This is a genomic window from Herminiimonas sp. (genome assembly GCF_030655415.1).
The window spans coordinates 285,628-342,397 of sequence record NZ_JAURVN010000002.1 but is presented as its reverse complement, the minus strand read 5'-3'; the positions used below and the strand labels follow the sequence as shown (position 1 = coordinate 342,397).

At 51.0% G+C, this 56,770-nt stretch carries 58 protein-coding genes (2 of these 58 running past the window's edge); 26 read left to right on the top strand and 32 right to left on the bottom strand.

What is annotated here, in order from left to right; genetic code table 11:
• Both Q7T66_RS01725 and Q7T66_RS01720 read right to left on the bottom strand, forming a co-directional pair.
• Positions 1–376, bottom strand: partial view of an efflux RND transporter permease subunit gene (locus Q7T66_RS01725; protein WP_304931526.1) — the 5' end (the start) only. Its footprint begins 2,774 nt before the window's first position; only the first 376 of its 3,150 coding nucleotides appear in the window; the start codon lies at positions 374–376; its stop codon lies off the left edge, out of view.
• Between the two features lie 12 nt (positions 377–388).
• Complete coding sequence (locus Q7T66_RS01720; RefSeq protein ID WP_304931525.1) at positions 389–1,627, bottom strand: efflux RND transporter periplasmic adaptor subunit; 1,239 nt, start codon at positions 1,625–1,627, stop codon at positions 389–391.
• A gap of 235 nt (positions 1,628–1,862) precedes the next feature.
• On the opposite strand from Q7T66_RS01720, the gene Q7T66_RS01715 reads away from it, so the two are divergent.
• Complete coding sequence (locus Q7T66_RS01715; protein WP_304931524.1) at positions 1,863–2,507, top strand: TetR family transcriptional regulator; 645 nt, start codon at positions 1,863–1,865, stop codon at positions 2,505–2,507.
• Between the two features lie 107 nt (positions 2,508–2,614).
• Here Q7T66_RS01715 and Q7T66_RS01710 read toward each other — a convergent pair whose 3' ends face one another.
• The 3 genes from Q7T66_RS01710 to Q7T66_RS01700 all read right to left on the bottom strand — a co-directional run bounded on the left by Q7T66_RS01710 (position 2,615) and on the right by Q7T66_RS01700 (position 4,983).
• Positions 2,615–3,922 (bottom strand): TolC family outer membrane protein, encoded by a 1,308-nt coding sequence (locus tag Q7T66_RS01710; RefSeq protein ID WP_304931523.1) that lies wholly within the window; start codon positions 3,920–3,922, stop codon positions 2,615–2,617.
• Between the two features lie 64 nt (positions 3,923–3,986).
• Positions 3,987–4,310: a rhodanese-like domain-containing protein gene (locus Q7T66_RS01705; protein ID WP_304931522.1), complete on the bottom strand. Its 324-nt coding sequence runs from the start codon at positions 4,308–4,310 to the stop codon at positions 3,987–3,989.
• A gap of 7 nt (positions 4,311–4,317) precedes the next feature.
• Complete coding sequence (locus tag Q7T66_RS01700; RefSeq protein ID WP_304931521.1) at positions 4,318–4,983, bottom strand: protein-L-isoaspartate O-methyltransferase; 666 nt, start codon at positions 4,981–4,983, stop codon at positions 4,318–4,320.
• A gap of 362 nt (positions 4,984–5,345) precedes the next feature.
• Here Q7T66_RS01700 and Q7T66_RS01695 point away from each other — a divergent pair, with 362 nt between their 5' ends.
• The 4 genes from Q7T66_RS01695 to Q7T66_RS01680 all read left to right on the top strand — a co-directional run bounded on the left by Q7T66_RS01695 (position 5,346) and on the right by Q7T66_RS01680 (position 9,883).
• On the top strand, positions 5,346–5,609 hold the full coding sequence (locus Q7T66_RS01695; protein WP_304931520.1) for a YkgJ family cysteine cluster protein: 264 nt from the start codon (positions 5,346–5,348) through the stop codon (positions 5,607–5,609).
• Positions 5,610–5,886: 277 nt separating this feature from the next.
• Positions 5,887–6,720 carry an undecaprenyl-diphosphate phosphatase gene (locus Q7T66_RS01690; RefSeq protein ID WP_304931519.1) on the top strand — a complete coding sequence of 278 codons (834 nt, stop codon included), beginning with the start codon at positions 5,887–5,889 and terminating at the stop codon, positions 6,718–6,720.
• Positions 6,721–6,729: 9 nt separating this feature from the next.
• Entirely contained in the window at positions 6,730–8,553 is a 1,824-nt protein-coding gene (gene recQ, locus Q7T66_RS01685) for a DNA helicase RecQ (RefSeq protein ID WP_304931518.1), read from the top strand.
• A 145-nt stretch (positions 8,554–8,698) separates the two neighbouring features.
• Positions 8,699–9,883, top strand: a complete 1,185-nt coding sequence (locus Q7T66_RS01680) for a GGDEF domain-containing protein (RefSeq protein ID WP_304931517.1) — start codon at positions 8,699–8,701, stop codon at positions 9,881–9,883.
• 8 nt (positions 9,884–9,891) lie between these two features.
• Here the strand turns inward: Q7T66_RS01680 and trmB are convergent, their stop codons facing one another.
• On the bottom strand, positions 9,892–10,608 hold the full coding sequence (gene trmB / locus Q7T66_RS01675) for a tRNA (guanosine(46)-N7)-methyltransferase TrmB (RefSeq protein ID WP_304931516.1): 717 nt from the start codon (positions 10,606–10,608) through the stop codon (positions 9,892–9,894).
• Between the two features lie 251 nt (positions 10,609–10,859).
• On the opposite strand from trmB, the gene Q7T66_RS01670 reads away from it, so the two are divergent.
• Together Q7T66_RS01670 and Q7T66_RS01665 are read left to right on the top strand one after the other, a co-directional pair.
• Positions 10,860–11,315 carry a MarR family winged helix-turn-helix transcriptional regulator gene (locus Q7T66_RS01670; protein WP_304931515.1) on the top strand — a complete coding sequence of 152 codons (456 nt, stop codon included), beginning with the start codon at positions 10,860–10,862 and terminating at the stop codon, positions 11,313–11,315.
• 153 nt (positions 11,316–11,468) lie between these two features.
• Positions 11,469–11,894 carry an organic hydroperoxide resistance protein gene (locus tag Q7T66_RS01665; protein ID WP_304931514.1) on the top strand — a complete coding sequence of 142 codons (426 nt, stop codon included), beginning with the start codon at positions 11,469–11,471 and terminating at the stop codon, positions 11,892–11,894.
• 98 nt (positions 11,895–11,992) lie between these two features.
• Here the strand turns inward: Q7T66_RS01665 and Q7T66_RS01660 are convergent, their stop codons facing one another.
• Positions 11,993–13,072 carry a hypothetical protein gene (locus tag Q7T66_RS01660; protein ID WP_304931513.1) on the bottom strand — a complete coding sequence of 360 codons (1,080 nt, stop codon included), beginning with the start codon at positions 13,070–13,072 and terminating at the stop codon, positions 11,993–11,995.
• Positions 13,073–13,192: 120 nt separating this feature from the next.
• On the bottom strand, positions 13,193–13,828 hold the full coding sequence (locus Q7T66_RS01655) for an SRPBCC family protein (RefSeq protein ID WP_304931512.1): 636 nt from the start codon (positions 13,826–13,828) through the stop codon (positions 13,193–13,195).
• Positions 13,829–13,993: 165 nt separating this feature from the next.
• On the opposite strand from Q7T66_RS01655, the gene Q7T66_RS01650 reads away from it, so the two are divergent.
• Positions 13,994–14,707, top strand: a complete 714-nt coding sequence (locus Q7T66_RS01650) for a YceI family protein (protein ID WP_304931511.1) — start codon at positions 13,994–13,996, stop codon at positions 14,705–14,707.
• A 6-nt stretch (positions 14,708–14,713) separates the two neighbouring features.
• Here the strand turns inward: Q7T66_RS01650 and Q7T66_RS01645 are convergent, their stop codons facing one another.
• Positions 14,714–15,655 carry a sensor domain-containing diguanylate cyclase gene (locus Q7T66_RS01645; protein ID WP_304931510.1) on the bottom strand — a complete coding sequence of 314 codons (942 nt, stop codon included), beginning with the start codon at positions 15,653–15,655 and terminating at the stop codon, positions 14,714–14,716.
• Between the two features lie 361 nt (positions 15,656–16,016).
• On the opposite strand from Q7T66_RS01645, the gene Q7T66_RS01640 reads away from it, so the two are divergent.
• Entirely contained in the window at positions 16,017–16,640 is a 624-nt protein-coding gene (locus tag Q7T66_RS01640) for a hypothetical protein (RefSeq protein ID WP_304931509.1), read from the top strand.
• An 11-nt stretch (positions 16,641–16,651) separates the two neighbouring features.
• A complete protein-coding gene (locus Q7T66_RS01635; protein WP_304931508.1) occupies positions 16,652–17,218 on the top strand; it encodes a hypothetical protein in 567 nt (188 codons plus the stop codon).
• Between the two features lie 73 nt (positions 17,219–17,291).
• Here Q7T66_RS01635 and Q7T66_RS01630 read toward each other — a convergent pair whose 3' ends face one another.
• Entirely contained in the window at positions 17,292–18,839 is a 1,548-nt protein-coding gene (locus Q7T66_RS01630; protein ID WP_304931507.1) for an alpha-glucosidase, read from the bottom strand.
• Positions 18,840–19,041: 202 nt separating this feature from the next.
• Here Q7T66_RS01630 and Q7T66_RS01625 point away from each other — a divergent pair, with 202 nt between their 5' ends.
• Positions 19,042–20,274 (top strand): putative DNA modification/repair radical SAM protein, encoded by a 1,233-nt coding sequence (locus Q7T66_RS01625; RefSeq protein ID WP_304931506.1) that lies wholly within the window; start codon positions 19,042–19,044, stop codon positions 20,272–20,274.
• The gene (locus Q7T66_RS01620) at positions 20,271–21,695 is read left to right on the top strand and encodes a UdgX family uracil-DNA binding protein (RefSeq protein WP_304931504.1); all 1,425 of its coding nucleotides are present in this window, start codon (positions 20,271–20,273) and stop codon (positions 21,693–21,695) included. Before Q7T66_RS01625 ends, Q7T66_RS01620 begins: the two co-directional genes overlap by 4 nt.
• A gap of 153 nt (positions 21,696–21,848) precedes the next feature.
• On the opposite strand, the gene Q7T66_RS01615 is transcribed toward Q7T66_RS01620, so the two are convergent.
• On the bottom strand, positions 21,849–22,139 hold the full coding sequence (locus Q7T66_RS01615) for a hypothetical protein (RefSeq protein WP_304931503.1): 291 nt from the start codon (positions 22,137–22,139) through the stop codon (positions 21,849–21,851).
• A 293-nt stretch (positions 22,140–22,432) separates the two neighbouring features.
• Between Q7T66_RS01615 and Q7T66_RS01610 the strand changes: the two genes are divergently transcribed.
• The 11 genes from Q7T66_RS01610 (at position 22,433) to ggt (Q7T66_RS01560) (ending at position 34,857) form a co-directional block, all read left to right on the top strand.
• The gene (locus Q7T66_RS01610; protein WP_304931502.1) at positions 22,433–23,122 is read left to right on the top strand and encodes a response regulator transcription factor; all 690 of its coding nucleotides are present in this window, start codon (positions 22,433–22,435) and stop codon (positions 23,120–23,122) included.
• On the top strand, positions 23,103–24,515 hold the full coding sequence (locus tag Q7T66_RS01605) for a sensor histidine kinase (RefSeq protein ID WP_304931501.1): 1,413 nt from the start codon (positions 23,103–23,105) through the stop codon (positions 24,513–24,515). Before Q7T66_RS01610 ends, Q7T66_RS01605 begins: the two co-directional genes overlap by 20 nt.
• A gap of 144 nt (positions 24,516–24,659) precedes the next feature.
• Positions 24,660–25,352: a TerC family protein gene (locus Q7T66_RS01600; protein WP_304931500.1), complete on the top strand. Its 693-nt coding sequence runs from the start codon at positions 24,660–24,662 to the stop codon at positions 25,350–25,352.
• A 57-nt stretch (positions 25,353–25,409) separates the two neighbouring features.
• A complete protein-coding gene (locus Q7T66_RS01595) occupies positions 25,410–25,838 on the top strand; it encodes a universal stress protein (protein WP_304931499.1) in 429 nt (142 codons plus the stop codon).
• A gap of 282 nt (positions 25,839–26,120) precedes the next feature.
• Positions 26,121–27,590 carry a patatin-like phospholipase family protein gene (locus Q7T66_RS01590; protein WP_304931498.1) on the top strand — a complete coding sequence of 490 codons (1,470 nt, stop codon included), beginning with the start codon at positions 26,121–26,123 and terminating at the stop codon, positions 27,588–27,590.
• A 10-nt stretch (positions 27,591–27,600) separates the two neighbouring features.
• On the top strand, positions 27,601–28,695 hold the full coding sequence (locus Q7T66_RS01585; protein ID WP_304931497.1) for a PAS domain-containing protein: 1,095 nt from the start codon (positions 27,601–27,603) through the stop codon (positions 28,693–28,695).
• Positions 28,692–29,336: a response regulator transcription factor gene (locus tag Q7T66_RS01580; protein WP_304931496.1), complete on the top strand. Its 645-nt coding sequence runs from the start codon at positions 28,692–28,694 to the stop codon at positions 29,334–29,336. Before Q7T66_RS01585 ends, Q7T66_RS01580 begins: the two co-directional genes overlap by 4 nt.
• Positions 29,337–29,464: 128 nt before the next feature.
• Entirely contained in the window at positions 29,465–31,057 is a 1,593-nt protein-coding gene (ggt, locus tag Q7T66_RS01575) for a gamma-glutamyltransferase (RefSeq protein ID WP_304931495.1), read from the top strand.
• A 38-nt stretch (positions 31,058–31,095) separates the two neighbouring features.
• Positions 31,096–32,421, top strand: coding sequence for an amidohydrolase family protein (locus Q7T66_RS01570; RefSeq protein WP_304931494.1), 1,326 nt, complete (start codon positions 31,096–31,098; stop codon positions 32,419–32,421).
• A gap of 64 nt (positions 32,422–32,485) precedes the next feature.
• The gene (locus Q7T66_RS01565; protein WP_304931493.1) at positions 32,486–33,037 is read left to right on the top strand and encodes a DUF1097 domain-containing protein; all 552 of its coding nucleotides are present in this window, start codon (positions 32,486–32,488) and stop codon (positions 33,035–33,037) included.
• Between the two features lie 125 nt (positions 33,038–33,162).
• Positions 33,163–34,857 (top strand): gamma-glutamyltransferase, encoded by a 1,695-nt coding sequence (gene ggt, locus Q7T66_RS01560; protein WP_304931492.1) that lies wholly within the window; start codon positions 33,163–33,165, stop codon positions 34,855–34,857.
• 98 nt (positions 34,858–34,955) lie between these two features.
• On the opposite strand, the gene Q7T66_RS01555 is transcribed toward ggt (Q7T66_RS01560), so the two are convergent.
• Entirely contained in the window at positions 34,956–35,165 is a 210-nt protein-coding gene (locus Q7T66_RS01555; protein WP_304931490.1) for a hypothetical protein, read from the bottom strand.
• A 319-nt stretch (positions 35,166–35,484) separates the two neighbouring features.
• Between Q7T66_RS01555 and Q7T66_RS01550 the strand changes: the two genes are divergently transcribed.
• Complete coding sequence (locus Q7T66_RS01550; RefSeq protein ID WP_304931489.1) at positions 35,485–35,649, top strand: hypothetical protein; 165 nt, start codon at positions 35,485–35,487, stop codon at positions 35,647–35,649.
• A gap of 36 nt (positions 35,650–35,685) precedes the next feature.
• Here the strand turns inward: Q7T66_RS01550 and Q7T66_RS01545 are convergent, their stop codons facing one another.
• On the bottom strand, positions 35,686–36,756 hold the full coding sequence (locus tag Q7T66_RS01545; RefSeq protein ID WP_304931488.1) for a flavodoxin family protein: 1,071 nt from the start codon (positions 36,754–36,756) through the stop codon (positions 35,686–35,688).
• A gap of 235 nt (positions 36,757–36,991) precedes the next feature.
• Here Q7T66_RS01545 and Q7T66_RS01540 point away from each other — a divergent pair, with 235 nt between their 5' ends.
• Positions 36,992–39,118, top strand: a complete 2,127-nt coding sequence (locus tag Q7T66_RS01540) for a diguanylate cyclase domain-containing protein (RefSeq protein ID WP_304931487.1) — start codon at positions 36,992–36,994, stop codon at positions 39,116–39,118.
• A 10-nt stretch (positions 39,119–39,128) separates the two neighbouring features.
• Here the strand turns inward: Q7T66_RS01540 and Q7T66_RS01535 are convergent, their stop codons facing one another.
• The 18 genes from Q7T66_RS01535 to Q7T66_RS01450 all read right to left on the bottom strand — a co-directional run bounded on the left by Q7T66_RS01535 (position 39,129) and on the right by Q7T66_RS01450 (position 55,863).
• Positions 39,129–40,073, bottom strand: coding sequence for a sensor domain-containing diguanylate cyclase (locus Q7T66_RS01535; protein ID WP_304931485.1), 945 nt, complete (start codon positions 40,071–40,073; stop codon positions 39,129–39,131).
• A 152-nt stretch (positions 40,074–40,225) separates the two neighbouring features.
• Positions 40,226–41,497, bottom strand: a complete 1,272-nt coding sequence (locus tag Q7T66_RS01530) for a multidrug effflux MFS transporter (protein ID WP_304931484.1) — start codon at positions 41,495–41,497, stop codon at positions 40,226–40,228.
• Between the two features lie 296 nt (positions 41,498–41,793).
• The gene (locus Q7T66_RS01525) at positions 41,794–42,273 is read right to left on the bottom strand and encodes a nuclear transport factor 2 family protein (protein ID WP_304931483.1); all 480 of its coding nucleotides are present in this window, start codon (positions 42,271–42,273) and stop codon (positions 41,794–41,796) included.
• A 63-nt stretch (positions 42,274–42,336) separates the two neighbouring features.
• The gene (locus tag Q7T66_RS01520; protein ID WP_304931482.1) at positions 42,337–42,900 is read right to left on the bottom strand and encodes a TetR/AcrR family transcriptional regulator; all 564 of its coding nucleotides are present in this window, start codon (positions 42,898–42,900) and stop codon (positions 42,337–42,339) included.
• Positions 42,901–43,055: 155 nt separating this feature from the next.
• Positions 43,056–43,742, bottom strand: coding sequence for a YafY family protein (locus Q7T66_RS01515; protein ID WP_304931709.1), 687 nt, complete (start codon positions 43,740–43,742; stop codon positions 43,056–43,058).
• A gap of 141 nt (positions 43,743–43,883) precedes the next feature.
• On the bottom strand, positions 43,884–44,324 hold the full coding sequence (locus Q7T66_RS01510; protein WP_304931481.1) for a hypothetical protein: 441 nt from the start codon (positions 44,322–44,324) through the stop codon (positions 43,884–43,886).
• A 111-nt stretch (positions 44,325–44,435) separates the two neighbouring features.
• A complete protein-coding gene (locus Q7T66_RS01505) occupies positions 44,436–45,665 on the bottom strand; it encodes a class I SAM-dependent RNA methyltransferase (protein WP_304931480.1) in 1,230 nt (409 codons plus the stop codon).
• A gap of 160 nt (positions 45,666–45,825) precedes the next feature.
• The gene (locus Q7T66_RS01500; protein ID WP_304931479.1) at positions 45,826–46,431 is read right to left on the bottom strand and encodes a 2-hydroxychromene-2-carboxylate isomerase; all 606 of its coding nucleotides are present in this window, start codon (positions 46,429–46,431) and stop codon (positions 45,826–45,828) included.
• Positions 46,432–46,445: 14 nt separating this feature from the next.
• The gene (locus Q7T66_RS01495; protein ID WP_304931478.1) at positions 46,446–46,853 is read right to left on the bottom strand and encodes a CopD family protein; all 408 of its coding nucleotides are present in this window, start codon (positions 46,851–46,853) and stop codon (positions 46,446–46,448) included.
• Between the two features lie 35 nt (positions 46,854–46,888).
• Positions 46,889–48,154 (bottom strand): glutamate-5-semialdehyde dehydrogenase, encoded by a 1,266-nt coding sequence (locus tag Q7T66_RS01490; protein WP_304931477.1) that lies wholly within the window; start codon positions 48,152–48,154, stop codon positions 46,889–46,891.
• 183 nt (positions 48,155–48,337) lie between these two features.
• Positions 48,338–49,354, bottom strand: coding sequence for a DNA polymerase III subunit delta (holA, locus tag Q7T66_RS01485; protein ID WP_304931475.1), 1,017 nt, complete (start codon positions 49,352–49,354; stop codon positions 48,338–48,340).
• A 12-nt stretch (positions 49,355–49,366) separates the two neighbouring features.
• A complete protein-coding gene (gene lptE, locus Q7T66_RS01480; RefSeq protein WP_304931474.1) occupies positions 49,367–49,897 on the bottom strand; it encodes an LPS assembly lipoprotein LptE in 531 nt (176 codons plus the stop codon).
• A gap of 105 nt (positions 49,898–50,002) precedes the next feature.
• Entirely contained in the window at positions 50,003–52,648 is a 2,646-nt protein-coding gene (leuS, locus tag Q7T66_RS01475; RefSeq protein ID WP_304931707.1) for a leucine--tRNA ligase, read from the bottom strand.
• Between the two features lie 149 nt (positions 52,649–52,797).
• Complete coding sequence (locus Q7T66_RS01470; RefSeq protein WP_304931473.1) at positions 52,798–53,124, bottom strand: barstar family protein; 327 nt, start codon at positions 53,122–53,124, stop codon at positions 52,798–52,800.
• Between the two features lie 4 nt (positions 53,125–53,128).
• Positions 53,129–53,566 carry a biopolymer transporter ExbD gene (locus Q7T66_RS01465; RefSeq protein ID WP_304931472.1) on the bottom strand — a complete coding sequence of 146 codons (438 nt, stop codon included), beginning with the start codon at positions 53,564–53,566 and terminating at the stop codon, positions 53,129–53,131.
• A gap of 46 nt (positions 53,567–53,612) precedes the next feature.
• The gene (locus tag Q7T66_RS01460; RefSeq protein ID WP_304931471.1) at positions 53,613–54,302 is read right to left on the bottom strand and encodes a MotA/TolQ/ExbB proton channel family protein; all 690 of its coding nucleotides are present in this window, start codon (positions 54,300–54,302) and stop codon (positions 53,613–53,615) included.
• A 97-nt stretch (positions 54,303–54,399) separates the two neighbouring features.
• A complete protein-coding gene (dapB, locus tag Q7T66_RS01455) occupies positions 54,400–55,212 on the bottom strand; it encodes a 4-hydroxy-tetrahydrodipicolinate reductase (protein ID WP_304931470.1) in 813 nt (270 codons plus the stop codon).
• A gap of 30 nt (positions 55,213–55,242) precedes the next feature.
• Positions 55,243–55,863 carry an outer membrane protein assembly factor BamE gene (locus Q7T66_RS01450; protein ID WP_370691588.1) on the bottom strand — a complete coding sequence of 207 codons (621 nt, stop codon included), beginning with the start codon at positions 55,861–55,863 and terminating at the stop codon, positions 55,243–55,245.
• A 76-nt stretch (positions 55,864–55,939) separates the two neighbouring features.
• Here Q7T66_RS01450 and fur point away from each other — a divergent pair, with 76 nt between their 5' ends.
• Entirely contained in the window at positions 55,940–56,365 is a 426-nt protein-coding gene (gene fur, locus Q7T66_RS01445) for a ferric iron uptake transcriptional regulator (protein WP_304931469.1), read from the top strand.
• A 96-nt stretch (positions 56,366–56,461) separates the two neighbouring features.
• On the opposite strand, the gene hrcA is transcribed toward fur, so the two are convergent.
• Positions 56,462–56,770, bottom strand: the 3' end of a protein-coding gene (hrcA, locus tag Q7T66_RS01440; protein WP_304931468.1) for a heat-inducible transcriptional repressor HrcA. The gene runs 720 nt beyond the window's last position; 309 of the gene's 1,029 nt are visible here — the last part of the coding sequence; the start codon falls outside the window, past its right edge; the stop codon is at positions 56,462–56,464.

Below are 56,770 nucleotides of genomic sequence, written 5' to 3'. Positions count from 1 at the left end.
CTTGTTGCGTGACGGCTGCAGGCAGACGTGATTCCACACGTTTCAAACGATTGGAAACGTCAACTGCGGCTAAATCTGGATTGGTTTCTGGAGAAAACGTCACCGTGATTTGAACCTGGCCATTGGCCTGACTTTGCGATTCGATGTATTGCAAACCATCGGCACCGTTCATTTCCTGTTCGATCAAACTGGTAACGCTATCGTCCAGCGTTTGCGCTGTAGCACCCGGATAGTTCGCAGTAACGACAATCGTCGGTGGTGCGATATTCGGATATTGCGCGACCGGCAAAGTGGTGATTGCCAAGCCACCAGCCAGCATGATGAAGATGGCTAGTACCCAGGCAAAAACCGGGCGGTCAATAAAAAATTTACCCATTACGGTGCTCCCTTACTTCGACTTCGGTTGTTCTGCGGTCTTGGCTGCAGGGGCGGATGCTGCTGCGGCTGGCTTGGCTGCATCTGCTGCGGGAGCGCTAGCATCAGCTGGTGCAGCTTTCTTCCATTGCACTGCCTTGACTGTGGCACCTGGCTGGACTTTTTGCAGACCCTCGACGATGACTTGATCGCCTTCTTTCAGGCCGTCATTGATAACCCATGAGTCACCGCTGGCAGGGCCAGTTTTAACCGAACGCGAAACAACTTTGCTTTCTGCACTGACCACCATGACAGCCGAGCCGTCTGGTGTGCGTGTAATGGCTTGTTGCGGCACGGTGATGGCGTTTTCATTAATGGCTTGTTCAACGCGCGCACGGACATACATGCCTGGCAATAATTGACGATCAGGATTTGGGAACTCGGCACGCAAGGTAACGGCGCCTGAGCTTTCATCGACGGTCAAATCGGAGAACAGCAGTTTTCCTGACTGTGCATATTCCTGACCATCTTCGGTGATCAGCGTCACTTTGACTTGTCCTTTACCTGAGCTCTTCAATTTGCCGCTAGCCATTGCACGTTGCAGTTGCAGAATTTCGGTGCTGGACTGCGTCATGTTGACGTAGATAGGATCAATCTGTTGCACGGTCGCCAGTGGCGTGGTTTCGTTTTGACCAACCAAGGCGCCTTCAGTAACCAGTGCGCGACCGATGCGGCCAGAGATAGGCGATGTCACGGTTGCGTAGTCGAGTGACAGACGCGCGGTGTCACGCGAGGCTTTGGCTGAGGCCAGATCTGCTTCAGCTTGTTTCAAGGTAGCGGTGACGTCGTCGTATTCCTGCTTGCTGATTGCATTGGTAGCAACCAGCGGCTTGTAGCGTTTTTCTTTCAATTCAGCTTGCATCAAGGTCGCTTCTGCACGGGCAACAGCGGCATTCGCGCTGTTATATGTTGCCTTGAATTGAGCCGGGTCGATCAGGAACAAGGTCGCGCCTGCTTTGACATCGCTGCCTTCGCGGAAAGTACGTTTCAGTACGACGCCAGGTACACGTGCGCGGATTTCTGCGATACGGGTTGATTCAAGGCGACCTGGTAATTCGTTCGTTACTCCCAGTGGTCCCGGCTTGACGGTGATTACCGATACTTCGGTAGGAGGCGGTGCGGATGCCTGCTGATCGGACTTGCCGCAAGCGGCGACTGCAAATAAAACAACGATGGCTGCGCCAAGGGTGGTCAAACGGGGAAGTGAACTCATATACATCTCGCACGGTGAGTGGATGCGCTGTCAAAAATTCGACAGTCCGGTAAAGAAAAAAGGTAATGCTGAAAGCGCAAAAAGCATTCGTTGTTGAACGGCTACTCTTGCGCTTTTGTTTGATGCTGATGCTGCGGGTGAGGTATTATACATACATTCGCGAATGTATGTATATGGGGCAACTTAAGCTCTAGCATATATAAATATTCGAAATTTGTTACAGGACGATGATTTTATGGCTCGCTCGACGAAAGAAGAGGCATTAGAAACCCGCAGCCGCATCCTTGATGCAGCTGAGGAAGTGTTTTACGCGCGTGGTTTGGCGCAGACTTCGCTGGCCGATGTTGCGGTCGCTGCTGATGTAACGCGCGGTGCAATTTATTGGCATTTCAAGAACAAGAGTGATTTGTTCGATGCAATGTGCGAACGCGTGCGCCTGCCTATGGAAACCTTGATGGCGACGCCTGCAGAGAAGTTTGCAGGCGACCCTTTGGGGCATCTACGCAATTCCTGGATCTATCTATTGCAGGATGCGAGTGCCAATGTGCGGTCACGCCGAATCCTGGATATTATTTTTCTGAAATGTGAGCTGGTTGATAGGAACGATCCGATCTGGGTACGTCAGCATCAATGCTATCTGGATGGCTTGGCGAATATGGAGCGCATTTTAAAAGAGGCGATTCTGCTGAAGCAATTGCCCGACGATCTGGATACGCGGCTCGCAGCTATAACTCTGCATAGCCATGTAGTGGGCTTGCTAATGAATTGGTTGTTCTCGCCTAGCAGTTTTGATTTGGCCGCAGTGGCTGCGCCACTAATTGATACTTGCCTGGACAGCTTGCGTTACGCGCCAGCGTTGCGGGTAAAGAAAGAAGACTGAGTTTGATTCGCGTATTAAAAGAGCGCTGATGAACAGTGGCGCTCTATTGTCGAAATTGAATTGAAAAATGCGCTTGGATTGTCAGTAAATAAAACTGATGAATAAAATCAACGCTGCGCAGGTTCCACCAAGATCGTGTTGATCTGCACGATATCTTTTTCCTGCAAAGTGCCAGCGGCTGATTTGAGACGCAAGCTGTTCATGATCGTGTCATAACGCGTTTTCGCCAGATCACGTTGCGTTAAATACAACTGCTGCTGCGCATTCAACACATCAATGTTGATGCGTACGCCAACTTGATAGCCAAGACGATTCGACTCCAGCGATGATTGGCTGGATATCTCTGCCGCCTGCAAGGCTTTCACTTGCGCCAGTCCACTATGCACTCCGAGATACGATTGCCGCGCATTCAAGGCGGCAGTACGACGTGATATTTCCAGATCGGAGCGGGCTTTGTCTTCCAGTGCAATCGCTTGCCGTACCTGACTGGTTACCGCGAAGCCACTGAAAAGCGGAATCGCCCATTGCACGCCGACTGTATTGGTCGTGCCGGTGCTGGTTTGTCCCAGCACGGTATTACGTTGATTGGTATTGCCGCGGCTCGCTACCAGATCGACGGTTGGATAATGTCCGGCGCGATTGCGTGTGATGTCGCGCTTGGCAATTTCCAGCGCAAGCTGTTTGCTGATGACATCGTAATTCTGTTCTTCTGCGCTACTGATCCACGGTGCAATCTGTGCCGGTTCTGGCGGTCTTAATTCAATATCGGTGCGTAGGATTGCCAGGTTCTCAGGCGATTTGCCTATGATTTGTTGCAGGGCAGAGCGCTTGATGTCGATATCGTTCTGCGCGGCAAATTCCTGCGCGACGACCAAGTCATATCGTGATTGCGCTTCATGCGTGTCGGTGATGGTCGCAGTGCCCACTTCAAAATTACGTTGAGCCGATGCCAGTTGTTCACTGATCGCGACCTTTTGTGCCTGGAGTGCAGTCAGCGCATCTTGCGCAGTCAAGACATCAAAGTAGGCTTGCGATACGCGCAAAATCAAATCCTGCTGCACGCTGGCAAATGCTGCTTCACTTGCTGCGACCGATAATTTACTTTGCTCGTAGGTTTGCCATGCAGCGATATCGAATAGCGGCTGCGACAACGACAGCGTGTAACCATGTGAAGTCGTATCTGGAATATCTTCGCGCGTGATCTTTTGATTCGATCCGCTCAAGCCGATCAGCGGTAGCAGATTGGCGCGTCCTTGCACGGAAGCTTCTTGGCCCGCACTTAGATTGGCGCGCGCGCTGGCATAAACAGCATCGTTGGCAAGTGCATCCTGATAAACCTGCAGCAAGTTCACTGCCTGTGCTTGTAAGCTTATAAAAGCACCAGCGATCAGTGTGACTAGCTTGGCATTGCGCATTGAATTCCCGTGCAGGTGGAGGCGGTGGTTCTGGAGCTTGGTACAGGTAAAAGGTAATACAAAATCAATAGGTCGGCATCGCTGGATCCACTTGCTGCGCCCACGCGTGGATGCCGCCAGTCAAATTCGTCACTTGGCCGAAGCCATTGCTTTCCAAAAAATTGGCGACGCGCATGCTACGCGCGCCATGATGGCAAATGCATATGATGGATGCGTTCCTGTCCAACTGTTCGAGCTGGGCAGGAATGGTATTCATAGGCATAGACACCGAACCATTGATCTGACAAGTCTGATACTCCCAAGGTTCACGCACATCCAACAAGATGGGCGGGTTACCTAAAGGTGATTCAAGCAAAGCTGCCAGTTCGGGGGCGGTCAGGTGTTGCATGGCGTCCTTAGAATTTGAAGTGCGATGGTGTCACTGCATTGCGCAATGGTTTAACGATCGTTTCAAACAGATTGACCGTGCTGTAGCCGATATCTGATGTGCGGGTGATGATTTGCGCCGTCATTGCCGGTGCGTTACCAGCGATCACGAACATGCGGCCGCCGACTTTGATCTGTGCCAGCAGTGCTTCCGGTACGACAGGCAGCGAACCCGATACGACGATGACGTCATAAGGAGAGTTAGCTTGATTTGCGCCATTAAAGCCTTGTGCTGCATCGCCCAATACAACGTCGACGTTGCTGACGCCGTAGTCGGCCAGATTTTTTTCTGCCAGCGCTTTCAATTCAGGTTCGATCTCAACGGTCGTGACGTGACGTGCCTTGTATGCCAACAGCGCTGCCATGTAACCGGAGCCTGCGCCGATTTCCAAAACGTTCTCATGCTTCTTGATAGCCAGTTCCTGCAAAATGCGCGCTTCCAGCTTCGGGGTCAGCATGCTTTCGCCATGCGACAGCGGGATTTCGCTATCGGCAAAGGCCAGTGCACGGTACGCGAGTGGCACAAATGCTTCACGCTTCACGATGACCAGCAATTCGAGAACGTCCGTGTCGAGCACATCCCAAGGGCGAATTTGCTGCTCGATCATGAGGAAACGGGCTTTTTCAATGTTCATTTTGTCGACTCTAGGTAGCTAAATAAGAAAACCAGCATTTTATCAAATGATAGGCATTGTGCCGCGCAAAAGCACATCCTCGATAAATCGGGCAAAAACCATTCCGGGGAGGGTGATGTCGCGACGCGTATCTATGTGATTTGCCAATAAACACGGGGTTTTGCGGCCTTCGTAATGTAAGCGTCTGCTCGCGTAGCGTCAAGCCTTGTAAGACCTTGTGCCGTGCAAATCCACTGTAGAATCGCGCCTTTCATGCAAGTGCGCCACAAACCAAGTCGCGCAGCACTTCGGTTCGTTGAGATGTTGAACGAATTGCAGAATGAATAACGAATTACTCCCCGCGCTGAAAGCCTCGCTAAAGCATGTCTGACTTGAGTTGTCGCCCCGATTGCGGTGCCTGTTGCACCGCGCCGTCGATTTCGTCGGCGATTCCAGGAATGCCGAATGGAAAACCGGCTGGAATTCGTTGTGTGCAATTGGCGGATGATTATCGTTGTCTGATATTCGGCCAGCCTGAACGTCCGGCAGTCTGCAGCAGCTTGCGACCGCAACTGGAAATGTGCGGCGCTACGCGCAAAGATGCGATGATTTATTTGACGACTTTAGAAAAATTGACGGCTGCTTAAGTCATAAATCATTCGTCACGATCCAGCAAACATGTGATTGAATTTCATTGCGGAAATAGCTGCGGCTTTACATAAAATTGAGACAGCAATCAGCGTCGCCGTGGTAACCTTTGAGCCTTCAGAAAACGCTGGCTGAGGCAATCGCCGCAAGGTTCGCGCAATATTTGTGTTGCGATGTTGGTGTAGCAGAACCGATAGAATTATCGACTATGTTGTAACCCGCGCGGCGTAACCACCGGCGGGTTTTTTTATTACCCTTTTCTAGCTTAAATATTCCATGGATCCAGTTCTCGCGCTCAAAGCCATCATCATGGGCATCGTCGAAGGTTTGACAGAATTCCTGCCTATTTCTTCCACCGGCCATTTGATTCTTGCCGGTAGTTTGCTGGATTTCACCGGGCCCAAGGTCAAGGTGTTTGAGATCGCGATTCAAACCGGTGCCATGTTGGCTGTGGTTTGGGAATATCGCGTAAAGATCGCTGCAGTCTTGAGCGGCTTGTTCAGCGAACCGCGCGCGCAAAAATTTGCGTTGAATATCATCGTCGCATTTTTGCCAGCTGCGCTGCTGGGTCTGGTGTTCGCGAAGGCGATCAAGGAAAAATTATTTGCGCCGGTGCCGGTTGCGATTGCTTTCATCGTTGGTGGTTTCATTATTCTATGGGTAGAACGCCAGAATAAAAATCGCGTAGTCGCAGAGCGCGTGCAATCGGTAGATGACATGACAGTGATGGATGCGCTTAAAGTCGGCTGCGCGCAAGCGTTTGCCCTGATCCCGGGCACCAGCCGCTCCGGCGCCAGCATTATTGGTGGCATGATGTTCGGCTTGTCGCGCAAAACGGCGACCGAGTTTTCATTCTTTCTCGCGATTCCGACCTTGATGGGCGCGACGGTTTATTCCGTCTACAAAGATCGCGCATTGCTGTCGCTGTCCGACATTCCATTATTTGGTTTGGGCGGCTTGGCTGCCTTCGTTTCAGCTTTCCTGTGTGTGCGCTGGTTGCTGCGTTATATCAGTACGCATGACTTCACTTTCTTTGCGTACTACCGCATCGTGTTCGGCTTGTTCATCTTGCTGAGTGCGCACTACGGTTGGGTTGTGTGGGCAGATTAAGTTGAAGCAATGACTCCGCAGGATGATCTGGGCGCACAGGCGCTCCACGTACTGGAATCTGTTTTCGGCTACTCGTCGTTTCGCGGCGAGCAGGCAGAGATCGTCGATCTGGTGTCACGTGGCGGTGATGCGCTCGTCCTGATGCCGACCGGCGGCGGCAAGTCGCTGTGCTATCAAATTCCCTCTCTGTTACGCGATGGCGTCGGCGTCGTTATTTCACCCTTGATCGCCTTGATGCAGGATCAGGTTGATGCGCTGGCTGAGGTTGGCGTACGCGCGGCATTTCTGAATTCCACTCAAACATTCCAAGAGTCATCGCGCATCGAGCGTCGCTTGCGTAGCGGCGATCTCGATTTGCTGTATGTTGCGCCCGAGCGTCTGATGACGCCGCGTTGCCTCGATATGCTGGAAGCAAGCAAGATCGCCTTGTTCGCGATTGATGAGGCCCATTGCGTATCGCAATGGGGCCATGATTTCCGTCCTGAATACATTCGTCTGTCGGTATTGCACGAGCGCTTTCCTAATGTGCCGCGCATTGCACTTACGGCGACAGCCGATCATCAAACGCGTGAAGAAATTGCACATCGTTTGCAGCTCGATGACGCGCGCATGTTTGTGTCCTCATTCGACAGACCGAACATTCGTTATCAGATTGTAGAAAAAGCCAACGGCCGCAAGCAGGTCTTGGATTTCATCGAGAGCGAACATGCAGGCGATGCCGGCATCGTGTATTGCCTGTCGCGCAAGAAGGTTGAAGAGACTGCAGAATTTCTCCGTGAAAACGGCATCAATGCCTTGCCATATCACGCCGGTATGGACTTCGCGATACGCAGTAAAAATCAGGCGCGCTTTCTGCGGGAAGAAAGTATCGTCATGGTCGCGACGATTGCGTTCGGCATGGGCATCGATAAACCCGACGTGCGTTTTGTCGCGCATCTGGATTTGCCGAAAAGCATAGAAGGCTATTACCAGGAAACCGGTAGAGCTGGTCGTGACGGCACGCCTGCCAATGCCTGGATGGCTTACGGTTTGCAAGACGTGGTGCAGCAGCGCCGCATGATCGATGAGTCCGAAGCGGATGAAACCTTCAAGCGCGTGCAGGGCGTCAAGCTCGATGCCATGTTGGGTTTGTGCGAAACCTTGTACTGCCGTCGTCAACGCTTGCTCACCTATTTTGGCCAGCCATCAGCGCCTTGCGGTAATTGCGACACCTGTATTAATCCGCCGCGTTCATTCGATGCGACGATCGCTGTACAGAAATTGTTGTCGACGATTTATCGGGTCGATCAACGCTTCGGTGCGATGCATGTGCTGGACGTATTGCGCGGTGTGGATTCTGACAAGATCAAGCAATGGGGCCATGAACAGGTTTCCACTTTTGGCATAGGCTCGGATCGCAGCGAAGCCGAATGGCGCGCGATCTTGCGGCAATCAATTGCACTGGGTTTGGTCACCGTCGATCATGAAGCGTATAGCGCGTTGAAACTGACAGACGCGGCGCGTCCCGTATTAAAAGGCGGCGAGAAAGTGCAACTGCGCGAGTATCAAAAGCCTGTCAAATCCAAGCGTACAGCAAGCAAGCCGAAAGGTTTTGTTGAAACCGATTTGTCTGCAGAAGAGCAGCTCATTTTTGAGCGCTTACGTTGGTGGCGTATGGAAACGGCACGCACCCACAACGTGCCAGCCTATGTGATTTTTCACGATGCAACCATGCGTGAAATTGCCAAAGCACAGCCAGCATCGCTGGATGATTTGCGCGGCGTTAGTGGCGTCGGTGAGAAGAAGCTCGAAACCTATGGCGCTGATATCGTGGCCTTGATTGCCGAAATGTAAACGCGTTCAAGATGCCGGTTTATATCGCATCACCATTGCCTTGCGATTCAGAAAAGTCCGTATCAATACCACTATTTTTTCTGACTGACGATACTGGCAGCTGAAGTTTACAATATGGGCACCGTCTTTTCCCTGATGCCCACGCATGCTCACACTCATTTCTATTCTGGCAACCACAGCCTTGTTTAGCCTGGCGATGATACTGGTGCTCGCCTCTCTGTTGCGAACAGGCATTCCAGGAATTCGCGAATGGTTTGTGGCAAACATTTGTATTGTGATCGCATTGCCATTACTGATTTTGCGCGGTGCGATTCCAGATCTGATTTCGATTGTTTTGGCGAACGCGATGCTTGGTCTCGCTGGAGCCTGTTACTACGCTGGATGTGCACGCTTTTTAGGGCAGCCGCCACGCTGGTCATGGCTGACAATGGCCATACTCGCCTTAACCGCAGCGATTGCGTATTGGACCTATCTGGAAAATCATGTGCAAATGCGCGTGATTGTCATCACGACCTACAGCGCGACAGTGTGCACGGCGACGGCGATTTTACTAGTGCTTTATCGGCCGCTGAATCGTCGCCCCTACCATTACTGGTTTGCGGCCGTGGTTGCGATTCTGTTCGCTGTTTGCCAATTGTTGCGAGGCGCGTATTTCAGTTCGGTCGCTGTACCGACGAACATATTGAGCTTTGACACGGCCTGGAATGTTGCGATGTTGATTATCGGCGCGGTGACGTTGCCGACCATGACCATGGCTGCCATCATGATGGTGCATGATTCGATGCTGGCCAGTGTCGAGGATGCCGCCAATCATGATCACATGACTGGAGCCTTGTCGCGCAAATGGCTGGAGGCGGTTGCACGTGATCAACTCTTGCGCGCGCAAAAAACAGGTAAGCCACTTTCTCTGCTGGTCATCGATCTGGATCACTTCAAGCGTATCAATGATACCTACGGTCATGCAGGGGGCGACGAGGTGCTAAAAGAATTTACGCGCGTGACGCGCAATTCCTTGCGGGATGGCGACGCACTGGGAAGATTGGGCGGCGAGGAATTTGGCGTACTTCTGCCGAACACCGATACCGACGTTGCGATAAAAATTGCAATGCGCTTGCGTGAGCAGTCTGAGCAGCATCTGATCTCGGGAAGTTTTGGCGAGTGCCATTACAGCATCAGCGTCGGAATCGCGACCGCGCGTGCTGATGAAAGTTTTGATCGCCTGAGTGCACGTGCTGACGGTGCCTTGTACAGCGCAAAAAACAGCGGACGTAATCGGGTGGTTGCCGATGAAGATGCGGAGATGCTTGCTGTTAGCATTCCGCATTCATAAAAACGAGTTTATTGTTTTTCAAAAACCAGATCCCACACGCCGTGACCGAGCTTGATGCCACGGTTCTCGAACTTGGTGACCGGACGATAATCTGGACGCGGCGCATAAGCATCCGCCGTATTTTTTAACGTCGCTTCGCCGCTTAATACTTCCAGCATTTGCTCTGCATATTCCTGCCAGTCGGTTGCGCAGTGAATGTAGCCACCTTTTTTGATACGTGATGAAAGCAAAGCAACCAGCGGCGGTTGAATCAAACGACGCTTGTTGTGACGCGCCTTGTGCCATGGGTCAGGGAAGAATACATGCACGCCAGCCAGAGATTCTGGCGGAATCATATTCGTCAGTACCTCAAACGCGTCATGCTGAATGACGCGCAGATTCTTTAAATCCTGCTCACCTATCAACTTGAGTAAACTGCCCACGCCAGGGTTATGGACTTCCACGCCGATGAAGTTTTTTTCAGGCATGCCAGCAGCAATTTTCGCGGTGGTTTCACCCATACCAAAACCGATTTCAAAAATCGTAGGTGCTGGCTGCTCAAACGCTTGATCAATGATTAATGGTGCTTTGACGTAGGGAATGAAAAATTTTGGTCCTAGTTCTTCAATCGCACGGCCTTGCGCGGTCGAAAGACGACCAGCACGCGTCACGAAGCTGCGTATGCGATGGTCGGTAGGGTCGTAGAAAAGAGGTTTTTTGCCGTCGTCGGCTGTCTGATCGGTCATGCTGAATGTCTTATATGCGGGAAATTAAATGCGTGCTTGCCAGTAATGCAAACGCATAAGGTTTGGCTGTTCTGGCGAATCGCGCTTGCAGGGTGTATTGTACCGCGCGACATAAACTCCCAGCGTATTACAGATAATTTGTAAAGTCCTGGCAGTGTTTGGCAGTTACTTTTAGGCGCGATACGAGCCAACGCAAAATTATTTATAAAAATAGCTTGCAATTAAATAGCGCGCTATATATTATTCTTTCCATGAAATCGAAAACAACAAAAGCCGACCTTACTCCGCGACTGGATAACCAGCTTTGCTTTGCCTTGTATTCGACATCGCTGGCAATGAGCAAGGTGTATCGCAAATTGCTGCCGAAGTTAGGTCTCACTTATTCACAGTATCTGGTGATGATGGTGTTGTGGGAGCAGAACGAGTTGACGGTGTCGGATATCGGCGAACGCTTGTTCCTCGATTCGGCCACATTGACGCCTTTGCTCAAGCGGATGGAAGCGGCTGAATTGATTACGCGAGTTCGTGCAGCCAATGATGAGCGTCAGGTCATCATCACATTGACCAAAAGTGGCGATGTGTTGCGAGTCAAAGCGGCAGAAATACAGAATGAAGTTTTTTGTGCGACTGCATGCAATCTGGATGAAGTGATTGCAATGAAGGATCAGTTGATTGCGCTGCGTACCAAGCTGGCAAGCAACCCATAAATGATTTGTACGTAATAGATGCAGGAATTATTTGTAGAAATATGATTTAAGTAGTGTGCTATTTAGTAGTTGTCTATATTAATCCGGTGCAGCGGCGAGCCGGTAAAATCAAATCGCTGAATTTTTAATGAACCAACTTTCAGGAGAAATACCATGTCTATCGAAAAAGTCCTTTACCGCGCTCAAGCAACTGCAACTGGTGGCCGTGACGGCCGTGCTGTTTCATCCGATGGCGTACTCGATGTCAAACTTGGCACACCAAAAGAATTGGGCGGCGCGGGTGGTGAAGTCACCAATCCGGAACAACTGTTTGCTGCCGGTTATTCGGCCTGCTTTTTGGGTGCGATGAAGTTTGTTTCTGCACGTGAAAAAATCGCGTTTCCTGCAGATGCAAATGTGCAGGGCAACGTTGGTATCGGCCAAATTCCAACCGGCTTCGGGATTGAAGTTGAATTGAAAATTTCTCTGCCAGGTCTTGATCGCGCAGTTGCTGAAGCGCTGGTTGAAAAAGCACACATTGTTTGCCCATATTCGAACGCAACACGCGGCAATATCGATGTGACGTTGACTCTGGTCTGATCTTCAAACTAGACATCAAATAAAAAAGCGAACTTGCTAATGCAGGTTCGCTTTTTTCACATAGTCTTTGCGTAAATATCTTGCGCGTACTTGCATTGTTATCCGACTTGCCACGCACCGTCGCTATACACAAGATCATCGTCGAGATAAACCGCCTCAGTGACCGCGAAGACGTCAACGTGATAGCGCGCAGTCGAACGTTTGATCAAAGCCTTGTTGTAGACACCGTGTTTCGCGCCAAGCGAAAGATGAATGCCGCACATGCGTTCATAAGTACCGATATCGCACACCGTCCTGGTTTGAGAAAAGGCGCGGTTCATGCCAAAGCCCAGCTCACGTAACCAGACTTCGCCTTCGTCCGCGCGTATGTTTGCCATCACTTGATCGAATTCGGGAGTGGAGTCGACGACATCCGTTACGCGCCCTTTGTTGATGACCAGAGTGATAGGTTTTTCTGGTTGATTGACTTGAAATGCAGTGTCGCCAAAAACAAAAATACGCACGCGGCCATTGACTGCTTCCAGGTCTTGCGCCTCGGTGAACACTTCGCCGATCGGGAATTGGCCACCGACGTTCGTCATCCCGCTGTAATCGCCGATATTCAATTTTGCCGATTCAAACGGCGAGCCAAACACTAGGCGTTCGCCACCGCTGTCGACCACGCCAAAGCTGGCGCTATCGATACGCGCTTTTAATGCACGGCCAACGCCGCGATAGTAGGCCGGATCGTAAGCCAGAGATTCTATGTAATACAGCGCTTGTTGCCCGGTCATGCGCGACAAATGTGGATGTTCTATGACCTTCAGCGAACGCTTGAAAAGCTCTATACGTATGCGGAAAGCTTCGAGGCGGAAGTTGGTTGATTGAATCAACACCACCAAATCATCCGCAGCAAGCTGAGCAAAGGCGGCGAGTATCGCGTCAGGCGATATCGTATCGAAATCGATGAAGGTCGCAGTAGGCAGGCAGCGTTTATACGCTTCAGTCAACGCAAGAGCCAGTTCGCAACGGGTATCGAATACGATCACTGCCGCATGCGGCGCCTTGTATTCGATGGCCATGGCAAGAACGTCGCGCAGATGGTTCTCTGCCGCGACTATGGCGTCCTCACTGATTGTGCTCAGCACGAGTGCGTCGCTTGTTTCTTGCGCAATGCTGGATGTAATCGGGGAACTCATCAAATTCAGGTATTAGAAGTCGCATCTGCTACGGTACAAGACGAAGTCTTCACGATCGTACATGTTGCTACTGAATCAGCATTTTAAACGATGATGCGGATAGACCTTGTAACGCGCTAATCAACGAGCTGGCGTTTCTTGTTCGTGCGGCGAGGTAGGTACAGTGATCGCGGCTCTACGTTCTATCTCAGTCACCATACCCAAAAACTGTTCAGAGATATTCTTGCGCATCATATCGGTCGCGAGAAAACTAGGTATCGCAATACCCGGTTCTATGGTTCCCGACCAGCGCAAGACGTAGAGATCTTCACCTATCTTTTCGATTTCGTAATGACCTTCCAGTCGCTTGAGATTGCCTTTGAGTAGCCGAACTTGAATCGCGAAAGAAGGATGTTCGGTTACCTCTACCGTTACGTCTATCGGGAAATGAAAGAACCAGAGATACGCATAACCGGATTGTTCGATCACGGCGACATTGCCTAGCCGTTCTACCAAACGGCTTTTTTTCATGCTCGGGATAAATTGCGCCAAGTGATCGTAATCCGTCAAGGTGCTCCATATCAACGCAAGCGGCGCTTTGACTGTGGCGCGGACGCTGACTTTTATGGCATCGCCGGAACGCGCGGCTTCGACAGAAAATGAGTGCTTGGTATTTGCTTCGTTTGCGGCGTGTGCTTTTTCCGCAGTGACTATGCATGTCAGCAGCAGGATGCTTACAATTCCCACTTTTACGGAATGCAGTTTGCCGTCTGTCATATGTTCGGCGCAGTAGAAGAAAGGCGGAATGGAAAAAATTGCATTCGTTTATATTAACCCTCAAGGTTTAAAAGAAGGATTCATTTTTTCCGCCAGCATGCAGCCACACGTATAGATGTTGGATGAACAATGTTATTGGGTAGATAAATGAGTGATGGGGACAAAATGAAGCGAAGCAAATCTCAACAAATGGTTAAAGCAGGCTTGCTCGCTTTGTGTGCGACTTTGCTTGTCTCGTGCGCACCTGAGACGCGCGTGCTTTCGCCTGAAAAAAGTACTGCCCCTGTTGATAATTCTTCGGATACTTATTACCTGCAGGCAGAAGCGCAGGGTAAAAAGATATTGCGCGTCAACTCGCAGCAATCCTTGCTAGTGCTGGAGGTTAGACGCGCAGGCGCATTTGCGCGATTCGGCCACGATCACGTGGTGGCAAGTCATGATGTTACGGGGTTTGTGTCGCCGATTGACGGCAGGGCGGACTTATCGGTTCCACTGGAAAAACTTGTTATTGATGAAGCTGCGTTACGTGCGGAAGCGGGATTTACTACTCAACCGACTCAAGACGATATTGAGGGTACGCGCCGCAATATGTTGAACAAGGTTTTGAACGCGTCGCAGTTTCCACTTGCGCTGATTCATATTGAACGCAAGCGTGCAGAGGATGCTTTAACTGTAACCATCAACTTGCATGGCGTTAGCCGCACTTTCGAGGTTCCTGCTGACATACAAAAGACAAGCGAGGGCTTGGTCATCAGCGGAAAAATGCATTTCAATCAAACTGACTTTGGCATCGTGCCGTTTTCGATTTTGAACGGTGCGATCCAGGTGCAAGACAGGCTGGATTTGCGCTTCCGTATTGTTGCCGACAGAACTAATTAGTTATTGCTAATTGCCGTTGGCAATACAGTTTCTGCCGCGTTGTTTGGCTTGATATAAACGCTTGTCGACTTCTTCTATAAATCTGATCGGATCATCTTTATCAGTTGGGATGATGGTGCTAACGCCGAGGCTGACAGTGACCATAGGAACAACCTCTGACTTTTCATGCGGGATTCTTTCCTTGCAGATCAAGCTGCGGCATCGCTCCGCAATATTGATTGCATCTGGCTCGTCCGTATCGGGTAGCACCAGCATGAATTCTTCACCGCCAAAACGCGCAAAAAAATCACGCGAGCGGCGGGTTGCTGAACTCAAAATTGCCGCGACACGTCGCAGGCAGTCATCGCCTTGTATGTGGCCATAGTGATCGTTGTACTGTTTGAAGTAATCGATATCCAGCATGATGATGGATAGCGGTTGATGATTGAGTTTGGCGTTCGCCCATTCTGCGGCCATGATGGAATCGAACATGCGCCGATTCGCGACGCCTGTCAGCCCGTCCTTGAAGGAAAGTGCTTCCAGCTCTTTCTGCAAATCGATCAATTTGGCTTCGGTTTTTTTACGCTCGCTAATATCGAACATGAATCCGATCAGTGCTTCGACTTCCCCAGCTGCGTCACGCACTACGTGGACGACGTCGCGTATCCACACATAATTGCCATCTTTGCCGAGCGCACGATAGTCGGCTTCGTGATCGGTGCCGGCTTTGGATTGCGACACGCAAAAATTCACCACCCATTCTCTATCTTCCGGATGCATCCTTTCAGCCCAATCCTGCGCGCTGACCCAACTTTCCGGCGTCCAGCCTAGCAAAGCTTCAATTTGCGGGCCGATATAAGCGAAGGTCATGCTTTTCCAGTCTATCTTCCATGGAATCGCTTTGGTTGATTCGAGCAGGGTTTGATAGACCGCGCTATCAATAGGTTTTTTAGTCGAGAGGTCTGACATCTTGTCGCGTGGATTCGTGATGGTTTATTTGCTGGCAGTGCTTTTGGGCGTTGCGATGGATATGCTGCACTGCAACTTTATCACGTTGCGTGAACTGCGAGCGGGGCGGCGGCTTGAGTCGGTCAATTGAAAAAAGCCAGCCTGTATCCCAAGTTTATGGGATATGGCAAAAAAACAACGCATGATAAATTCCTGCAGCTTCGTAGCCTGTCCGACCACCATCTTTTTGCATTTGATGGGAGGTCATAACTACATAATTTACTGATACAGGCCACCACCATTTCTACAACAGTTTGCATGTGGATTTGGATTCGAATTCCGGTTTGTGGACCGGAGCGGTTTTTTTCAAGGGGAGTAATAAATGCGTCAATCAACAAAAACTATGTTTTCAAACTATGCACGTCGGTCATTCTTGGTGTGTGCAACAAGTATTTTCATGCTGACAGGCTGCGCAACCCATTATGTGGATACTGCACTCAAAGATGTGCCTGCTGAAAAGCTGAAAAAAGTTGCGGAGCCAAAGCCGGTTCAACTTCTTTTTGAGTTTCAGACAAAAAGTGGATCGAATCCTGTTGCGACTAACCAGTTGAAATCTCAGGTAACCGATATTGTGAAAAGCACTGGATTGTTCTCCGATGTCAGCCCGACACCAGTCGCAAATGGAACAGTGTTAAGTATCGTTGTGAACAACGTGGTGATGACCGACGATGCGGCAAGTCAGGGCTTCGTGACCGGATTGACATTCGGCCTGGCGGGATCATCGGTAACCGACGGGTATGTCTGTACTGTCGTTTACATAGCCGACAGCAACACGCCAAAGATATCTAAAGTCGTGCGTCATGCGATCCATACAACACTGGGCAATGCCAAGGTGCCGGCCAATGCGGGTAAACCTGTTTCCATGGACGAAGCAGTAACTACCATGCTGCGCCAAATTGTGACGAATGGCGTGAACGATATTGCCACTGACGCTACATTCAAATAATCGGAACCATCATGCAAAAATTTTTACTAGTTTCTATCGCGTTGCTTACATCCATGTTGACGGGATGCATGCAAATGCCCCTTACCTATCAGCCTTCAATAGAAAATCTCGAAACATTGAAAGCGTCCAAAATGGCGCCGGCAAATGTCGGAACGTTTGCCTTGGCGGCTGGCAAGCCCGTAAGCATGGATCAAACTTCGAGTGCACGCGGCAGCACAGTAGTCCCGCCGAATAATTCTTTCGCTTTATTTTTGAAAGATGCGCTTAAACAGGAGTTGGTAAGTGCCGGGAAGTTTGACCCTGCTTCCACGATTGTGATTAACGGTCAGTTGACCAAAAGTGAGCTGGAAGCACCGATAGGCACTGGCAAAGGTACATTGGCAGCAAAATTTACTGTCAACCGCGATAACCAGGTGGCGTATGAAAAGGAGTTAGAAGAGTACGCTGAATGGCCATCCGTATTCTTGGGTGCAGAAGCGATTCCAACGGCCTTGATGCAATACGCCAGCCTTTATAAAAAATTACTTTCGCGTCTGTTTGGCGATGCAGATTTCCAGAATGCGGTCAAAGCCAAATAATTTCTGAAAAAATCGGTTGCATCGACGCGAGGCTTGGCTATGCGTCGATGCTTTTTTTTGCAAATGAATTCAATCAACTGAGAAAACAGAATCCATTTACACCCAATACTGCAGTGTGATGATCGACCATTGCATTTTGGCCGAACATGAAGTCAGTCAGCGGCAAGGCGTTCACATGCTTTTCCACCACGTCCATGTTGAAGAGGCACAGCAGCTCTTGTTCTTCGCAGCGACGCATGAAGGCGAGTACGCCATGCGGTGCGTCGATCAGCTCGATCGTCCCTTTCATCAGTGCCGGACTGATCTTGCGAATGGTGATAATTTCGCGATAAAAATTCAACACGGATTTTGGATCGGCTTCCTGTTTTTGGATGTTGAGGGCGCGGTGTTCGTCACCGACTGGCAACCAGGGTTCGACACGGCTGAAGCCGCCATGCAGCTTGCTGTTCCACGGCATGGGTGTGCGGCAGCCGTCGCGGCCCTTGAACTTGGGCCAGAACGATTTGCCGAAGGGATCCTGTATGCGTTCGTAGGGGACATCCGCTTGTGGCAGGCCCAATTCTTCGCCTTGGTACATGCAAATGTCGCCGCGCATGGCAAACAGTAGCGCCAACATTTCCTTTGCGGTCTGGGTGCGATCACGACCATTCGCCCAACGGGATACGACGCGTGGCTTGTCGTGATTGCTCAATGCGTAGCAAGCCGTGCCATCGTCTGAAATATTGTGTTCAAGTTCCGTAATCACATCACGCACACGTTGCGCGCTACTGTCTGCCTGCATCAATGCAAAACTGTACGCCGAGTGCAGGCGGCCTTTTTGTGTGTACTGCCCCATCAACTTGATTGGATCGACGCCGCCGACTTCTGCTAGGCTGAATGCACGGTACTGGTCGAGCAGGACACGTACTTTTGCCAGGAAGGGCAGCATCTCGGGCTGCCCTTGATCGTAGACATGCACTTGAAAACCGTAAGGGTGCAATGCCGCGCTGACGTCTTCCCGCGGTGGATTGTTGCGCAGTTGCAGATCCTGAAAAATATGATTGCAGGCGTCGAAACGAAATCCTGCTACGCCCATATCGAGCCAGAATTTCATCTCCGACAGAATCTGTTCCTGCACCTCTGCGTTGTGCATGTTTAGATCTGGCTGGCTGGAAAAAAACGAATGGAAATAATATTGGCGCCGTTCTGCATCCCAGCGCCAGGCAGTGCCGCCGAATACGGAAACCCAGTTGTTTGGCGGGCTGCCATCTGCTTGCGGGTTTGCCCACAGATACCAGTTTGAGCGACCGTTCTTGCCAACTCGGCTGTCCTTGAACCATTGATGCTGGTCGGACGTGTGCGAAATTACCATATCCACAATGATGCCGATACCCATCGCCTTCGCTCGTTTCAGCAGACTTTGAAAATCTTCCATCGTGCCGAATATTGGATCAATCGCACGATAGTCGGACACGTCATAGCCAAAGTCGACCATAGGCGACTGAAAGAATGGACTGATCCAGATTGCGTCGACTCCCAGACTTTTGATATAGGCAAGTTTCTGTTCGATACCGGCCAGATCGCCGATGCCGTCATTGTTCGAGTCGTTGAAGCTGCGGGGATAAACCTGATAAATGATCATTTAATTTCGATATGCTGCAGGCCAAAAAGTTGCCGGAAATTCAAATGTTTACACAAGTGCATTTTATAAGTCACTCAATAATAATCGGTCCATCATCATGCACAGACGCATCAGCATTATGAGATGAATTTCTCTTCGTATGCATAAGCAAACGCTGCAGGATATCGATATACTGTGTTTATATACAGTATTGGTGATAATGATGGATATCCACGACAAACTCGAAATTCTCGCTGACGCAGCCAAATATGATGCGTCATGTGCCAGCAGTGGCGCGCCCAAAAGATCATCTCTTGGCAAGGGCGGTTTGGGGGCGACGACCGGCGTGGGGATTTGTCACAGTTACACGCCGGATGGACGATGTATTTCGCTCCTCAAAATATTGCTCACCAATTTTTGCGTGTACGACTGCCAATATTGCGTCAATCGACGCAGCAGCAATGTGCCGCGTGCGCGTTTCACGGTACAGGAAGTGGTGAAGCTCACTGCGGATTTTTATCTGCGCAATTATATTGACGGCTTGTTTCTCAGTTCCGGCATTATCCAGTCGCCGGATTACACGATGGAGCAACTGGTCGCGATCGCCCGCAGCCTGCGACTCGATCATCAGTTTCGCGGATATATTCATCTTAAAACCATTCCTGATGCAGATCCAAAACTGATAGAAGAGGCCGGACGATATGCGGATCGGCTGAGCGTGAATATCGAGTTGCCGACGGTAGCTAGCGTTGAACGGCTTGCACCGGAAAAGAAAATGCATACGATCAAGCTGGCAATGGCGTCGATTCGTCGCAAGATAGATGAAAAGGCGGAAGAGCCACGCGCGCCAAAATTTGCGCCCGCCGGGCAAAGTACCCAGATGATTGTCGGTGCCGACCAGACCGATGACAGCACGATTCTCGCTACTGCCGAAACTTTATACAGCTCGTATAAATTGAAGCGCGTGTATTACTCGGCGTTCAGCCCCATTCCTCAAAGCCCAAAAGGCATGCCTGCCAAACCGCCACCGATGATGCGCGAACATCGTTTGTATCAGGCAGATTTTCTGGTGCGCAGTTATGGTTTTCAAGCCAAGGAATTGTTGCCAGGAACAGGTAATCTTGCGCTTGATATTGATCCCAAGCTGGCATGGGCGCTGGCGCATCGCGAGCATTTTCCGCTAGACCTGAATACGGCTGATGCCAGCATGATTGCGCGCGTGCCAGGAATCGGATTACGTAATACGCATCGCATCGTCCAATTGCGTCGCTCACGCAAAATTCGCTACGTTGATCTCACTCGTTTGCGTTGCAGCATGGACAAACTTAAACCTTTCATCGTGACAGCCGATTACCGTCCTCTGAACGACACGACATCATCGGAAATACTGCGGCGTGCAATGGCGGAACAACCCGAACAAATGACGCTGTTTCCTGCATTGCAGGAGGGCGCATGAGCGTCATCGACACAAGTGTTGTGACGGCACAATCTTTTGAAGAGTGGCGGCAGATTACGCGCTTGCTGCTCGCTGATGGTACGCCGCCGCATGAGGTGCAGTGGCAGGCACAATCAAATGACGGAGATTTGTTTGGCGGTGAACAGCCAATCAAGAATCGCGATCGTTCCGTTCCAGCCATGCATGTATCGAAAGAATTGTTGAATATGCTCGAGCTGGCGGCATGCTATCGCGCAGATGATCGCTGGTCGTTTCTTTATCGCGTTGTATGGCGCTGGCAGGGAGGCGATCGCACGGTGATATCGCCGGCGGATGAAGATGGGCAACGATTGCATGCAATGGTCAAAACCGTTAGGCGCGAAGTGCACAAGATGAATGCTTTTTTGCGTTTTCGCGAACGTGCAGCTGAACTGGGTGCGCCGCAATTCGTAGCCTGGTTCGAACCTTTGCATGATGTATTGCCGCGTGTATCCAGACATTTTGCAAAGCGCATGGGTTACGCGAGCTGGTTGATTGCGACGCCCGAGGCGACTGCAGTATGGGATGGGTCAACGCTACTGCAAGGTCCGCCTTCTGCGACTGGTCCGCTGGAAGTAGATGATGAAGGCGAACGATTGTGGCTAGCCTATTACCGCAGCACATTCAATCCGGCTCGATTGAACGTCAGTGCAATGGAAATGCATATGCCGGTGCGCTATTGGAAAAATATGCCGGAAGGTAAGTTGATCCCCGGTTTAATCAGTCACGCGGCGGCAGGCGCACAACGTATAGCGCAAACCGCTGCGGTGGGTGAACGCGTGGGGACAACGGTCCATGTCACTGCGGAGGCCGCACAGCCGGAAAGAGCGTTACCCACATCACTGGATCAATGCCGACGTTGCGATTTGTGGCGTCATGCGACGCAAGTGGTTGAAGGAATTGGTCCGCAGCAGGCGCGCGTCATGTTGGTCGGTGAACAGCCAGGTGATCAGGAAGATATTGCAGGCAAGCCTTTCGTTGGGCCAGCAGGACAATTGCTGGATCGCGCATTGCGGGCAGCAGGTCTGGATCGCGACAGCCTTTACATCACCAATGCGGTCAAGCATTTCAAATGGGAACCGCGTGGCAAACGACGCTTGCACAAGACGCCAGCGCAACTGGAAATCGATGCATGCATGTTTTGGCTAGAGCATGAAATAGATCTGGTGCAGCCCGATATTATTGTGGCACTCGGCAGCACCGCGTTGAAAGCATTATTGAAAACATCCAAAGTCAATTTGACGCACATGTTCGGGCAGGAAATATCACACGGCGCGCAACGCATCATTGCGACCTACCATCCATCTTATGTTTTGCGAGTGCCAGGCGATGAAGAAAAGAGTGCTGCTTTTGCTGAAATGGTGCGAGCGTTTTCGCATGCAAAGAATGTGACGACTTCATAACGTGCTTGAAACAGCGCGTGCATTCCGCTTTTGTCACGATAAATACAAACGCCCGCCATCCAGTTAAGGGTGACGGGCGAAACAGTCGCCGTTCAATCAAACATTAAACAGCGACCAATAGAAAGACAGGACTAGCCTGTCGATTAAATCAGATTATTTTGCAGTCGATGCTTTTACATCAGCAGCAGCTTCTGCTTTTTTCTCTGTAGTTTTAGCGTGTGCTTTTGCTTTTTTATGTTCAGCTTTAGCGTGTTCCTTGCTTACTGCTGCATCAGCTTTTGCATCTACTTTAGCTTCTGATTTTTCTGCTTTAGCGACTGATTTCTCAGCCTTTGCTTCAGCTTTTACAGTGGCAGGTGCAGGGCTTGTGGCTGGAGCAGGCGCTTGTGCAAAAGCGACGGAGGCAAACAGACCAGCAACCAGGGTAGCGATTAATTTGTTCATTGTTGTGCTCTCTCTCTAAAGTGTATAAAAGTGCGGATTGTTCGTAATCCGTACTACCTTTAACGCCAGCCCAAAGATGTGGTTGACGAAAATTTGTGTTGTTACACTTTGTTTCATCTGGGCGATTCTGTAGACATCCAGCTTTGCTGTGCTTATGCTGTCGTGCAAACAAAAATACATAAGCTTATTTGTTTTAAGCGAACAATAAATTGCACGGTGAGGTTTGCTGCAGCTATATAACTATAACGAGACAAGCGTGAAAAGATCTGCGCTCCTGAATGGATAATTTTGCTATGCGTATTCTGATTGTTGAAGATGATGCTGTACTTGCCGCCGCTCTGACGCGTGCGCTGAGTCAAGCTGGCTATGCAGTCGATTACGTTGATAACGGTGAAGATGCGCATCGCGCATTAAGTAGTGATGCTTATGCGCTGGTGCTGCTGGACATCGCCTTACCCAAGATGGATGGGCTTGCTGTGTTACGTCGCTTGCGTGAGCGCAAGTCGCGTGTACCGGTGCTGATCCTTACTGCACGCGATACCTTGGATGATCGTGTCGCGGGACTGGATCTTGGTGCGGATGACTACATGACCAAGCCTTTCGATTTGCCGGAATTCGAAGCGCGTGTGCGCGCCTTGATACGGCGCGGTCAGTTCGATGCAGGCAAAAGTTTGACGCACGGTAGCTTGCGTTTCGATCTGGAAGCCCATCGTCTATTTCATAACGACGTGCCAATTGAACTATCGGTACGTGAACTTGCGGTTCTTGAAGTATTGATGTCGCGCCAAGGTCAGGTCGTTACTAAAGAGCAGATGGTCGATCGACTATTTGGCTGGGGCGACGATGGCGGCAGCAATGCGATCGAAGTGTATGTGCATCGCATGCGTAAAAAGCTGGAACCCTACAACATCAATATTCGTACCGTGCGCGGTATGGGCTATCTGCTCGAAAAATCCAGCGAAAATGAACGTACCGAAATCTAAGATCAAGTCCGGCAATCCAAGTTTGCGTAGCAGATTGCTACGCTTGGTTCTGGTTCCTCTCTCATTGATATTGTTGATCGATATCGTCGGCAGTTATTTCGTCGTGCGCCACGTCGCCAACGATGTGTATGACGTAGAGCTGAACGAAATCGCGCGTGAAATGCTGTTGCATGTCACGCGTACCAGCGATGGCATGGGCTTCGATCTATCGCCGGATGCAGAGCGTACGCTCTTGCTCGATAAAGAAGATCAGGTCTATTACGCGATACGCACCCTGGACGGTAATCTGATTGCAGGCGATCCGACTTTGCCGGTACAGAAGGCGATCAAGAGCGGTAAGGAAACGGCATACTACGACGGCGTCCTCGGTGATCAAGCTGTGCGCGTTGCACTATTTCGCGGGCAGCCTTTGCTGCATCCGCCAGCAGAACCTGTAATGATTCAAATCGCTGAAACGCAGGTCAAGCGTGATCGCCACGAGCGGGCTTTATTGATTCAGCTGATTTTGCCGCAAGTATTATTGATCCTGATTGCAGGCATATTGATTTGGCGCGGTGTGGCGCAGGGCTTGGCTCCTTTGCGTAACCTGCAACAAGAAGTCGGCATGCGCTCCCATCTGGATTTAAGTCCTATTGCCGCTGATAACGTACCTGGCGAAGTCGAACCACTGGTGGGTGCCGTTAATGATTTGATGAAACGTGTAGATGGCGTGTTAGGTTTTCAGGGACGCTTCATTGCCGATACGGCGCATCAACTCCGCACGCCGGTGGCAGGTTTGAAAGCACATATCGAACTTGCGCTGCGTGAGAATGATCCTGTGCAAATCAAGCGCGCACTCGGGCATCTTTATACGAGTGCTGAGCGCTTATCTCGGCTGGTGTCGCAACTGCTTTCTCTGGCACGCAATGAGCCGAATAATGTAGCGGCGAATTTTGCTCCTTTCGATTTGAATCAGCTTGCCTTGCGCACCGCACAAGAATGGGTGCCGCTGGCTTACAAGAAACAGATTGATTTGGGTTTCGATGCGGCAGCACAGCCGGTGTTATTGAATGGTGAGGCAGCGCGTGTGACGGAGATGATCAACAACCTGGTCGATAACGCGATTCGCTATACGCCGCCCGGTGGGCGCGTCACCGTTCATGTACGTATGGATGATAGTGCGCATCTGGTAGTTAGCGATGACGGCACGCGCATCCCGGTGGAGGAGCGCAAGCGCATCTTCGAACGCTTCCATCGTTTGCTGGGCACGCATGAAGAAGGCAGTGGCCTCGGCCTCGCGATCGTGCATGAAATCGCCACCTTGCATAATGCAAGCATCACACTGGAAGATGACGCGGATGGCATCGGCAATACGTTTACGGTGTCATTTCCGATTACCCACTCGACTATCTAATGATTTCTTGATCGGACCAACTATCCCGGCTGTAAGCATTTTGTAATATTCGCGAAAGCAGAATGTAATTTTCGCGAAAGAACAGCGTAAGCGCTGATCTCTACTATGGACTGGCTTTCACAATAACCATAGAAGGAGACAGAAATGCTTGCATCATTAAGCGATTCAACCATGTGGGTGGCGTTATTTCAAATCGTCATCATCAATATTTTACTGAGCGGTGATAACGCCGTCATCATCGCACTTGCCTGCCGCAATCTCGAACCTAAGCAACAAAGAAACGCATTCCTGATCGGTACCGTTGCCATCGTTATTTTGATGACGATACTGACTGCATTCGCGTCATACCTGATGACCATTCCTTACGTCGAAGTTGTCGGCGCGATCCTGTTGTTGTGGATCGGTATCAAGCTGCTGTTGCCTGAAGAAGAAAACAGCAATGTCAGCTCCAGCGATAATTTTTGGGGTGCAGTCAAAACCATCATCATCGCCGACATCGTCATGAGTCTCGACAACGTGTTGGGTATGGCGGGTGCTGCGAACGGTCATATGGGCTTGCTGTTCGTCGGCATGGTCATCACGATTCCACTGATCCTGTTCGGTAGCGCAATGCTGATGCGCTTGATGGAACGCTTTCCTATCATCGTTACTTTGGGTGCAGGTTTGCTCGGTTACGTGGCGGGTGAAATGGCAGTCGAAGATCCAGCGCTCAAAGGCTTTATCGCCAACGCACATTATCTGGAAATCGCCTTGCCTATCCTGGGTGTCCTGATCGTGATTGGCATGGGTAAGTTTCTTGGTTCCCGTCAAACAATGGCTGTGCCTAGCGAAGGTTGATGCCTTGCCGTTAGCAGACATAAAAATTAGATAGCGAATTCTCAAAGGAGACAGATCATGACCAACGTATTGGTACCAATTAACGATAGTAGTGATGTGGAATGCGCGCTCAAACACGTAATCGAGCGTTATCGTACACAGCCAGTCACATTGTTTTTGCTGAACGTGCAAATGCCGATTTCAAAATTCATTACGCGCTTTGTCAGCAAAAGACAGGTTGAAGAATTTCATCAAGAAAACGGCATGCATATCCTGCAACCGATGATAGACAAACTCGACGCTGCTGGTGTACCGCATCAGGAGCGCATTCTGGTCGGTCACAAGGCAGAAAGCATAGTCCGTTTTGCGCGTGAACATCACTGCGATCAAATCGTGGTTCCCAAACATAAAGGCATGTTTGAAAACCTCGGTCTTGGTTCTGTCGGCAGCCAGTTGCGGCAGCTGATAGGCGCTGAAGGCACTTGCGATATCAGCGAGGTCTACTAGTAAAGAATTCTTGCTTCGCTGTATCGAATGGTCGATATCGAATAGTGCAGGAAGCAAGTGTGTATCAGGCTCAGTCCTCAAGCTGAGTCTCTTGGGCCCGGTTGATACCGGGCCTTTTTTTATTTTCAGTTAAAGCAGGTAATCTTCCTGCGCGCTAACGACCAGACTTCCATCTAATATTTCATAATCTGGCAAGCAGACTGGGCGTCGATATAATGCTGACATTATTTCTGCCGGGACGAATGGCAGAAACATCCGTTCCATAGCTAGTTCTTTCAGAATATGACTTCCTCATCCTATAAATACTTATTGCGTAGCGCATCATTGATGGCGGCCGCCTTGCTGCTGAGTGGCTGCAGCTTGGTGCATTACCACGTCAATGAACAAAACGCGGTGTATTCGCCGAATAGTGGTTACCGCGTGCAGTCGACCAATCTTGCGCCGGGTGCTAGCAAGATGTTTATGGTTGTGATGTTTTCCGGTGGCGGTGCACGCTCGGCTGCGCTTGGTTATGGCGTGCTTGAAGAGCTGGCGCGTAACAAGTTTGAATGGCAAGGCAAGTCTGAACGTTTGTTCGATGAAGTCGATCTTGTCTATGGCGTATCTGGTGGATCAATTCTGGCTGCGTATTACGGCTTGCACGGCGAAGATGTGCTGAAGGAATTTAACGACAAGTTTCTGAATCTGGATTTTGAAGATAAAGTTGTGAGCCGCGTTATTTCTGTATCGAACCAGTGGCGTCTTTCTTCACCACGTTTCGGGCGTTCCGATTTGCTGGAAGAACAATTGGATGAAGCGTTATTCAACAAGGCGACTTTTGCTGATTTGATCAACAAGCGGAAAGGGCCGTTCACCATCATCAGCGCGACCGATATGTCGTCCGGTGGGCGTTTCGACTTCATGCAAGAAACCTTCGATTTCATTTGTTCCGATCTCAGCAAGTTCCCGATTGCGCGCGCGGTCGCAGCGTCGAGTGCCGTGCCGCTGGTATTTTCGCCTATCACTTTGTGGAACTACGCCGGCAGTTGCGGTTTCAATGCGCCAGACTCTTTGCTGGCTTTGGAAAAGAGCAAGGGTGGCGGCTGGTCTGCCGCAGCGGCACGCTCACGTACTCGTGAATTGCTAAGTTATCTCGACCGCGAAAAGCGTCCATTCATTCATTTGCTGGATGGCGGCCTGGCGGACAACCTGAGTATTCGTGGCATGCTGGATATGGAGACGATGCTGGGTACTGAGGCGGTGCGTCGGGATTTTCATTTGGATGAAATGACCAAGTTGGTGTTGATCGTGGTGAACGCACAAAACAATATGGACCATACGATAGATCTGAGTGGTGATGTGCCAGGCTTTAGTGATGTAGCGCGTGCAGTCAGTGACATTCCGATTGCGCGCTACACACAAGAATCCGAGCGTGCGATGCAGGCATCGATAGAAAGATGGCAGCAATCGGCGAAGGCCGAAGCGCAAAAAAATAACAGAGCACCGCCGGATATTTATTACATCAATATCGGTCTCAAGAACTTGGAAGATGAAGAAAAGCGCAGGGAGCTGCTAAACGTGCAGACTTCCTTGTATCTTCCTAAAAAAACTGTTGCAGACTTAAGAGGTGCAGCGTCGGCATTGATGCAAGAGTCGTCTGACTTCCAGCGCCTGCTGAAGGATTTAAACGCAAGACGCGTTGACGATGCCAGATTGCCACCGCCGGCCGCCAAGCCGACATCATCGCCAGCAAACGTAACTGCTGCCGAATAGAAAGCACGCCATGAGCAAGGCCGATGAATTGCAGAAAGCGATCCTCAACAACATCCCCGATCAGGCATGGTTGAAGGATAAGGATTCGCGCTACATTTTGGTCAACGAAGCTTTCATTGCCGCCTGCCGTCTGCCTGAAAATAAAATCATAGGCAAGACACCGGCCGACGTGTGGCCCGCAGAATGGGGCCGTGAGTATATTGACACGGACCTGCGCGTAATGGAGCAGGGCGAACGTCTACGCTATGAAGAGCAGCGGTATGCAGAAGATGGCATGCTGCGCTGGTACGACACGATCAAGACGCCGATACGCAATGAGGCGGGCGACGTGATCGGCACTACCGGTATTTCTCGTGATATCACCGACCGTAAATTAGCCGAGCAGGAATTACTGAATTCGCGCACCCAATTGCGCGAGTTATCAGCGCATCTGCAAACGGTACGCGAAGAAGAACGTACGCGCATTTCACGCGAGTTGCATGATGAACTTGGGCAGTCATTGACGGCAATCCGTATCGGTCTTGATGTGCTGGAAACGCAGCACAAACTGCAAGATACAGATTGGCTGAATAATCTGCAGGGGCTCAAACATATTGCCGACTCGACTGTCGAATCTGTACAGCGTATCGCTGCTGATTTACGGCCAACCATTCTGGATGAGCTGGGTTTGCCATCGGCGATAGACTGGTTGTTGGAATCTTTCTCCGAGCGCAGCAAGGTTACGTATGAATTGATTTTGCCGGTTTCGACATTGGCTTTCACGCGTGATATCAGCACTGCGATTTTCCGTATTGTGCAGGAGGCATTAACCAATGTCAGTCGCCACAGTCATGCGACGTCGGTGGTGGTGGATCTGAAGGAAACCAAGGATTTCATCACGCTAAAAATTACCGATAATGGTCAAGGCATGACGGTTAAACACGGTTCACGCGAAAACGGTTTAGGCTTAGTTGGTATGCGTGAACGTGCCATCATGTTAGGTGGAAAATTAAAAATCCAAAGTCGAACCGGTGCCGGTACCAGCATAGAAGTACGGATACCAAAGTCGCTGAAAGTATCGAACGCAGTTGAAGGCAAAGTCGCTTTGTCGGGAGAGCAAAAATGATTCAGGTATTGATTGCCGACGACCACGCGATTATTCGCGATGGCTTGAAGCAGATCATTTCTTTCGTGCCAAATATGGAAGTCGCCGGCGAAGCAGGCGATGGCGAAGAAGTGCTGCAGAAAATACGTAGCTTGAAAGTCGATGTGCTGGTGCTGGATATGTCTATGCCGGGAAAAAGCGGCATCGCCCTGATTCAGCAAATCACGGCGATAAAACCAGAGATGCCGATACTCGTCTTGAGCATGCATCAGGAAAGCCAGTACGCCGTGCAGGCGATGCGTGCAGGCGCATCCGGTTACATCACGAAGAACACTGCATCGAGCCAGTTGATCGACGGCATACGCAAGGTGGCGGAAGGCGGCACTTTTGTTTCGCCGGGTATTTCAGACAAGCTGATCAAGCAGATGCACAAGCCGGAAACGGAGTTGCCGCATACCAAATTGACGCCCCGTGAGTTTCAAATTTTCAACATGTTGGTAGAAGGTCATTCAGTCAACGACATTGCCAATATCCTGTCGCTCAGCAACAAAACCATCAGCACGCACAAGGCTGCCGTGCTGCAAAAAATGGAAGCGGCTACCACCGCAAATCTGGTTTATTACGCGATGAAACACGGCTTGATCAATGAGGGTTACGATTGATCTTGTGAGCTGTGTGAAGAATATTCTTATCTAGGGAAATCCTTAGACAAGAATCAGGCAATCCCGATTCACGCCTGAAGCAAACCTGCCTATGCTCATCTTCCATGAACCCGATTCCTGGAGAAATGATGAGAACCACCCGCCCAGTCAGTTACGCCGAAAACGGCATGGTAGCCACTGCGCATTATCTGGCGACCGGCGCGGCGCTGGACGTGTTGAAAGAAGGTGGCACCGCCGTCGATGCCGCGATCTGCGCAGCCGCCACCATGAGCGTCGTGTTGCCGCACATGATAGGCATAGGCGGCGACGCGTTCTGGATGATCCACGACGCCAAGTCGAATACGCTCTCCGCGCTGAACGGCAGCGGCACTTGCGGCAAAAATATTTCCCTTAAAGATTATCAAGGCCTGGATGCGATCCCAAGTCGCGGTCCGCGTTCGGCGATTACAGTGCCTGGCGCAGTCGATAGCTGGGCGCTGGCGCATGAGCGCTTCGGCACGATGCCACTTGCGCGTTTGCTGGCACCGGCAATTCGCTATGCGCGTGTAGGCGTGGCCGTGACACAAGACATCAGCGGCTGGATTGCCGACGATGCAGACGTGTTTCGCAAAGATCCCGGTGCGGCCAGTATCTTCCTGAAAAATGGCGAAGCGTATAAAGCCGGTGAACGTCTGCAACAAGCAGCGTTAGCCAATACGCTGGAACAAATCGCACAACACGGCCCGCGTCATTTCTATGAAGAGACCGCTCAAACTATCGTTTCGTATCTGAAAAGCCAGGGCGGTTTGCTGGAGCTGGAAGACTTCCAGAACTATCAAGCCAAATGGGTAGAGCCGATCTCGACGACTTATCGCGGGTTTCAGGCGTTCCAGGTGCCGCCACCATCGCAAGGTATTGCAGGCTTGATGATTTTGAATTTCTTGAATGGCCTGGATCTATCCGGCCTCGACAGCAATTCGCCCGAGTATTACAACGCGATGATTCAGGCGATCAAGTGGGCGTTCAACAAGCGCGACCAGTATCTGACCGATCCCGATTTTTCGGATATTCCTATCGAAAAATTACTGGATCCCGAACTCGCGAATGCAGAACGTGCCGAATGGTTAGCTGATACAAAACGAACACATGAAAATCGTCCCGGTGGCAGCGACACCACCTTTATCAGCATCGCTGATAAATACGGCAATGCAGTTGGCTTGGTGCAAAGCTTGTACTTCGACTTCGGTTCTTGCGTCGCCGATCCGGCATCCGGCGTCTTGTTGCAGAACCGCGGCAGTTTCTTCTCGCTGCAGCCTGACCATCCGAATGTTTTGAAAGCAGGCAAGCAAAGCGCATCAACACTGATGTCCGGCATGTTGTTCAAGGATGGCAAGCCTTACATGGTGTACGGCACGCAAGGTGGCGAAGTGCAGCCGCAGACGCAGACGTCCGTCGTTACGCGTGTGGTCGATTTCGGTTTGAACGTGCAGCAGGCGATTGATGCACCGCGCGTGTTGTACGGTCGTACATGGGGCGATACCTCGAACAAACTGTTGCTCGAATCTGTCGCACCCGCTGAGACTTTCGAAGCGTTGCAGCAACAAGGACATCCGGTGGAAGCGGCGCAGTGGCCGTTCCCGCGTATGGGTACTGCACAAGCAGTTCGTTTGCCAGGACCGTGGTCAGAATTTTTTGAAGGTGGCGCTGATCCACGTGGCGAAGGGATTGCACTCGGTTTTTAGCTATTGTTTTTTGATTGATTCATCCAGAGGAGATGGTTATGGAGATGGACCTGTTAATACACAATGTTCGTGTGTGGGATGACAAACCACTGATGGACATCGGTATCAAGAACGGCAAGATCGTCGCAATAGAAGAAGGCATCAATGCCTCAGCGACTGATGCAATCGATGGAGAAGGACGTGCCGTTATTCCCGGCATGGTCGAGCCGCATTTACATCTGGAAAAAGCATTCCTGCACAGACGCATGCCGCCTGTGTTCGGCACGCTGGAAGAAGCGATACGCGTCACCGGCATCTTGAAAGGCAAGCAGGAACGCAAAGATGTATTAGAGCGTTCGCGCCAGGTACTCGACATGGCCGTAATGAATGGCACGGTCGCAATTCGTGCACATCCCGATGTCGATTTGATCCAGGGTTTGATCGGCGTCGAGACTTTGGTCGAGCTGCAGGATGAGTACAAGGATCTGCTGGATATTCAGATCGTCGCTTTCCCGCAGGAAGGCATCATCAAATCGCCAGGCACCACCGCATTGATGGAACAGGCGATGGGCATGGGCGCCGATGTGATCGGTGGTTGTCCGTATAACGAACTGACATGGGACGACACCAAACGGCATATCGACATGGTGTTCGAGATGGCACAAAAATATGACGCGCCCATCGATATGCATGCTGATTTTTCAGATGAAGCGAAAGATCAGCGTTTTGCTTCGACCGCTTATATCGCGCAAAAAACCATAGAGACCGGTTACAACGGTCGCGTGTCGCTCGGTCACGTCACCAGTCTTGGTGCGCTCGAACCGGAAGAGTTGAAGCCGATCATTGATTTACTACACCAAGCCGATATCAGCATCGTGACCTTGCCTGCAACCGATCTGTATCTGGGCGGACGCAATGACACAAAAAATCGTCGCCGTGGTTTAACGCCGGTGCGCGCGTTGTATGAGGCCGGTGTCAACGTCGCTTACTCGTCCAACAATATTCGCAATGCATTTACGCCGTTTGGCAAAGCCGACATGCTGGTCATCGGCAATATGCTCGCGCATGCGATCTCATTCGGTACGCCGGTGCATCAGGCGGCCGTGCTGGATATGGGCACCATCAATGCTGCACGTTCGATCGGCATCGGCGCCAACTATGGCGTTGCCGTCGGCAAGCAAGCGGATCTGGTGATTCTGGATACGTATCAGGTCGCCGATGCCTTGCTCGATATTCCTGCACGTTCATGGGTGATTAAACGCGGAAAAATAACCGTGGTCACCGAGCACAAATGCAAGATTCATCGTAATGGCTGTTGCGGTCAGCATGATCACGCCGATCATTTGCATGCAGCGAAAGCGCCAGCAACGGCAGCCGCAAAATAAACGTGACAGCAAAAATTGACGCAATCAATTACATAAACATTCCATAAACAAACAGGAGACAAACATGAAAAAGCCACCACACGCAGTCGTAGCATCTTTACTCGCAGTGACTACCGTCCTCATGGCGCAATTGCCCTGGCATTTGCCAGTCTGGGCGATCTTTATCAGCTGGGCCGGCACCTTTGCGATGGGCGGCCCAAGTCCTGCCAACATGAAACGCATCTGGGCCACATTGCCGATAGGTTCTATCACCGGCTTTTTGGTTGTTACCGGTTTTGGTATCGCATCGAAGAATCTTTCCGGCACCAGTTTGCTGATCGCAGAGTGCGTGATTTTGTTCTGTTTGAATTCAGCGATGATATTGATGGCACGCTTTCCCGTCATCAGCTTCGTGCCAGGCATGTTCTTCGGCTTCGCGTCTTACTTTGCCACGATGTTCGGCGGCTTCGGTCCTGTGCCTAAAGATCCTTTGGCTGCGCTGGGGGTCGTGCTCGTGATGAGTTTTCTCGGTCCTATCTACGCCTGGATCACAGCCAACTTCTCGCATCGTCACGCACCTCTGGAAAACACTTTCCCGAAAACGCCTGTACACGGCCACGTGCAGAACAAAGTCTAAAAAGTCATCCAGCCAGCGTCAAGCCGCAGCGCTTGATGCTGGTCTTTTCTTCCGTCAAAAAAATGTGAGCGTCCGCACAGGAGAGCTTGTGCGCGGCTGGTCTCCCGCATTGAATCGGAGCACATATGAGAAATAAATTTTTACCCAATATGAATAGAAGAGATTTTCTGTCAGCGTCAGGTGCGATGGCGCTCGGCAGCATGTCGCCTTTGTCGATGGCGCTCGAAGCCAAACCTAAAAATATGCTGGCCACATCCAACAAAGGCATGGTGACCAGTCCACACGAATTGGCAACCAACGCCGGTCTTGATGTATTGAAGTCAGGCGGCAATGCGATTGAAGCAGCGATTGCCATTGCATCATGCCTGAACGTCATCTATCCGCATTTTTCCGGATTCGGTGGTGATGCGTTCATGATTATCAGTGATCGGAATGGCAAGGTTAGAACGCTGTCTGGCATTGGTCAGGCTCCGGCAGTTTTACCAAATTACAGCGGTACGATTCCAGTACGTGGTCCGCAATCCATGCTGACGACTGCAGCGAATGTCGACACTTTGGGCAAGGCCTTTGATATCAGCCGCAATGAACTTGCAGGAAGCAAGAGCTGGGCAGAATTATTGAAGCCGGCGATAGGCTTTGCGCGAAATGGATTTCCAGTTTCACCATCCGAACGCTTCTGGATGGATTTCCGCCAAAAGGAAATGAATGAGTTGCCCGGCGTTGCACAAAACTTCATGGTCGATGGCAAAGTGCCGGAAGTCGGGCAGCTGTTCAAACAACCGCAACTAGCCGACACGCTAGAGATGTTGGCCGTGCGCGGGTATCGTGATTTCTACGATGGCAAATTGGCAGAGCGTATTGCCCGAGGATTGAAGAGTGCTGGCTCGCCTTTGACGGCTGCCGATCTGGCAGCAACGCAAGCGCGTATAGAACCGCCACTGCGCGTTGCATACCGCGATGGTATTTTGCTGGCGAATCAGCCACCAACGCAAGGCATCACCACGCTGGAAATCATGGGCATACTCGATCGCTTCGATCTGAAAAAAATCCCCGAAGGCAGCGCCGACTATTACCATCTGCTGGTGGAAGCAGTGAAGCGCGCGTTCATTGATCGAAACAACTATGTGGCCGATCCTGAATTCGTGAATGTGCCGTCTGCGAAATTGCTTTCCAAAGTAAATCTGGATCAGCGTGCTGGTGATATCCAAATGAATCAGGCCTTGGCGTGGCCGCATGTGTTTAAAACTGGTGACACGGTTTATATCGGCGCTACCGATGCGCAAGGTAATTCGGTTTCCATGCTGCAAACGGTTTACTTCGATTGGGGCAGTGGTGTGCTGGCGGGCGATACCGGTATCTTGTGGCATAACCGCGGTGCGTCATTCAGTCTGAAGCCGGATCATCCGAATGTGCTGCAAGCTGGCAAGCGGCCTTTCCATACACTGAACCCCGGCATGTATTTAAAGAATGACAAGCCGCATATTCTGTACGGTACGCAGGGTGCCGATGGTCAGCCGCAAACCTTGACGACAATACTGACGCGCATGATTGATTACGGCATGGATCCGTTGACTGCGTTGTCGCGGCCACGCTTCCTGTTGGGTAAAACGTTTTCCGATACGCGCGATTCATTGAAGCTGGAGAAAGACGCAGGTGAACAAGTGTTCCAGGAATTGGCAAAACGTGGTCATGAGATGAGTGTCATCTCGGCACAAAGCCCGCTGTCCGGTCATCCGGGAGCGATTGTGATTGATCAAAAGACGGGATTATTTTCAGGCGCACACGATCCGCGCAGTGATGGCAGAGCTTTGGGAGTTTGAATTGGAAATAAAAAATGGCCTGACTAGTATCCGGTCTGGCTAGGCACAAAAAAAGACAGGAGTTGCCTGTCTTTTTTATTTGCAGCTAACTACTTTGTTTAAGCGGCAGGAGCGGCTGCTTTTGCTTTCTTTTTGCTTGTTGTGTGTTTCTTTGCGTGTGTTTTCGATTTTGTTGTTTTAGCGTGCGCGTGTGCTTGAGTTTTAGCAGCGACTGGAGCAGGTGCAGCAGCAGGTGCTGGAGCAGCAGCTTGGGCGAAAACGGTAGAAGCAAACAGACCGGCAACCAGGGCAGCGATTAATTTATTCATTTGTATGCTCTCTTAATTAAGTAAGGAAAATAGTGCGAACTGTATTTTCAGTTCGTATGTACATAACGCCAGCCGGATGAAGCGGTTGACGATTTTTTCAAATTATTTTTATCTGTTTTCATAGGAGAAAAGCGATGTTTTTCGTGAGGATTACGTTAAGAATTCGTTGCGTAATTTTTGTGATTTTGAAGTCTTGTTAGGCGCCAGATGATCTCAGTCGTTTACTACAACTGTAGTCTTTACTTGTTCTGAATTGGTTGATACTCATCGCTGCGATGAACTACTTAGCGAAACATATTTTTTTAGATGAATAGTATGTGTGCAGATTCATTTCGTCATTTGTGCGACAGTGAACCCTGCAGTGATTATTACCGGCGATACGTCGACAGAAAGCATTAATCAAATCGTTGCGAGTCAGCTGAAAATTCTGCATAGTCCTTTGGATGCAGATGTGCGGCAGAATCTGCTGCGCGAATTACCTTAAATCTTCTTCGCAGCTTTCATACATCTTGCTTACTTGTTATTTAGGTCGCGGCTGTTGCAGATTTTTGTCGGGAACCGATAAGCGATTGGCTCTGAGTTCGACCACTGCGGCGGCTACTGCCTTGGCGACATTTTTTACTTCTTCCTGCATCGCGTGATCGTGATCCAGCGTCTCGTGGCTTTCCGCATACGATTCGTAATAGCCTATGTATCTATCGAGTTTTGAATGTGCGCCCGCATCGATCAAGCCCATCCAGTCCAGCCAATCGCAGAGTCCGCGTCGCACACCTTCGATGCCCGCCACATCGCCATGTACCACGACGCCATACGCACGACCGGCAAGATGTTTGGGATAGGACCAGCCAGCCATTTCTACCGCTTTGGCTTTTTCTGCATTCTTGCCCGAGGTCGTAGTCGGATCAGGATTGCCGCCATCGGCGCAGACCAATCTGTCTATCATCAACTTCAAGACGCTAGGCGTTTGATACCAATACACTGGGGTCAGAATAATCACCGCGTGGGCGGCAGTCCATTGTTCATAGATATCCGCCATCCAGTCGTTGACCTGACGTTGTGCATGATTCGGGTAGCAACTACATGGCCAGTGACACAGTGGCATTGCAGTCGATGCGCACGCTTTGCACGGATGGATATGGCGTTCGTAATCAGAAGTCAGCAAGCTCAGATCGAGCAGATCGACTTCGATGCCTGCGCTTTCCAGCACTTGCTGTGCAAGTTGCGTCAGGCGGAAGGTCTTGGACATTTCGCCGGGACAGGAGCCATCGTTTCTGGCGGAGCCACAGATTAATAAAACGCGCGAAGTTGTTGCAGGATCTTTTTGGCGCGCTTCGGCCGCTAATAATTTATCGTGAGTTGCGCGCCATTCATCAGACAAGTCGTAATCGGGATCAGCGAATGCTGGCCCGGCTTTTGCTGTGAATGGAGCTTTGTGCGAATGGCTGTAGTTATCCCATGCAATTTCTTCAATTTTCGCTATTGCCTCTTGTGCAACATCAAATGCCGGATCTTTAAAGGAGCCGACAAAGCGTAAATGAAATTCATCGCGGCCCAGCTTGGGTGGTGCTTGTCCTGTGCGTGGCTTGGTCATGGCGTCCTTTTCCTGTTGGATGGGTGTTGCAGCATGTGTATCCACGCGATTCGGCGTATTCACATCACAACAGACCTCACGAATCGGGAAAAGTTTGCTGCATAGTCAGCTTGTGTAGAGTCGCGGTTTGGGCGAATATGAGCGCCTAAATGTTACATAGCGCTAAATTATTCCCGTACTAGAATGTCTTGTATCTACAGGGCTGCCGTCAAAGTAGTAGTCACCGGATACGCTGATGCGATTGAAAAAAGCAGATAGATTGCGACTAGCCACACTGGTGACAATAGGTGTGTGCGCAACCGTCGTTGTTACGATGCTGTCCTTGTTGATTTTGGTCGACCATTTCGCAACGGGTTACGCCAAGCAGCAAGCGTACGAACGTCTGCAACAATTGTCCTGGCAGATGCGCGATTCTCTTGATCGCGGCATTACTCGCGTAATTGACCAGACCCGTGTCGTGGCAGATCTGAATACGGTACGCGATGCGAACAATCCCGACGAGATTCGTCAAATTTTCGACAATCTGCAAAATAAATTTACCAATTACGCGTGGATAGGATTGACTGATCCTTCGGGCGTCGTCTATGCGGCTACCGGCGGCTTGCTGCAAGGCGTCAATGTCAGCGAACGTCCATGGTTCAAGAATGGACAACAACAGTTGTTCACCGGCGATTACCATCCTGCACTTTTGCTCGAGAAGAAGCTGCCTGAGATAGAAGGCAACTGGCGCTTTGTCGATGTGTCATTGCCCGTCAAGCGCAGCAATGGAGAGTATCGCGGTGTCCTCGGTGTGCATCTTAGTTGGGAGTGGGCACGCGGAGTCGCCGATGCCTTGCTGATTCCTGCTGACAGACAGTACCAGGTAGAAGTGCTAGTGGTGCGCGACGACGGCATGATCATACTGGGGCCGGATTATCTGCAAGAAACAAAAATCAATACGTCCAGTCTTGGTTTGGCGCGGTCGGGTAAAGTCGGTGCGGTTTCCGAAAAATGGCCGGATGGCAGACGCTATCTAACAGGCTATTCACAAACCGGTGTGAACTCTACCGACTCTTCACTCAAATGGTCAGTGCTGATACGTCAGCCGGAAGAAATCGCGCTCGCCACCTTCCATGATTTGCAGCAACAGATTTTGATGGTTGGTGGCGGCATCGGTTTGCTGCTGGCGATTGTTGCTGTCGGTTTGACGCGTCGCTTGGCCAAACCGCTGGATGATTTGAGTGCGGCCATCATGCTGCAAAACGAAGACGGCATGATAGATACGATTCCTATTCTTGATGGTTATCATGAAGTGCATCTGCTTTCGATGACGCTGGCCGATATGGTCGCGCGAGAAAGACAGCATGTAATTCACTTGCGCAGCTTGAACGAAAATCTGGAGCATTTGGTGCTAGAGCGCACCAGCGAGATCGAACAAAAAGCCAAGGCGCTGGAAGATTCACTCGCGCAGCAAATCATGATTCAACAACGTCTGCAAGACAGCGAAGCAGAGTTGCGTGCGACTTTGCAGAATGCAAATGATGCGTTCATCGCGATGGATCAGGATGGCGTTATCGTGGATTGGAATGATCAGGCAGAACGTTTGCTAGGCTGGACTCGTAATGAAGCGCTAGGTCAGAAGGCCCTGGGCACGATGATTCCATCTAACTTGCTGGATGGCTTTCAGCGCGGAATGTATGGCTTCCCGAATGCGGAAAAAAGCAAGGTCATTAATCGCCGGGTGGAAGTCACCGCAGTGCGCCGTGATGGTGTTGAATTTCCAGTGGAGTTGGCTTTGGCCGCGGTGCCCTTGCAACAGGGCTATCGCTTCATCGCCTTCTTGCACGACATTACAGAAAGACAGCTGCAACAGGCCTCATTGAAAGCAATGGCTTTGCGGGATGCGCTGACTGACTTGCCGAATCGACGTGCCTTGATGCAAAAGCTGCCGGAATCGATGGCGCGTACCAAGCGTATAGGCAAGCCGATGGCAGTGTTCTTCCTCGATCTCGATGGCTTCAAAGGTGTCAACGATGGTTACGGACACGAAGCAGGCGACGAGTTGTTACGCACGCTTGCGCAACGTATTGTCGGTGTGGTGCGCGCGACCGATACGGTAGCGCGCCTGGCGGGAGATGAATTTGTAGTCGTGCTGGAAATGATAAATGGCAATGCAGATGCGCTGGAGGTTGCCGAGAAAATCCTGCAGGCGATTCAACAACCGTTTGCACTGACCGCCGCGACACTTACCTTATCGGGCAGCATAGGCATCGTCATGTATAGACCGGATGATGTTACCAATCCGGATCAACTGATTACGCTGGCAGATGGCGCGATGTACGCTGCTAAAAAAATGGGGAAGAACCGCGCAGTCGTTGTTTGATTTTTATCTGTCAATGATTGCTGTCAGCAAGTAGCTGTTTCTTGCCGCGCTTCTCTTCGTACATTCTCACGTCAGCTTCTTCACAGGCCACGCTCAAACCTTTTTCCGGATGACGTTGGGCAAGACCTATCGATGCTGACACTCCCGCATTATTAAAGCTCTGATGCAGACGATCCCGCAAGACACGCGCGTTATCCAGCGTGCACTCAATACACAATACAAGAAATTCATCGCCGCCAACTCTGGCAGCGATATCATTCAGTCGCACCACTTCCTGTATTGCATTTGCAGCTTTGATAATCAGCTGATCACCTGCTGCGTGGCCTTGACTGTCGTTGACGAATTTCAACGCATCCAGATCGATGGAAATCACGCAAGCCGGATTGCCATAACGTCGGCAGCGATCTTCTTCTCGTTCCAGTAACTGCTCCCAGCCCCGGCGGTTATAAAGCGAGGTAAGAACATCGCGTGCCGCCTCTGCTTCGGCACGCTCGGCGCGTCGCGTCGCGTCGGCAGCGGCCAGTTCCTTGTGAAGAATACTGCTTAACAAATCGGCCATCAATTCGATCAATCCTTGCTCGTCCCGGATTTGTTCCGATTGCGGATTAGGATCGATTGCACATAGCGTACCGAACAGAGACCCATCTTCTTTGGTAATAGGCACACCGACGTAAGCGCCTATCTTGACTGCAGATGCAATCGGCGCAGTTCTATAAACATCAATCAGATCGGATTGCGGTGCGATGCGCGGGCCCAAACCTTCCACCATGCGTGAACAGAATGAATCGGACCAGTTAAAAACTGTTCCCGCTTTGACGTTGTAGCCGGATTCTTCTACTGCCAGTACGATCCAGTCGTTGCCTTCTGTTCGTGTGGCCATCCATAAATCGAGATCGAATCTTTGACGCAAAAAATGAATGGTGGCGTGGGTTGCTGAAGCAAAATCGTGAACCATGCTATTCCCCTGATGTTGCTATTTTTGTTTTGATATCGCCTAGTATGTACCGATTTATGGAAGGAATAAACTGAATTGTTTAGCGTTAAAAGCGAGCCTGCACAGGTCTTGGTAATGCAGGTTTTGATGCTTAATTTGCAATAATTAAATCTCTATTCCACCGTTTCCCACGCATTCGGCTCTTTACGCATATCCAGCAGTCGACGATAGCGACGTCCACCCAGCCACAAGCTTATGGCTATCAGCGTAAAGCTCAGTTGGCCCATCGCCAGTGCAACCGGCGAATGCGATAACAAAGGCGCAATCACGCCGGCGACAAGTGCGCCCAACATGGTCAGAGTAAATGATTGGCAGGACGCGACGATGCCACGAATATTTGGGAATAAATCCAGCACTAACAAAGTAACGCCCGGTGCCACCATCGACATACCAAAAGTGTAGAAGAACAATGGCGCAACCGACCACGGCAGCATAGGCGGGAACAGTGCGTGATACAGCAGGTTGAATGTCGCTGCACCAATCAGCAAGCTAAATCCGATTAACACTTGTCGCGCTAGCGGGATATTGCCGGCGAGTCGATTGGCTGCGAGTGCGCCACAAAAAATGCCGCCCACCGTCGGTACAAACTGCCAGCCGAATTGATCGGGGCCTAGACCCAAGTGTTCCACTAGAAAGACCGGTGCGGCAGCGACATACAAAAACATGCCGGCGAAATTAAACGCAATCGCACCCGACTTCAAATGAAAGAGTGGTGAACGGAATACGCGTTTATAACTTTGATATAAAAATTCAGGATTGAAGGGTTGACGTTTTTCTGGCGGCAATGATTCCGGCAAGCGCTTATAGCAATAGATCAAGAGCAGCACCGCATAAATAAACAAGCCAAGGAAGATCGCGCGCCAGTCCAGATGCTTGACGACCCAGCCGCCAAGTATCGGCGCAATCGCCGGTGCAATCGAAAAAATCATTGTCACCAGCGAGAGTAATTTTTCTGCCGCAGATCCCGCATACAGATCACGAATAATCGCGCGACCGATGACGACACCGGCACCTGCCGCCAGACCTTGCAACATGCGGAAAGCCCAAAGATATTCGATGCTATGAGCGGAGGCACAACCCAAGGTGGCGACTGCAAAAACCGCCAAGGCAACCAGTATGATATTGCGCCGCCCGAAGGCATCCGATAATGCGCCGTGCCACAAAATCATCACTGCAAATGAAAACATATAGGCGGTCAGCGTTTGCTGTACCTCGATCGCGCTGGCTCCCAATGAAGCTTGAATATTCGGGAATGCCGGCAGATACGTGTCGATCGAAAACGGCCCGAGCATCGACAGCGCGGCCAACATGATGGCCAGCGCAGTATTGCTGATCACGACCGTTTTACTTGCGACGGACGATGGGCGTGTTTTTTCAACAGACATCAGACAGCTTTCTTTTTTCGGGTGTTAACAACAGGTATTAACAACGGATATTATAAATTTCATACCGGCGTCGTACGACCGTGTGATCGGACTGCCAGCGGTAGAGCAGAGGGCAAAGTATGCGCCTTTCTGCGATTGAAGTTTTGCTGCGGTAAGAATCGGGGTAGGGATTACTGCGACGCTGTCCGACGATTGAAGTCAGATCACACGATTTACGCGTGATCTGACTTTAGAATGAAAACGTTGGACAGGTATTTGAAATATCAGTTTGTAGACTGAAGTTATTAAAGCCAGTTTTACAAACCAAGATCCGACAAGCCTGGATGATCATCCGGACGACGACCCAAGGGCCAATGAAATTTGCGGTCCGATTCCTTGATCGGCATATCGTTGATGCATGCGTAGCGATTGGTCATCAAACCGTCGGCGTTGAATTCCCAGTTTTCGTTACCGTAGGAGCGGAACCAGTTACCGGAATCGTCATGCCATTCGTATGCGTAACGTACGGCGATACGATTATCGGTAAAAGCCCATAGTTCCTTGATCAAACGATAGTCGAGTTCCTTCGCCCATTTGCGTTCCAGAAATGCCCTCGCTTCTGCGCGGTTGGTAACGAACTCTGCACGATTACGCCATTTGGTATCGAGGCTGTAAACCAGCGAGACGCGTTCTGGATCGCGGCTGTTCCAGCCATCTTCTGCGCCGCGAATTTTTTGTAGCGCGGTTTCGCGGGTGAATGGTGGCAGCGGTGGACGGACATTAGGATTAACTGACATCTGGATCTCCATAGAATGAGTGGGACTGCATTGCATCAACTTCGGTGACGAGTAAAAATCTGTTCAAGATCGCAGCAATTTACGCGCGAGTTTTTTCGCATCGCGTGCAGCTTCCTTGTTACCCATTACCAAAGCAACCGTAATCGCGCCGTCGATCAGAATGAGGAATTCCGTTGCCAGTTCCTCCGGATCATCTGCGCCATATTCCTCTGCCAGCTCGCGCAAAAAATTGCGCAACTTGACCTTGTGTTTTTTTGCCACCGCACGAATCGGCGTGCTCGCGTCGCCGATTTCTCCTGCTGCATTAATGAATGCGCAGCCGCGAAAGTCGGGCGTGAAAAACCATTCTTCCAGTGCATCAAACGTCGCCAGCAATTTTCCGGCCGGTGTCTCGCCCTTGTTGCTGGTAGTGATAAACCAGCGCATCCAGCGCTCATCGCGTTTGCTCAAGGCCTCGGCCACCAAGTCATCCTTGGTGCGGAAATAGCGATAGATGGTTTTTCTGGCGACGCCTGACGATTTGACGATCGCATCCATGCCAGTCGCGCAAATGCCGCCGGCATAAATCAGGCGTTCTGTTGCTGCCAACAGTTTGCCCATGGTTTCGGTGCTTGAAATATCTTCCATGGAAAACATGGTAGAACGATCGTTCTACGTGCGTCAAGCTTTTTCTGAATTGGGCTAAAACGCAGGAAAAATGGTACTTACGGAAGGATCTTGATGGATACGCTGACTACTTTTTTTGCGACGGTTTCGGCGTGTGGATTTGAATGAGCAGGCACTCAGTTACAGTTGTCGCGCTTCATCGCGCGTACAAAATCAGCCAGGCGGCGATCAGCGACGCTGTCATAGCGCTCACCCTGTGTCAGCAATTGCACGCGGTCCAGGCGGAAGGAGCGAAAGTCGTTGCGCGTTTCGCACCATGCGGCAATCGACCAACCGCTGCCCCAGTAATACAAGGCTAACGGCCAGATAACACGTTGCGTGGCTTGCTGTTTGGCGTCTATGTAATGAAGTAGCAGCTTGTGTTGTTTGCCGATAGCCTGGCGTATGCATTCGAGTCGTTTGCCATGTTCGGGGTCGATGTGAAAGTCGGGTGCGAACAGCGGCGTTGCTTCGACAAAATCGCGTTTCTCGCGCGGCAGGGCGAGCGTGATTTTCGCCAAGGCAGCGGCGCTGGATGCTGCCAGTTGCGGCCCGCCCCAGGCTTGCACCATGCGCATGCCGGCGACCATGGCTTCGATCTCGTCGGTAGAAAACATCAAGGGCTGTAAATCGAAACCAGCCCTGACACGATAGCCGACGCCGGCTTCGCCTTCGATAGGCATACCTGATGTGGAGAGGTCGCGAATGTCGCGATAAATCGTGCGCTCGGATACCGCCAACCATTCAGAAAGCTGATGTGCGGTAGTCAATCGGCGACCGCGCAAATACTGCGCGATCTGGAACAAGCGTTCAGCGCGGCGCATGATATTTGCAGTGAGCGCCATCTTGATTGCTGACGCGTGCAGCACAACGGTGTGGAGATACAAGTTGAGAGATCACGTTGTGCTCAATCACGAATTAGAAACAAGAGGAACAAGCATAACGAAGCAGAATGAAGCCTCGCCTCATTCTGACAAATGCGCGCATCTCCGTCCAGCGATGCGTTGCCGAATGATGATGCGCAATTGATGCTTAGTGCTGAGAATGTAGCGCCAGCAGATTACCTTCGGTGTCGACGAAATGCGCGATATAGCCGATATCGTTGGGCAATTCCAGTTTAGGCAGGCGGATTCCCCTCCGGCCGATTCTACGCGCGAAAGCACTGCATCGATGGACGGGTTGGCATCCAGGTAGACCAAGGTGCCGTTGCTGCTTGGCGAGTGGCTTTCATAATGCGTGACGCAACCGCAAGGAATACCGCCGGCGTCGCTGAACAAAGCCATTTCAAGTGAATCAGAATCTGGTTTTTCGAGACGCAGCGTCGTGTCGAATAGCGTTTCATAAAAACGGATGGCGCGACCGAAGTCGGTAGATGGGATTTCGAACCAGTTTATTTTTGTATGCATGATGTTCTCGCGTGAAATGCCAAATGGCAGCACGCATCATGCAAGAGTGCTCCTGACAGCAGTGTGTCAGGAGACTTCAGGATTGCAGAAGAAAGTTGCGGTATTAAATGCTTATTCAGCAGATTCTGTTTTTGGCTTTGCTTGTTCACGACGATTGAAGCCGGCCACCATATCGAAGCGGAACAAACGGCATTCCAGCGCGCCATTGAAGAAAGGCGTTTTACGCGCTTCTTTTAGACGCAATAACTTCGGTAAGCCAAGATCAGCGGTAAACAAAAACACCTGCCAGCCGGCGAAGCGTTGTTTCAAAGTTGTGCCCAAGGCGCTGAAAAAATCTTTTGCCATGTCGTCAGCTTCTGCGGTGCTGTCACCACGGATGCCGATACGTTCGCCATACGGTGGATTTGTCAGCAAGATGCCTGGCACTTCGCTAGGCGCTTTCACTTCTTGCGCTTCGATCTGCTTCAGCGGGACGTCGAAGCGAATGCCGGCCTTGTTCAAATTATTACGCGTCATCGTGACCATATCGCCGGAAATATCGCTGCCGAAAATAGTTGGTTCTGTTGGCAATACATTTGGTTTGACGCTGCCCTTGATCGCTGACCATTCTGCAGTACTAAAGCCGGCAAATTTTTCGAAGGCGAAAGCGCGATGCAAACCTGGTGGAATACCTGCCAGCATTTGCGCTGCTTCGGCCAGGATAGTGCCGGAGCCGCACATAGGATCGAACAGAGTCATGCCCGGCTTCCAGCCTGATGTGCGCAACAAACCTGCAGCCAGATTTTCGCGCAAAGGCGCGTCACCGGTTTCCATGCGCCAGCCGCGCTTGAATAAAGCTTCGCCAGATGTGTCGAGATAGACCGTGAAGGTGCGTGCGTCAAGAAAGCCGACCACGCGCATATCCGGCATCTTGGTATCGACGGAAGGACGTTCGTTATAAATATCGCGGAAGCGGTCGCAGATCGCATCCTTGATTTTCAGTGTGGTGAATTCAAGACTACGTAGCGGCGATTTAATCGCGGTAACGTCGATACGGATCGTGTGATGCACGGCGAACCAGTCTTCCCACGGTTGCGCCAGCGTCAAATCATAAATATCGTTTTCAGTCGTGTAGCTGGCGTGCGCCATGCGCATCAACACGCGTGATGCAATGCGCGAATGCAGGTTGATGCGATACGCATCTTGCAGCGTCCCAGAGCAATGCACACCGCCCGGCACTTGCAAATGTACCTTGAGTGTATTGCCGCTGCCGGGCGCTGCTGCGATCTCGTTGAGTTCTTCTGCGAGGGCGATTTCCAAACCGCGCGGGCATGGACAGAAATAAGAATGTGGTGCTGACATGGGGGACCTTTTATCCGTTATGAAAATAGACGCGCGACCGCATCTTGATGATGCGTCGCGTGAGCTGGGTGCTGCAGTACTTCTTTAAAAATTATTCGGCAAAACTTGCTCAGTTACTTTTTGATAAAACTTCCGAAACAGAGCTGACTGCCGATTCTTGTTAAGCGCTTTGAAAAGCACGCTCAACGAAATCCAATCTGTCTTGGCCCCAAAACGCAACGCCATCGACGACATACCAAGGTGCGCCGAATACGCTGGCAGCCATCGCATCGTTAGTGAATTGCTCGTATTCGTTTTGTACGGCAGTAGTTTCCGATGATTTCAATAATGCTGCGCCATCATGACCGGCAGCATTCGCCAATCCGATCAGCGTCTCCGTATCCATGATGTTTTTTTCTTCCGCCCACAATGCGCGCATCACTGCGCTAGTCAGTGCAAGCGCCGCATCAGTGCCGTGTGCGAACTTGGTGGCAATGATCAGCTTCGCCGCGGGATCGCCCGATACCGGAAAAAACTGTGGTTGTGGATGCAACGGTAAATCAAGATATTCGCTCCAGCGTTTCAACTCGATCAGACGATAAGCCTGACGTTGCGGCGGACGTTTGGCCAAAGGCAAGCCGCCAGAGACACTAAAAATTTTCGCCAGATCGACAGGCTTCATATCGATTTGCACATCGTATTGCTTCGCTAATGCGAGCAGACGCTCATGGCCGAAATAAGACCAGGGTGATTGCGGTGCAAAATAATATTCACAAACCTTGGCCATGAAAACTCCCTAATTTAAAACGGTTTGACAACGACCAGGATGACAATCACCAGCAGCAGAACGACCGGCACTTCGTTAAACCAGCGATACCATTTATGGCTGCGCCGATTTGCGCCGCGTTCAAATTTTTTCAGCAAGGAACCGCAAGCGTGGTGGTAACCGATCACTAGCACAACCAGTGCCAGCTTGGCATGCAACCAGCCACCGTTGAAGCCGTAACTCATCAGCCAAGCACCAAAGATCAGCGCTGGAATCGCAAGTATCGTTGTGAAACGGTATAGCTTGCGTGCCATCAACAGCAAACGAGTCGTCGCGGTAGTGTCGGTTTCCATCGCCAGATTGACGAAGATGCGCGGCAGATAAAACAAGCCGGCAAACCACGACATCACAAACACGATATGCAGCGCTTTAATCCAAAGCATGGTGTTTTCCCAAGGACGAATCGACTGCGCGAAAATTAAGCGCGGACTTCACCGTGACCAAAGACGACATACTTCAATGACGTCAATCCATCCAAGCCAACTGGACCGCGTGCATGCAGCTTGTCGTTAGAGATGCCGATTTCTGCACCCAGGCCATATTCAAAACCATCGGCAAAACGCGTCGAGGCGTTGATCATCACTGACGCCGAATCAACTTCACGCAAAAAGCGCATCGCGCGCGTGTAGTCTTCCGTCACGATGCTGTCTGTGTGCTGCGACGAATAGTTATTGATGTGCTCGATCGCTTCATCCATGTTCTCGACAATTTTGACCGCAAGGATGGGCGCCAGATATTCTTCGCTCCAATCCTGTTCAGTGACTGCGGTCAAATGCGGATAACCTTTCAAGATCGCGCGCGCTTCATCGTCAGCGCGCAATTCCACTTCTTGGGTTGCATACAATTTCGCCAGCTCTGGCAAAACCGCAGATGCGATTGAACGCGCGACCAACAAAGTTTCCATCGTGTTGCAAGTGCCGTAACGATGGCATTTTGCATTGAATGAAATATCCACGGCTTTCTTCAAGTCTGCATTGCTGTCGATGTAGACGTGGCAAATGCCGTCCAGATGTTTGATCATCGGTACTTTGGATTCCTTCATCAAGCGTGCTATCAAACCTTTGCCGCCGCGTGGCACGATAACGTCCACGTATTCAGGCATGGTAATCAATTCACCGACTGCGGCTCTATCCGTGGTTTCCACAATTTGTACTGCATCGGCAGGCAAGCCCGCGCCGGCCAAACCTTCGCTGACGATTTTTGCCAGCGCCTGATTGCAGTGAATCGCTTCCGAGCCACCGCGCAAAATGGTCGCGTTGCCGCTCTTGATGCACAAACCTGCAGCATCGACGGTGACGTTTGGACGTGCTTCATAAATGATGCCAATCACGCCGAGTGGCACGCGCATTTGTCCAACTTGAATTCCGGTTGGACGATATTTCATATTCGAGATTTCGCCGATAGGATCGGGCAGGGCAACGATTTGCTCCAGGCCTTCTGCCATAGTGGCAATCGCTTTATCCGATAAGGTCAGGCGGTCGAGCAGAGCCGGTGCCAAACCGTTGGCACGTGCTGCATCCAGATCCTTTTGATTTGCTGCGCGCAAGATATCGGCATCACGATGAATCGCAGCAGCGATCAGCGACAAAGCCTTGTTCTTGGCAGCGGTATCAGCCTTGGCCATTGCACGCGAAGCCTTGCGTGCACGTTGACCGACTTCTTTCATGTATTGCTTGATATCCATTTTGTTCAGGAATGGTTGGTACTTCGATTAATTAAATACAGCGGATAGCACTGAAACTGTTTGATACGAATTCTTTGTCTTGATGTTTTGGCTACTGTTGCAACCCACCATTAGGGCTTGCAGCATATATGGTTGCACTAAGCGTTATCGCAAGCTCGCTGTTCTTTGCGCCGTGGCTTCTCTTTAGCCTCTAGCGATCTTCAAGCCCAACTGCAACATTGCATCCCAGGCATCGCCAGAAAACTTCTTGGCACGCAAGCCTTTCACCATCTTATCGATTTGTGCCGCTTCCTGCAGCGCGCTTTCCAGCGTAGCTAATTTCAGTCTGCGTAAGGCCGGTTCTATCAGTCGTTCACGCGGACCCCAGATGCGATGCTCTTTCGTCAACTGACTAAGCTGTCGACCTTGTGCGACGCCAGATTTCAGTTTCAGCAAAGTGCGAATTTCTTCTGCAACCGCCCACAACACCAGCGGTAATGCCTCGCCTTCGCCTTGCAAACCTTCCAGCATGCGCACCAGTCTTGCCGTATCGCCGCTCAGCATCGCTTCATTCAGTTTGAATACATCGTAGCGTGCGACATTCAGCACGGCATCGTGGATTTGCTCGAAGCTCAGTGGACCTTCCGGATAAAGCAGCGCCAGCTTTTGTATTTCTTGATGTGCGGCGAGCAAATTGCCTTCGACGCGTTCAGCGATAAAGTCCAGGCATTCGCGATTCGCGCTTTGGTGTTGCGCAGCCAGGCGCACACCCAGCCACGCCGGCAATTGCGCGCGTTCGACCAAGGGAATATCGATGAATACACTGGCTTGTTGCAAGCTCGCGACCCACGCCGCTTTTTGCGTGGCCCAATCGAGCTTGGGCAATGTAATCAGGGTCAGGTTGTCAGGGCTGAGCGATGCCGAATAATCCTGTAAGGCCTTGCCGCCATCCTTGCCGGGTTTGCCGGTAGGGATGCGCAGTTCAATCAATTTTTTATCGCCAAATAGCGATTGCGATTGATTGGCTGCCAGCAGTTCGCCCCATTTGAAGCTGCGATCAACAACCAGAACTTCGCGTTCGGAAAAACCTTGTGCACGAGCCGTCTTGCGTATCTTGTCAGCAGCTTCCAGCGCCAGCAAATGCTCGTCGCTCGTGATGACATACAAGCCGGCTAGCGGCTTGCTTAAGTGCGTATCAAGAGCATCAAAGCGCAGTTGCATATATGCGTTGCGTTATTGCGGTGTCGTTGCGTTGGCGTCCACTGGCTTGATGGCGGCCATACGACGCAGAATCTGCTGTACCAGATCAGATTGCATGTCGCGATACAGCATCGCTTCTTCCGCTTCTTTTGCCAGAACCTGATTTTCGTTATAGCTGATGTCGCGCTTCAAGACGATTTGCGTTGGTGCCAGCAGTTCAACATTCTTGTTGTCACGTACACGGATGGTGACGCGGTAGTACAGCACGTATTCGCGTACACGACCTTGGCTATTCAGTGACAAAATTACCTTGTCGCGAATCTCATTGGTGATGTCGAGCGTTGCTTCCGCATCTTCCTGTCTATCCTTTATCTCCAGCTCGCCGCTGCCCCGAATATAGCGGCGTAACTCGATGCCTAGCGCCGAGGTTTCTGGCACTGCGAGGAAAATCGATTTGAACGGCAAGTTGTTACCGAGGATAGAACCGCGCAACTTGAAACCGCATGCCGATAGCATGACGGTAGAAGCCAAAGCGATACAGAGAAGACGGCGATTTTTTAGCATGGATAATCCTGCGTGATTTTTACTTTAGAGCAGTACTTCAAACAATAAGCATTTCAGCTAAACCTTCAAAACGATTGTGCTGCACTCGTTGCACTATCAATCAAATCAGGCAACGATGTTGACCAGTTTGCCAGGCACCACGATGATTTTCTTCGGTGTGCCTTCGATGAACTTCTGTACGGTTTCATTCGCCAGCGCTGCTGCTTCAATACTGGCTTTGTCCGCATCTTTCGCAACGATGATGCTGCCACGCAGTTTGCCGTTGACCTGAATCATCATTTCAATTTCAGCTTGTTCCAGCGCCGCTGCATCGACTTGCGGCCACGATGCATCGAGTATATCGCCATGCGCTTTTGCGAAGCCCAGCTCTTGCCACAGCGCGTGCGTAATGTGCGGTGCGATCGGATTGAGTATGCGCAGGAAAATAGACAAGCCTTCGCTGATCACTGCATTCGACGCAGCGGAATCATCCAGCTTGGCAGCTTCCAGCGTGTTCAGCATTTTCATGCTGGCGGAGACGACGGTGTTGTATTGAATCCGTTTGAAATCGCTGTCAGCTTGTTGCAGAATCTTGTGCACTTCGCGACGCAAGGTCTTTTGCGCTTCGGTCAGCTTGCTCAAATCGACAGTCGTTGCTGCAGCGATGCGGGCCGATTGATTGTATGAATAAGCCCATACGCGACGCAGGAAGCGGTTCGCACCTTCGACTCCAGCGCCCGACCATTCCAGAGTTTGTTCCGGTGGCGAGGCAAACATCGTGAACAGGCGCGCAGTATCCGCGCCGTACTGATCGATTTGCGCTTGCGGATCGATGCCGTTGTTCTTCGACTTCGACATTTTTTCCGTACCACCGATTGCAACAGGCTGACCATCGGTAGTCAGTTTTGCAGAAACAGGGCGACCTTTTTCATCCAATTCAAGCTGTACATCGGCCGGGTTGAACCAAATCTTTTTACCGTTGGATTCTTCACGATAGTAAGTTTCGTTCAGCACCATGCCTTGCGTCAGCAGATTGGTAAATGGCTCATCGAACTTGATCAGACCGAAGTCGCGCATGACCTTGGTCCAGAAGCGCGCGTACAGCAAATGCAGGACTGCATGTTCGATGCCGCCGATGTACTGATCCATCGGCATCCAGTAATCGTTACGGTCGTCGACCATTGCCTCGCTGCTGTTCGGCGAGCAATAGCGCATGTAGTACCAGGATGAATCGACGAAGGTATCCATCGTGTCGGTTTCGCGACGCGCAGGTTTGCCGCACTTCGGGCAATCGCATTTAAGGAAAGCTTCGTGTTTGTTCAGTGGATTACCGCTGCCATCCGGCACGCAATCTTCCGGGAGGACGACAGGCAAATCTTTTTCGGGAACAGGCACTGCACCACAATCGGCGCAGTTAATCATCGGGATCGGCGTGCCCCAATAGCGCTGACGTGAAATACCCCAGTCGCGCAGGCGATAGGTGATTTTCTTTTCACCCAAGCCGAGTTCTTCTAGGTCGGCAGCGATGGCGTCAACTGCTTGCTGGTGATTCAAACCATCGTATTTGCCGGAGTTAATGCAGCGACCGTTTTCCTTGTCGGCATACCAGTCGTGCCAGCTGACGTCAGAAAAAGTTTTGCCTTCAACATCAATCACTTGATGGATAGGTAGTACGTATTTTTGTGCGAATGCAAAGTCGCGTTCGTCGTGCGCCGGTACGCCCATTACGGCACCGTCGCCGTAAGTGATCAGTACGTAGTTACCGACCCATACTTCGACCAGCGAGCCGGTCAATGGATGTTTGACGAACAAACCGGTTGGCATGCCTTTCTTTTCCATCGTTGCCATGTCGGCTTCGATGACGCTACCGAGTTTGCATTCGGCGATGAAATCGGCCAACTCAGGATTCGATTTCGCTGCAAAAGCGGCGAGTGCGTGTTCCGGTGCAACTGCGCAAAAAGTGACGCCCTTGATCGTGTCAGCACGTGTGGTGAAGACCCACAGTTTGCCGTCATTGATCAGCTTGTCATCTTCCTTGATGTCATGCGTGAACGCAAAACGTACGCCTGTCGATTTGCCTATCCAGTTGGATTGCATGGTACGCACGCGTTCTGGCCAGCCCGGCAATTTATTGTCGACGTGGTCCAGCAATTCTTCTGCGTAATCGGTGATGCGCGCGTAGTACATCGGGATTTCGCGCTTCTCGATCAGCGCGCCGGAACGCCAGCCGCGACCGTCGATAACTTGCTCATTGGCGAGCACTGTTTGATCGATAGGATCCCAGTTAACTGTGCCGGTTTTTTTGTAGATGATGCCTTTTTCGAGCATCTTCAGGAACATCCACTGATTCCATTTGTAATACTCAGGCTTGCAGGCCGTCATTTCTCGTGACCAGTCGATGGCCAAGCCCATGGACGCCATTTGCGTCTTCATGTAATCGATGTTGGCGTAAGTCCATTGCGCCGGCGGCACATTGTTCGCCATCGCGGCATTTTCTGCTGGCATACCAAACGCGTCCCAGCCCATCGGCATCAACACGTTGTAGCCGTTCATGCGCAGATAGCGATACATCACGTCGTTGATTGTGTAATTGCGCACGTGACCCATGTGCAGCTTGCCGGATGGGTAAGGCAGCATCGAGCATGCGTAGAATTTTTTCTTGTCTTTGCCGTTTTTATCTTTGGCATGTTCGACCGCTTTGTACGCGTCGATTGCCTGCCAATGGTCGTGCGCCGATTTTTCTACGTCGGCGGGGCTGTATTTATCTTGCATGACGGATGGAGCCAAAAGTGAGGGTGAATGTATATACGAACCCATGATTATACTGGTTCGCCCACTCGGATGGCGTGTCGGCAGCGAGGCAATTGCAAGCTTGCCCGGGCTTAACTTGGATGAGTTTCGTTTTCGCTGAACTGCAGTGTTCAGGCGAGTTTGAGTTCCAGTGCCGGATTTTCGCCGTAATCGGCGTAGCGTTCGTTGATGCCTTCTATGCAGAAGGCGACTTCTTCGAGGAGGTCGGGAGCATTTTTACGTAAAATGTCTGCGTGATCGACGACGATTTGCAGCTTTTCATTTGGCTTCAGAATGAATTTCGTCATATTTTCTTCGTCGCGCAGATAACTCAGGCAATCAACCCACGCATCGATCGTGCAGCCGTAGAAATCGGGGAAGCCGAATGCTGTTTTGCAAGCAGCGTGAAAAGTGTTCCAGTCGGCGATGGTTTCGCCATTCAAATGTACGACAGCCATGAATTTACTTTTTTGTTGGAGGTACCGAAGTCGGCACCTCAGTGACGAAGCCCAACTTGGTCAAGCCGTTAGTTTGCGCCGCAGCCATGACTTGCGCGATAACTTCATAGCGCGTGCCTTTATCGGCGCGCAATTGTAATTGCGGTTGGGGCTGCTGCTTGGATGCAATGACCAATCGGCTATTTAATGCTTCTTGCGTAATCGGATCGTTGTTCCAGAAAATCGCGCCATCGCCATTGATCGACAGGGAAATCGTGCTTGGCTCCGTAGGCGCTGGTGCTGATTGCGCAGCCGGTAAATCCAGCTTGATCGCATGCGTGAACAGCGGTGCGGTGATGATGAAAATCACCAGCAATACCAACATCACATCGACCATAGGCGTGACGTTAATGTCCGCCATTGGTGCTGGTTGCTTGTTGTCGTTAAATCCGCCGAATGCCATGTTTGCTCCTACACTTTTTTACCAGTTTTCATAGCAAAAAACGATGTCATTTGCCGACGCGTGCGCCGGTAGTCAGATAAGCATGCAGATCATGCGCAAACGCATCCAGCTCTGCCAGCGTGACGCGATTGACGCGGGTAAAAGCGTTGTAGGCCAGCACGGCTGGAATCGCTACTGCGAGACCAAGTGCCGTCATGATCAGTGCTTCGCCGACTGGACCTGCGACCTTGTCGATTTGCACGGTGCCAGATGCGGAGACGGCGACCAGCGCGTGATAAATGCCCCACACAGTACCGAACAAACCTACGAAAGGAGCGGTAGAACCAACCGATGCCAATAACGTCAGGCCGCTTTCGAGTCGGGCTGAAACGCGATTGATTTCCTGACGTAAGGTGCGCGTAATCAATTCGCCAGGATCGGTGTTGGCGTTGAGTGAGTTTGCGTGCGGTTTGATGTTGGCGGCTTCGGCGCTTTGTGCGGCCAGCGGCGTGTAGACGTTTTCGCTATCAGCCAGCTTGATGGTGGCAATGGCATCGGTCAGCGTAGGCGCTTGCCAGAAACCTTCCAGCGCTGCGGCGCTACGACGTATGCGCCACGAACTCCAGCCTTTTGACAGAATGTAATACCAGCTGAGGATCGACATGATCAACAACACGTAAGCGACAGCGTGCGAAACCCCATCGCCTTGCGCCCAGTAATGCGCCAGACCCAATCCTTGTTCTGCAGTGGAGTTCATGTTATCGATCTGAGTAGGCTGGAATTAAGCTGGATTGATCGGTTACTGCTTTTGCGACGTTCGGGTTTTTCTTGTTACGTAACTGCTCTGCTGAGCTTCAGATTTCGCGCAAACCTAATACGTCTTGCATATCGTACAAACCAGTTTTCTTGTCAGCAAGGAAGCGTGCTGCACGCAGGCTGCCGTTTGCATATGACACGCGACTAGACGATTTGTGCGAAATCTCGATGCGTTCACCGTCGCCAGCAAACAAGACGGTGTGGTCGCCAATTATGTCGCCGCCGCGTATGGTCGCAAAACCAATCGATGACGGATCACGTGCGCCAGTTACGCCTTCGCGCGCCCAGACTGCGACATCGTTCAAATCCTTGCCTAATGCACCGGCAATCACTTCACCCATTTTGATCGCGGTGCCGGATGGCGCATCGACCTTGTTGCGGTGATGTGCTTCTATGATTTCGATGTCGTAGCCTTCGGAAAAATTCTTCGCGGCCATTTCCAGCAATTTCATCGTGACGTTCACGCCTACACTCATATTCGGTGCAAACATGATCGCGGTTTTTTCTGCTGCTGCGGCGATAGCTGCCTTGCCCGCTGCATCGAAACCTGTGGTGCCGATAATCATTTTGATGCCGTGATCAGCGCAGTACTTCAGATGTTCAAGCGTGCCTTCAGGACGGGTAAAGTCGATCAGGAAATCGGCATTTGCCAAACCTTTGGCGAAATCCGATTCGATCAGAACGCGAGCCGGTTTGCCCAGAAATGCTGCTGCGTCGTTGCCGATGGCAGGCGAAGCCGCGATATCCAGTGCGCCTGAAAGCGTGGCGTCCGATGCTTGCTGGATGGCTTCGATCAACATGTGACCCATGCGGCCGGATGCGCCTGCAACCGCGATTTTCAATTGATTCATGCGTAAATGGTATTCAGTTTGTTCAGCGAATTATTTGACTTTTGCTTTGTCGGCAATGCGTTCCAGATAGTCTTTTTCGGTCGGCAAATCGCCGCCTTCAAAACTCGAAACCAGTTTGTCCTTGAAGAAAACCGTCACGCGGCTGGTAGTGACTTCGCCATTGCCTTTTTGTAGGCGGAAGGAGTAATCCCAGCGATCGGAGTGAAATACATCGGTCAGCAACGGCGTGCCGAGCAGGAAGATCACTTGATCTTGCGTCATGCCTGGTTTCAATTGGGCGACCATTTCTTGTGAAACGAAATTGCCTTGTTGAATATCAGGACGATACGGGCGGAAAATGCCGAGGAAGCGTTTTTCCTGTTTGGTTTGCACGCCAGTCGTTGTACTTGCTGCTGCGGGAGCAGTAGCGACAGCAACCGGTGCTACAGGAGCGGCGGTCGGTGCAGAAGCGACCACTTTTTCTTCAGCAGGCGCTGGAGCCGGTGCTTGCGCTACAGGTGGCGCAGCCGTTTTGGCTTTAGCCGCGACTGGCGCAGGTTCTTCCATCAATGGATTTTTCGACGCACAACCTGTGAGGGCCGTTGCCAGCAACAAGCAAAATGTACCAGCGAGGGCTGGGGCACGATTAAAATATGGGGGCAGCATTTGCATAATGAATCTCAAGGGATTGAGCAATTGTACGAAAACGCTATATGATAAGGCAGATATCCTCAATCTGAACAAGAACATGCCCAACAATCCATCTGAATTAAAAGCCAGCGGTCTAAAAGCGACGCTGCCACGCCTGAAAATCCTCGACATTTTTCAGAATGCCGAAGTACGCCATCTGAGTGCCGAAGACGTATACAAGATGCTGCTGGCAGATAATCTCGATGTCGGCCTGGCAACGGTCTATCGCGTTTTGACGCAATTCGAACAAGCTGGCTTGCTGCAACGCAACCATTTTGAAACTGGTAAAGCAGTGTTTGAATTGAACGAAGGTACGCATCATGATCATCTGGTGTGTCTGGATTGCGGCAAAGTAGAAGAATTCTTTGATGCAGAAATCGAAAAACGCCAGGTCAAGATCGCACAAGAACACGGCTTTGAAATCGCCGATCACGCATTGGCTTTATACGGCCATTGCAAGAGCTGCCGCAAGCCGAAGAAATAAGTCGGCGCCAGTTTAGCCTTCATTAAAAAGCCACGCGCTCTTTATCGAGTGCGTGGCTTTTTCATATGGATGCCGCAATTAAATGCAGATTTGAATTCAGCTATGCGTATGACTGAGCGCATTCGATAGCAATTTTGCCGTGATATCGACAATTGGGATTACCCGTTCGTAGGCCATACGCGTAGGTCCGATCACTCCTAAAGTGCCGACTACTTTGCCGTTTACCGTGTAGGGCGATGTCACCACGCTCATTTGATCCATCGCGACCAAATTTGATTCGCCGCCAATAAAAATTTGTACGCCGGTTGCCTTGTTGGAAACGTCCAGCAATTGCATCAGGCTGGTTTTTTGCTCAAACAAATCGAATAGTTTTCTTAGCGATGTCATGTTTGATGACAGATCGGT

Coding starts and splice junctions, on each gene's coding strand:
- Q7T66_RS01690 (WP_304931519.1), top strand. CDS start 5,887: ATGGATCCAGTTCTCGCGCTCAAAGCCATCATCATGGGCATCGTCGAA.
- Q7T66_RS01705 (WP_304931522.1), bottom strand. CDS start 4,310: ATGCAACACCTGACCGCCCCCGAACTGGCAGCTTTGCTTGAATCACCT.
- Q7T66_RS01710 (WP_304931523.1), bottom strand. CDS start 3,922: ATGCGCAATGCCAAGCTAGTCACACTGATCGCTGGTGCTTTTATAAGC.
- Q7T66_RS01595 (WP_304931499.1), top strand. CDS start 25,410: ATGACCAACGTATTGGTACCAATTAACGATAGTAGTGATGTGGAATGC.
- ggt (WP_304931492.1), top strand. CDS start 33,163: ATGAGAAATAAATTTTTACCCAATATGAATAGAAGAGATTTTCTGTCA.
- Q7T66_RS01565 (WP_304931493.1), top strand. CDS start 32,486: ATGAAAAAGCCACCACACGCAGTCGTAGCATCTTTACTCGCAGTGACT.
- Q7T66_RS01520 (WP_304931482.1), bottom strand. CDS start 42,900: ATGGAAGATATTTCAAGCACCGAAACCATGGGCAAACTGTTGGCAGCA.
- Q7T66_RS01530 (WP_304931484.1), bottom strand. CDS start 41,497: ATGTCTGTTGAAAAAACACGCCCATCGTCCGTCGCAAGTAAAACGGTC.
- fur (WP_304931469.1), top strand. CDS start 55,940: ATGCCCAACAATCCATCTGAATTAAAAGCCAGCGGTCTAAAAGCGACG.
- Q7T66_RS01635 (WP_304931508.1), top strand. CDS start 16,652: ATGCAAAAATTTTTACTAGTTTCTATCGCGTTGCTTACATCCATGTTG.
- Q7T66_RS01715 (WP_304931524.1), top strand. CDS start 1,863: ATGGCTCGCTCGACGAAAGAAGAGGCATTAGAAACCCGCAGCCGCATC.
- Q7T66_RS01555 (WP_304931490.1), bottom strand. CDS start 35,165: ATGAATAAATTAATCGCTGCCCTGGTTGCCGGTCTGTTTGCTTCTACC.
- Q7T66_RS01620 (WP_304931504.1), top strand. CDS start 20,271: ATGAGCGTCATCGACACAAGTGTTGTGACGGCACAATCTTTTGAAGAG.
- dapB (WP_304931470.1), bottom strand. CDS start 55,212: ATGAATCAATTGAAAATCGCGGTTGCAGGCGCATCCGGCCGCATGGGT.
- Q7T66_RS01525 (WP_304931483.1), bottom strand. CDS start 42,273: ATGTCAGTTAATCCTAATGTCCGTCCACCGCTGCCACCATTCACCCGC.
- Q7T66_RS01590 (WP_304931498.1), top strand. CDS start 26,121: ATGACTTCCTCATCCTATAAATACTTATTGCGTAGCGCATCATTGATG.
- Q7T66_RS01510 (WP_304931481.1), bottom strand. CDS start 44,324: ATGCATACAAAAATAAACTGGTTCGAAATCCCATCTACCGACTTCGGT.
- Q7T66_RS01465 (WP_304931472.1), bottom strand. CDS start 53,566: ATGGCATTCGGCGGATTTAACGACAACAAGCAACCAGCACCAATGGCG.
- Q7T66_RS01535 (WP_304931485.1), bottom strand. CDS start 40,073: ATGGTTCACGATTTTGCTTCAGCAACCCACGCCACCATTCATTTTTTG.
- Q7T66_RS01660 (WP_304931513.1), bottom strand. CDS start 13,072: ATGAGTTCCCCGATTACATCCAGCATTGCGCAAGAAACAAGCGACGCA.
- Q7T66_RS01695 (WP_304931520.1), top strand. CDS start 5,346: ATGTCTGACTTGAGTTGTCGCCCCGATTGCGGTGCCTGTTGCACCGCG.
- Q7T66_RS01450 (WP_370691588.1), bottom strand. CDS start 55,863: ATGCAAATGCTGCCCCCATATTTTAATCGTGCCCCAGCCCTCGCTGGT.
- recQ (WP_304931518.1), top strand. CDS start 6,730: ATGACTCCGCAGGATGATCTGGGCGCACAGGCGCTCCACGTACTGGAA.
- Q7T66_RS01605 (WP_304931501.1), top strand. CDS start 23,103: ATGAACGTACCGAAATCTAAGATCAAGTCCGGCAATCCAAGTTTGCGT.
- ggt (WP_304931495.1), top strand. CDS start 29,465: ATGAGAACCACCCGCCCAGTCAGTTACGCCGAAAACGGCATGGTAGCC.
- Q7T66_RS01655 (WP_304931512.1), bottom strand. CDS start 13,828: ATGACAGACGGCAAACTGCATTCCGTAAAAGTGGGAATTGTAAGCATC.
- Q7T66_RS01625 (WP_304931506.1), top strand. CDS start 19,042: ATGGATATCCACGACAAACTCGAAATTCTCGCTGACGCAGCCAAATAT.
- Q7T66_RS01500 (WP_304931479.1), bottom strand. CDS start 46,431: ATGGCCAAGGTTTGTGAATATTATTTTGCACCGCAATCACCCTGGTCT.
- Q7T66_RS01540 (WP_304931487.1), top strand. CDS start 36,992: ATGCGATTGAAAAAAGCAGATAGATTGCGACTAGCCACACTGGTGACA.
- Q7T66_RS01580 (WP_304931496.1), top strand. CDS start 28,692: ATGATTCAGGTATTGATTGCCGACGACCACGCGATTATTCGCGATGGC.
- Q7T66_RS01600 (WP_304931500.1), top strand. CDS start 24,660: ATGCTTGCATCATTAAGCGATTCAACCATGTGGGTGGCGTTATTTCAA.
- Q7T66_RS01650 (WP_304931511.1), top strand. CDS start 13,994: ATGAAGCGAAGCAAATCTCAACAAATGGTTAAAGCAGGCTTGCTCGCT.
- Q7T66_RS01495 (WP_304931478.1), bottom strand. CDS start 46,853: ATGCTTTGGATTAAAGCGCTGCATATCGTGTTTGTGATGTCGTGGTTT.
- Q7T66_RS01545 (WP_304931488.1), bottom strand. CDS start 36,756: ATGACCAAGCCACGCACAGGACAAGCACCACCCAAGCTGGGCCGCGAT.
- Q7T66_RS01645 (WP_304931510.1), bottom strand. CDS start 15,655: ATGTCAGACCTCTCGACTAAAAAACCTATTGATAGCGCGGTCTATCAA.
- Q7T66_RS01615 (WP_304931503.1), bottom strand. CDS start 22,139: ATGAACAAATTAATCGCTACCCTGGTTGCTGGTCTGTTTGCCTCCGTC.
- Q7T66_RS01670 (WP_304931515.1), top strand. CDS start 10,860: ATGAAATCGAAAACAACAAAAGCCGACCTTACTCCGCGACTGGATAAC.
- Q7T66_RS01700 (WP_304931521.1), bottom strand. CDS start 4,983: ATGAACATTGAAAAAGCCCGTTTCCTCATGATCGAGCAGCAAATTCGC.
- Q7T66_RS01665 (WP_304931514.1), top strand. CDS start 11,469: ATGTCTATCGAAAAAGTCCTTTACCGCGCTCAAGCAACTGCAACTGGT.
- Q7T66_RS01585 (WP_304931497.1), top strand. CDS start 27,601: ATGAGCAAGGCCGATGAATTGCAGAAAGCGATCCTCAACAACATCCCC.
- Q7T66_RS01630 (WP_304931507.1), bottom strand. CDS start 18,839: ATGATCATTTATCAGGTTTATCCCCGCAGCTTCAACGACTCGAACAAT.
- Q7T66_RS01680 (WP_304931517.1), top strand. CDS start 8,699: ATGCTCACACTCATTTCTATTCTGGCAACCACAGCCTTGTTTAGCCTG.
- Q7T66_RS01610 (WP_304931502.1), top strand. CDS start 22,433: ATGCGTATTCTGATTGTTGAAGATGATGCTGTACTTGCCGCCGCTCTG.
- lptE (WP_304931474.1), bottom strand. CDS start 49,897: ATGCTAAAAAATCGCCGTCTTCTCTGTATCGCTTTGGCTTCTACCGTC.
- Q7T66_RS01720 (WP_304931525.1), bottom strand. CDS start 1,627: ATGAGTTCACTTCCCCGTTTGACCACCCTTGGCGCAGCCATCGTTGTT.
- leuS (WP_304931707.1), bottom strand. CDS start 52,648: ATGCAAGATAAATACAGCCCCGCCGACGTAGAAAAATCGGCGCACGAC.
- Q7T66_RS01570 (WP_304931494.1), top strand. CDS start 31,096: ATGGAGATGGACCTGTTAATACACAATGTTCGTGTGTGGGATGACAAA.
- Q7T66_RS01505 (WP_304931480.1), bottom strand. CDS start 45,665: ATGTCAGCACCACATTCTTATTTCTGTCCATGCCCGCGCGGTTTGGAA.
- Q7T66_RS01470 (WP_304931473.1), bottom strand. CDS start 53,124: ATGGCTGTCGTACATTTGAATGGCGAAACCATCGCCGACTGGAACACT.
- Q7T66_RS01460 (WP_304931471.1), bottom strand. CDS start 54,302: ATGAACTCCACTGCAGAACAAGGATTGGGTCTGGCGCATTACTGGGCG.
- trmB (WP_304931516.1), bottom strand. CDS start 10,608: ATGACCGATCAGACAGCCGACGACGGCAAAAAACCTCTTTTCTACGAC.
- Q7T66_RS01640 (WP_304931509.1), top strand. CDS start 16,017: ATGCGTCAATCAACAAAAACTATGTTTTCAAACTATGCACGTCGGTCA.
- Q7T66_RS01515 (WP_304931709.1), bottom strand. CDS start 43,742: ATGCGCCGCGCTGAACGCTTGTTCCAGATCGCGCAGTATTTGCGCGGT.
- Q7T66_RS01490 (WP_304931477.1), bottom strand. CDS start 48,154: ATGGATATCAAGCAATACATGAAAGAAGTCGGTCAACGTGCACGCAAG.
- holA (WP_304931475.1), bottom strand. CDS start 49,354: ATGCAACTGCGCTTTGATGCTCTTGATACGCACTTAAGCAAGCCGCTA.